Here is a 41,332-nt window from a genome sequence, read left to right as displayed (position 1 = left end):
CCGCCAAAGGAAGAGGCAACATCATCGTCGTCGCAGCCACTCCCGCTAACACAGGTGTTTTGATGCCAGTTCCGGCAATGACCACAGCAGCAGGTACACCGTGACCGAGGCCGTCACGGTGGCCAGGACCGCTTGCGGATTCACCACACCCCGCAGCGCCTCCGCTGTCTCCTCCCACACCGAGTCCATCGCCAACGCCAGGGCCAGCGCATACCGCCCGTCGCTTCCGAGCAGCGGCCCCTCTTCCAGCAACGACAAACAGTCCCGCCCCTGCCGCTTGCGCTCGCACCAGCGTCCATATGCGCGCGTCAACTCCGCCGACGCATCGTCCAGCAGGTGCAGCTCCCGCGCTTCCTCCTCCCCCAGGGGATGGATCCGATGCGTACGCGCTTCGTAGCCGAACACGCCGCTGCGCTCCGGCATGCCGAACAACGTCCGCGCGTCCCGCAGCGGATGCGCGAACGGACGGACCTCCCGCGCGAGCTCCGAAATGGACCGCTTGAACTCGCCCTTCGTCAGCTCCGCGTCCTCCAACGGAGCCTCTTCCTCCACCTGAGGCGTCACGACGACCGGGTCCGCACGCCCCGTGTCCAACCGCACCACCCGGGCAGTCCCACAGCCCGTCAGGAAGACCAGCAACAGCAGGCAATGCCACCCACGACGCATGCCTACGGGCACTTCACCACGCCACCATCCGGCGCCGCCGAGGCCACGCGGGCGCACGCGGCCTGCACGGTGGCCGTGTCCTTCAGGTCACGCGCGAGCCTCGCGGTGGACAACTGCAAGTCCATGTTCTTCGCATGCCCCGGCTCCAAGCCCAGGCTCGTCAGGATGCGCAGGGCGTCCTGCTTGCGCCCCATCGCGGACAGCAGGTCCGCCAGCTCCTGCATCTCTCCCACGTCCGCGCCCGACACCGTGTCCAGGGCCTTCTGAAGCTCCCCTTCCGCCGCCGCCCGGTCGTCCACCGTCAGGTGCGCCTTCGCGAGCGCCACGTGCACGACGGCGCGGTCCTTCACCTTCAGCGACTCGCCGTAGGCCTTCAGCGCTTCCTCGCGCTTGTTCAACTTGAGCTGGATCTCCGCCACGAGTTCCCAGAGCGTCGGATCCTTGGGCGACTTCTTCGCGGCCTCCTCGTACGCCGCCGCCGCTTCCGGCAACCGGCCCGCGCGCACCTCCGCGTCTCCCAGCGCCGTCAGCACCTCCGGCGTGCGCACGCCCTGCCCCGTCACCTTGCGCAACAGCCCGAGCACCTCGTCCTGCCGCCCCTGCTTCGTCAGCACGTCCACCGCCCGCACCAGCAGGTCGGCCTTCGATGCGTCCGGCGCGGCCTCCGCCGCCTGCGTGAAGTCGCGCACCGCCTCGTCGTGGTCGCCGCGCTCCTCGGCCAGCTCGCCCAGTTGCTCCAGCGCGTTGAAGTCCTTCGGATGCAGCGCCAGCGCCTTCTGCAGCGACTGCCGCGCCTCGTCCTTCTTGCCCAACTGCGCCTGGATGAACCCCAGCCGGCTCCAGTTGGTGGAGCGCTTCGCGTCCAGCCGCAGCGCCACCTCGAACTCCTTCGCGGCCTCCTCCAGCCGGCTCATCGACAGGAGCACCTCGCCCCTCGCGGCGGGCAGGCGCGGGTCGGCCGGCGTCAACGTCTTCATCTCGTCGAAGGACTTGAGCGCGGCGTCGAAGTTTCCCTTGAGGTACTCGGAGTTGCCCTGGAGGTAGAGCCCCTCCGCCTGGTCCTTCGGGTCGAGCTTCGGCGTTTCGGTGCAGGCCCCGGAGGCCAGCAGGGCGATGAGCGGCAGGGCACGCAGACGCGAGGTCATGAAAGGCTCCGGAAGACTCAGAAGTGATACGCGATGCCGGCGTTGACGTCGAAGTTGAGGCCGTCGCCCGCGCCGTCGTCCGCGAGCCCCAGCACCGCCTGCGCGATGTTCGTCCCCAGCTCCAACTGGAAGCCCACGTGGCCCACCAGCAGGTACTCCAACCCCACGAACCCCACGACGGACGGCAGCGGCCCCGTGCTCTGGAAGATGCCGTAGTCGCCGAACGACAACTGCACGCCCAGACCGAAGCCCCAGTACGGCCGCAGGTCCTTCTCCAGGCGGTGATAGTGCCGGGCCCCCACGATGCTGGGCAGCACGTTGAGCTCGCCCTCCACGTTGCCGCCGGCATGCACCCAGGTGAAGCCGACCTGGACGAAGCCCTGCCACTCCGGGTGGAACCAGTAGCCCAGCTCCAGGTCCAGGCCCGGGTTCAGGGACGACAGCTTGTCGATGAAGCTGTTGTTGAAGCGCAGCCCCAGCGTGAGCCCGCCCCCCGGCGACGACGCGACCGCGCCGCCCAGGAGCGGCCGGGCCGGAACGACCTCGCCGGGCGACTCCAGCGCGATGCTCAGCTCGTCGGACACGGCGACCACCGTGCGCAACAGCTCGCCGTCCTCCGAGGCCTCCGCGCGCGGCCGGGCGAGGGTGCGGCCATCCTGGGTGTCCACGAGGCTCGCGGCCAGGAGGTACTGCCCACCGAAGCGGTCCAACCGGCCCGTAAGCACGTAGCGCGCCCCCGTCAGCGAGGACAGCGCCTGGACGCACTCGCCCTTCTCGCAAGGGCCGTCACCCACCAGCTCCAACTGGCGCTCGGCGCCGACCCGCTGTTGGAGCTCCCGCTGGGACAGCACACGCAGCCGGGGTGACTCCGCGAGCCGGCCCGAGATGAGCGACGTGATGCCCTGCGCGGCGTCCTTCCCCGCCGCGTTGGCCGCCAGGGGCAGCACCGCCACCGTGAAGGACTCGGCGACGGCCGCCCCTTCCTGGGCGAAGACAGGCGACGCCAGCGACATGAAACAGACCAGGAGAAGCCAGGGGAGGCGGGACACGGCCGACACTCTACCCTCCTCCCGGCCCGCGCCCAGGCCTTCCGTGGCCGCTTCCCTGCCCGCTCACTCCTGCTGGTTGAGCTTCGCCGCGATGGAACGCACCACGACGCGGGGGCTGATCCGCACCGAGAAGGCCGCCAGCCAGTTGAGCACGCCGTGGATGGCGACCACCCGCCCCTTCATCATCGCCGCGTAGGCGTGGCCCGCGACCTCGGGCGCCTCCGCCACGCCCGGCCGCTTGAACAGGCGCGACTCCGCGTTGCCGGCGCGCCCGGCGAACTCCGTCTTCGTCGCGCCCGGGCAGTGGCAGGTCACCGTCACGCCCGTGCCCTCCAGCTCGACCGCGAGCGCCTCCGTGAAGGACAGCACGAAGGCCTTCGTCGCGTAGTACGTGGCCATGTACGGCCCCGGCTGGAAGCCCGCGGTGGACGCGATGTTGAGGATGCGCCCCTGCTTGCGCTCGCGCATGGGCCGCGCGAACAGGTGCGTGAGCTTGAGCAGCGCGGCGCAGTTGACCTCCACCATCTCCGCCTCGCGCCCCAGGTCCTGATCCAGGAACGGCCCGGAGGAACCGAACCCCGCGTTGTTGACGAGGAAGTCCACCGCGAGCCCCAGCTCCCGCACGCGAGCGAAGAGCTGCTCCGGCGCGGAGGGCAGTCCCAGGTCCGCCGGCAGCACGTGCGCCTTCACGCCATGCGCCTGTTCCAACTTCCGGGCCAGCTCCTCCAGCTTCGCCACGCCGCGCGCGACGAGGATGACGTCGTGCCCATCCTTCGCGAACTGCTCCGCGAACCGCTCTCCGAGCCCCGCCGACGCGCCGGTGATGAGCGCCACTTTCCGCGACATGGTGATGCCTCCCGGAGGGCCGATATAGCAGCCCCCCTGGGACTCGCGCACAGGAGGCCCGGCCCCGAGCACAAAGCGGTTGCCCCGGGGGATCCCCGGCCATATTCGGAAGGGAACCCCGAGGACGTGGAGCCCGGCATGGAGCGGATGGACACCCTCGAAGCGCTGCTCGCACACGGACGGACGGAGGACGTGGCGCTCGGTGCGCCCGGCAGGCAGGGCATGACATACGGCGCGCTGCGGGAGCTCATCGCCAGGGTCCGTGAGCAACTGAATGCGTGGGGCCTGGGACAGGGGGACCGCGTCGCGCTCGTGCTCCCCAACGGGCCGGAGATGGCGGCGGCCTTCCTCGCCGTGGCCGGTGCCGCGACGACCGCGCCGCTCAACCCCGCCTACCGCGCGGACGAGCTCACGTTCTACCTGGATGACCTCCAGGCCCGCGCCCTCGTCGTGCTCGAAGGTGCGGAGGGACCGGCCCGCGAGGTCGCGCGCGCACGCGGACTCCCGCTCATCGAGCTGCGTCCGGCGCAGCAGGGGCCCGCGGGGCACTTCACGCTCGTGGCCGGGCAGCCATTCGCGGGCACGGCGCTCCGTCCCGGGCCGGCGAGCGCGGAGGACGTCGCGCTGGTGCTGCACACGTCGGGCACGACCGCTCGGCCCAAGCAGGTGCCGCTGACGCACGCGAACCTGTGCGCCTCCGCGCGGCATATCGGCGCGATGTTGGGCCTGGGCCCCACGGATGCGTGCCTCAACATCATGCCGCTGTTCCACATCCACGGGCTCGTGGCGGCGGTGCTGTCCAGCCTGGGGGCCGGAGGCCGCGTGGTGTGCACTCCCGGCTTCAACGCCCTGCGCTTCTTCTCCTGGTTCGAGGAGGTCCGCCCCACCTGGTACACGGCCGTCCCCACCATGCACCAGGCGCTGCTGGAGCGCGCCCGCCGCAACGCGGACGGCCTCAAGGACCACCGCCTGCGCTTCATCCGGTCCTCCTCCGCGTCGCTGCCGCCGCAGGTGATGGAGGAGCTGGAGCGCGTCTTCGGCGTGCCCGTCATCGAGAGCTACGGCATGACGGAGGCCGCGCACCAGATGGCCTCCAACCCGCTGCCGCCGCGTCCCCGGTACGCGGGCTCGGTGGGGGTCGCCGCCGGGCCGGAGGTCGCCATCATGGACGACGCGGGCACGCTGCTGCCTCCAGGCGCGCCAGGCGAAGTGGTCATCCGCGGCCCCAACGTCATGTCCGGCTACGTGAACAACCCCGAGGCCAACGCGCGCGCCTTCACCCACGGGTGGTTCCGCACGGGCGACCAGGGGACGCTCGACGCGCGGGGCTACCTGCGGCTCACCGGACGGCTGAAGGAGCTGATCAATCGCGGCGGGGAGAAGGTGAGCCCGCTGGAGGTGGACACCGTGCTGTTGGATCACCCCGCCGTGCAGCAGGCCGTGACGTTCGCCCTGCCCCACCCCAAGCTCGGCGAGGACGTGGCCGCCGCCGTCGTCCCTCGCGAGGGCCACACGCCCACCGAGCGCGAGCTGCGCGACTTCGTGGCCTCACGCGTGGCGGACTTCAAGGTGCCCCGCCGCATCGTCTTCCTCACGGAGCTGCCCAAGGGCCCCACCGGCAAGGTGCAGCGCATCGGGCTCGCGGAGCGGCTGGGGCTCACGTCATGAGGATCGCCATCTTCGGCGCGGGCGCCATCGGCGGCTTCCTGGGCGTCAAGCTGCTCCAGGCCGGCGCGGACGTGACCTTCATCGCGCGAGGCGCCCACCTGGACGCGATGCGCGCCCACGGCGTCACGCTCACCAGCGGCGGCGAGACCGTGACGGTGCGCCCGCATTGCACGGACTCGCCCGACGACGCGGGCCCGCAGGACTACGTCTTCCTCACGCTCAAGGCCCACGCCCTGCCCGCCGCCGCGCCCCAAGTCGCCCGGCTGCTGGGCCCGGAGACGGCGCTCGTCACCGGCATCAACGGCGTGCCCTACTGGTACTTCCACGGACTCGAAGGCCCGTACGAGGGCCGCCACGTCGAGAGCGTGGACCCTGGCGGCGTCATCCTGCGCACCCTGCCCCCCGATCGCGTCATCGCCACCGTGGTGTACCCGGCCGCGGAGGTCGTCTCGCCCGGCGTCATCGTGCACACGTCCAACGACCGCGTGACGCTGGGGGAACCCGACGGCAGCAAGAGCCCGCGCGCGCAGGCCCTGTCGCGGCTCATGACGAAGGCCGGGCTCAAGTCGCCCGTGCGCCCCCGCATCCGCGATGAAATCTGGGTGAAGCTCTGGGGCAACCTCGCCTTCAACCCGCTGTCCGCGCTCACCGGCGCGACGCTCGACGTCCTCGCCCGCCAGCCGGACCTGCGCGCCGTGGCCCGCACGATGATGCTGGAGGCCCAGGCGGTGGCGGAGACGCTGGGCACGCGCTTCCTCATCGACGTGGACCAGCGCATCCAGGGCGCGGCCCAGGTCGGCGCGCACAAGACGTCCATGCTCCAGGACCTGGAGCGCGGGCGCCCCATGGAGATCGACGCGCTGCTGGGCGCCGTCGTGGAGCTGGGGCAGCTCACCGGCAAGCCCATGCCCACCTGCGAGAACATCCTCGCCCTGGTGCGCGAGCGTGCGCGTCACGCCGGAGGCTACCCGCCCCGCGCGATGCCTCCTGAGCCCGAAGCGACCTAATCCGACGCGGACGGCATCACGCCCAGGTACTCCAGCGGATCCGCCGGCTTGCCGTCCACGCGCACCTCGAAGTGCACGTGCGGGCCGGACGTGCGGCCGGACTCGCCCACCGTGGCGATGACCTGCCCGCGCCGGACCTTCTGCCCCGTCTTCACGCGCAGGTCGCGGTTGTGCGCGTAGAGGGTAATCAGCGGCGCCGCGTGCTCCACGATGACGATGAGGCCGTAGCCCTTCTGCTCGCCCGCGTAGAGGACCGTGCCCTCCTGCGCCGTCTTGACGGGGGTGCCCGCGGGCGCCGCCAGGTCGATGCCGTCGTGCGGCTCCTTGCCCTTCTTGCCGAAGCGGCCGTACAGCACGCCCCGCAGCGGCCAGTCGAGCATCCCCTGCGTCGCGAGCCTCGGACGCGACGGCGCTCCCGGACGCCCTGACACCACGCGCGCACGCGGCGGGTCCTCGCGGCGCGACACCGCCGGCACCGAGCGGCGCGGCGTGGACACCGGCGCCTGCCCCGGCTTGGAGAGCACCAGCTCCGGCTCCTCGTCGGACAGCGGCCCCGGGTCGCCGTACTTCGGCGGCTCACTGCCCGGGATGAGCAGCTCCCGGCCCACCGCCAGCTCGCGCGGATCCTTGATGCCGTTGGCCTGGGCCAGCTCCTCCACCGTGATGCCGTACGTCTTGGCGATGCGGTACATCGTCTCGCCCGCGGCCACGCGGTGGCGCACCGCCACCAGCTCCGGCTCCTCGTGCGTGGGCCTCAGCGCGAAGGACAGCGGCTTGCCGTTGCTCGTCGACTCGGGCCGCACGCCCGCCGTGTCCAACTGGGAGGAGGAGGCGGCCTGGGTGCCCACGCAGCCGCTCAACAGCGCGGCCGCGAGCAACACCCAGAGCGCCCTGCCCGCTCGGCTGGAGCCGCCCGGCCCCAACCTCAGGCACCGCCGCCCGAACCGTGCCGCTTGAAGCCCTGCAGGTTCCACCCCGAGAGCTCGGGGATGCGACCGTGGTCGGTCATCTCGAAGTGCAGCGGCGTCACCGACACGCGCTTCTCGTCGATGACGGTGTTGCAGTCGCTGCCCGGGATGTCGTCGTGCGCGTACTCCGTGCCGCCAATCCAGTAGTACTTGCGGCCGCGCGGGTCCTCCTTCTCCACGACCTTGTTGCCGTAGGAGTGCCGCCCCTGCCGGGTGATGACGTAGCCGTCCGGCTCCACCCCGCCCGGGATGTTCACGTTGAGGAGCATCCGGGGCGGCAGGGGCCGCGACAGCGCCTCCGTCACCAGCGCCCGCGCGAAGCGGCCCGCCGGCCCGAAGTCGAACGGCCCCCGCGACACCAGGCTGAACGCGATGGCCGGGATGCCCAGGAACGCGGCCTCCATGGCCGCCGCCACCGTCCCGGAGTAGGTGACGTCGTCCGCCAGGTTCGCGCCGTGATTGATGCCGGAGACCATGAGCTGGGGACGATTGTCCTTCAGCAGGTGGTTCACCGCCAGATACGAGCAATCCGTGGGGGTGCCGTCCACGGCGAACCACCGCTCGCGCACCTCCTTGAGGCGCAGCGGCCGGTGCAGGCTGATGGCATGGGAGGCGGCGCTCTGCTCGCGGTCAGGCGCCACCACCCACACCTCGCCCAGGGGGCTCACCGCCTCCACCAACGTCTGCAGCCCTTCGGAGAAGTAGCCGTCGTCGTTGGAGACGAGGATGCGGGGACGAGAGGTGCTCACGGTCACTGCTTCTTCGCGAGCGAGCGGAAGGCGGTGCGGCCCGCGTACCGCGCACCGACGCCCAGCTCCTCTTCGATGCGCAGCAACTGGTTGTACTTGGCCACGCGGTCGGAGCGCGACGCCGAGCCCGTCTTGATCTGCCCGCAGTCCAGCGCCACCGCCAGGTCCGCGATGGTGGTGTCCTCGGACTCGCCGGAGCGGTGGCTCATGATGGACGTCATGCCCGCCTTGTGCGCCATGCGCACCGCGTCGAACGTCTCCGTGAGCGAACCAATCTGGTTCACCTTCACCAGGATGGAGTTCGCCGTGCCCGTCTCGATGCCCTTCGACAGGCGCTCCACGTTGGTGACGAAGAGGTCGTCGCCCACCAACTGGACCTTGTCACCCAGCGCGTCGGTGAGCTTCTTCCAACCCTCCCAGTCATCCTCCGCCATGCCGTCTTCAATGGAGATGATGGGGTACTTCTGGGTGAGGCCCCGGTAGTACTCCAGCAGGCCCTGCGAGTCGTACTCCTTGCCCTCGCCCTTGAGCTTGTACTTCTTGGAGCCCTTGTCGAAGAACTCGCTCGCGGCCACGTCCAGCGCCAGGAACAACTGCTCGCCCGCCTTGAAGCCCGCGGCGTCGATGGCCTCCATGATGAGCTTGAGCGCCTCCTCATTGGCCGGCAGGTCCGGGGCGTAGCCGCCCTCGTCGCCCACGCCCGTGGCCAGCTTGCGGCCCTTCAAAATCTTCTTGAGCGCGTGGAACACCTCCGCGCCCCAGCGGAGCCCTTCCGCGAACGTCTTCGCGCCGGCGGGCACCACCATGAACTCCTGCACGTCCACGCGGGTGTCCGCGTGCGCGCCGCCGTTGAGGATGTTCATCAGCGGCACAGGCAGCGTGCGCGCCTGCAGGCCGCCCACGTAGCGGTACAGCGGCAGGCCGTGCGCGTCCGCGGCGGCGCGCGCGGTGGCCATGGAGACGGCGAGGATGGCGTTGGCGCCCAGCTTGGACTTGGTGGACGTGCCGTCCAGCTCAATCATCCGCTGGTCCACGGCCACCTGCTCCACGGCGTCCATGCCGATGAGCGCGGGCCCGATGGTGTCGCGCACGTGGTCCACGGCCTTCCTCACGCCCTTGCCCAGGTAGCGGCCCTTGTCGCCGTCACGCAGCTCGTGCGCCTCGTGCTCGCCGGTGGAGGCGCCGGAGGGCACCGTCGCGCGGCCACGCGAGCCGCCCACGAGGAGCACCTCGGCCTCCACGGTCGGATTGCCACGGGAATCGAGCACTTCACGCGCCAGGATTTGAGCGATCTCGGTCATAGGGCGCCGGTTGTACGAAGCACGGGCGGAACGGGCAAGCACGCTCGCACCGGCTGCCTGCTACAGTGTCCAGCCGTCGAATGCCTCCTCCTCCCAAGCGCCGCGCCACCGGCCCCGACCCGCTCCCCGGGCAGCGCGCCCGAGGCGCCCTCCTGGGCCTCGCCATCGGCAACGCCCTCGCCGTCCCCACCGCGGGGAGGCCCTTCTACGCGCCGGCCTTCCCCCAGCTCGCCGAGGGGCCCTACCAGGGCATGCACGGAGGCGGCCCGCATGACCTGCGCAAGGGGCAGGTCACGGAGCCCACCCAGCTCGCGGTGGCGCTGGCCCTGAGCCTGCGGGACCTGAAGCGCTACGACGCGGGGGACGCCCTCAAGCGCTACCGGGCCTGGCAGCCGCACGCCATCTCCGTCAGCGAGCCCATGCGGGAGCTGTTCCAGGAGTGCGACGCGAGCCTCCCGCCCGTGGTGAAGGACGCCGGCAAGCGCGTGTGGCAGAGGAACCACCGGCGCCTGGCCCCTGCGGGCGCCCTGCCGCGCGTGGTGCCCCTGGGCGTGCACCTGGCGAAGGACTCCTTCGCCCTGGCGAAGGCGGCGCTGGAGGACACCGCCCTCACCCACTTCGACCCGCGCAGCCAGCTTGCCGGCGCCGGGCTGTGCGCGGCCATCGCCAAGGCGGTGACGGGCGGCCCGAACCTGAAGGCCGCGGACCTGCTGCCCGCCGCGGAGGTGGGCATCTCCCTGGCCGCCGCCGCCCTGGGGAAGCAGGAGAAGGACTACGTCCAGGAGGTGACCTTCGCCGCGAAGCTCCTGCGCGAGGACCTGGCCTTGGCCGCCCAGGACGACCCGCAGCTCTACGGCCCGGAGCTGCACATGCACCGGCCCGGCAATAACGCGGTGCGTGCCGCGTTCCGGCTGGCCTTCTGGGAGCTGCTCCACGTCCCCACCGCGGAAGCGGCGCTCCTGGACGTCGTCCACCGGGGCGGCGACACGGAGGTCCACGGCTCCGTCACCGGGGCGCTGGTGGGCGCCTTCCACGGCGAGGGCGCGCTGCCGGAGGAGTGGCGCGAGAAGGTCCTCCTGGCCCTGCAGCCCTACAACCCCCTCCAGAAGGGGACGGTCCTGTGGGAGGTGTACCACCCCCGGCACCTGCTGCTCCTGGCCCCGGCCTAGAGGAAGCCCGCAAATGCGAAGCCCGCGGGGGTCGTCCGGTGAGGGACGGCCCGACCGCGGGCCTGGCGCTACGCCGTGGCTCCGGGGCCACGGGTGGGATGGGTCATCAGCCGAGCAGGTCGATGACGACGACGCCTCGTGACGGCTTCTCTTCCTCGGTGTCCGTCCTCCGGTGGGGACGGTCATCGGGTGCAGGCAGTGGGAGCTCCACCACCGGCCGCTCGTAATCCTCGCGGCGGAGCCGCTCGCGGCGCTTGATCTCTTCAATGATGAACGCGTCGAGCATGGGTTCGGTTTCTCCCTCAGCCTACGTACCCCAATGTACGCCCGCCGTCCCGCCCCCTTACCACTTCCACATCTCTTTGATGCAAATTAAGAACCCCGGTTTCTTTCTGGCGACGCGACCCTGATTCCGCATGGCTGCTCGTCCAGCTCCCGACATCCGGGACAGGGCAACCGTGCCACGGATGTCAGGGGAGCGTCCGTGGACGTTCAAAATTCGCCTGATCCTAATGCGCCCACCGCGCGCCGCAACACGACTCATTTCAGGTGGCCCCCCGCCCCTCGCGTGGCACGGCTCCAGCCGAAAAGGGCCCGCCCGCCCTCCTGCTCCCTTGCACGGCACGGGCCGTACGGGATGACAGGCAGGCGGGCGGAGAACTGACGCGCGACGTCAGTGGTGACGGAGGGCGGCGACGAAAGCCGTCAGGGGGCTTCCGCGCGGCGCTTGAAGGCCTCCAGCATCTTGGGGAGCTGGGTCTCCGTCAGGGTGTTGATGATGGCCTTGGGGATGAGGGCGCCCAGGGCCATCTCCACGTTGTAGGTCGCGCGCGTCTTGCCCTCGCCCTCGGGCTCCAGCGTCCAACTGCCCTTGTTGTCCTTCATCACCTCGCCCTCGACGAAGGTCCAGGACATGCGCTTGGGGCGCTCCTCGGTGACGCGGATGGTGTAGCGGATGCGCTTCACCACATCGACCTCGTAGTGCACCTGGACGGTGTTCCCCTGGCGCTGGGAGGTGGAGATCTTCTTCACCTCCGGGAGGAACTCGCCGTAGCGGTCGTAGTTGGTGATGACGTCGAAGACCTTCTCGACGGGGGCGTTGATGGTGATGGTGCGCGTGGCGCCGGCCATGGCGGTGTCTCCGGGAGGCGTGGGGAACGGACGAGGCTGACGGACAGCTTACGGCGCGTAGCCCGGCTTCTTGTCGAACTTGTGGACGGACTGGATGAAGCGGACGGTGCCCGTCTTGCTGCGCATGACGACGGAGTGCGTCTCGCAGCCGCCGCCGAAGAAGCGCACGCCCTTGAGGAAGTCGCCGCTCGTCACGCCGGTGGCCGCGAACATCACCTCGCCGCGGGCCAGCTCCTCCGCGGTGTAGATCTTGTGGATGTCGGTGACGCCCATCTTCTTGGCGCGCTCGATTTCGCCCTGGTTGCGAGGCACCAGCCGCCCCTGCAGGTCGCCGCCGGTGGCGCGGATGGCGGCCGCGGCGATGACGCCCTCGGGCGCTCCGCCGATGCCCATGAGCACGTCCACGCCGGAGCCCTCGAAGCAGGTGGCGATGGCGCCCGCCACGTCACCGTCCTCGATGAGGCGCACGCGCGCGCCCGCGGCGCGGACCTCCTTGATGAGGTCGGCGTGGCGCTCGCGGTCGAGGATCATGACCGTGAGGTCCTCCACGTAGAGCTTCATGCGCTCCGCGATGGAGTGCAGGTTCTCCGTGGGGGACTTGCGCAGGTCGATGGCGCCCCTGGCGCGCGGGCCCACGGCCAGCTTCTCCATGTACGTGTCGGGCGCGTTGAGCAGGCCGCCCTGGCTGGACATGGCCACGACGGAGATGGAGCCCGGGCGGCCGTAGGCGCACAGGTTGGTGCCCTCCAGCGGGTCCAGGGCGATGTCCACCGCGGGGGCGCCGTCGTCGCGGCGGCCGACCTTCTCACCGATGTAGAGCATGGGCGCCTCGTCGCGCTCGCCCTCGCCGATGACGACCGTGCCGTCGATGTTCAGCGCGTCGAAGGCGCGGCGCATCGCGTCCACGGCGGCCTGGTCGGACTCGTCCTTGTTGCCGCGGCCCATGAGGCGGGCGGAGGCGATGGCCGCCATCTCGGTGACGCGCACGACCTCCATTGCCAGGTTGCGATCCATTTGTCGGGTGCTCCTCGTTCGGGATTTCGGGAAGGGAAAAAGCGTCAGGTGTCGGAGTCGTCCGCGGCCTTCAGGCGGGCGATGGCTTCGGGCAGCCGCTGGGGTTTGCCGTCGCGCCCCACGCAGGCGTGGAGGGTGCGGCCGGTGCACAGCAGCGTGGGGGAGTCACCGTCGCGCAGCAGCTCGTAGGTGAACACGAGTGACGCGCGGCGCAACCCGCCCAGGGTGGTGCGGATGAGGAGCATGTCGTCGTAGCGCGCGGACGCCTTGTAGTTGGCGCTGGCCTCCACCACGGGCAGCAGGAGCCCGGTGCTCTCCAGTTCGCGGTAGCTGCCTCCGTGGGCACGGAAGAACTCGCTGCGGGCGAACTCGAAGTAGCGGAAGTAGTTCGCGTAGTAGACGACCCCCATCTGATCCGTGTCGCCGTAGATGACGCGCAGCCGTGCCTCGACCATTGAGGCGCCCATATCAGGGCGGGGTGACGTGTCCAAGCGGCGGGCGCGCATGTTGGTTGCTTCTGTGCATCCGGCCGGAGAGGCTGCCGCACCATGTCGCGCCTGATTGCCGCCCTCCTCGTCCTGTTCGCCCTGCCCGCCTCCGCCAAGGCTCCGAAGCTCACGCTGTTCATCAGCGTGGACGCCATGGGCAGCGACGTCCTGCTGCGAAACCGTCCGCGCCTCACGGGGGGGCTGGGCCGGCTGCTCTCCACGGGCGCGTACTACCCCTACGCCCGGTACGCCTACGCGGAGGCCCGGACGGCCCCGGGGCACGCCACGCTGGCCACGGGCGCGAACCCCTGGCGCCACGGCATCGTGGACAACGACATCTACGACCGCGCGGCAGGGCAGGCGGTGCAGGTCTACACGGACCCGACGCATCCGGTGCTCAATGGGGAGACGCCCCCGGGGTCGGACACCAGCCCGGTGAACCTGATGGCGGAGACGCTGGCGGACCGGCTGCGCGTGTCCACGCAGGGCCGGGGCAAGGTGGTGGCGCTGTCCTACAAGTCGCGGGCGGCCATCCCGCTGGCCGGCCGCCAGGGCCAGGCCTGGTGGTTCGACGAGGCGACGGGGCGGATGGTGACAAGCACCTGGTACGCCCAGACGGAGCCCGCGTGGATGCAGGCGTTCAACGCGCGAAAGCTGGCGGACGCGGGGTTCAGCAAGACGTGGGAGCTGCTGCGCCCGCGCTCCGAGTACGTGGGCGAGGACGACCGCCCCATGGAGCCGGAGGCCTACGGCATGGGGCGCGTGTTCCCCCATGCGCTGAAGGGCGGGCAGCCGGCGCCCGGGCCGGCGTCGTACCGGGCGTTCGCGGTGTCGGGGTACTCGCACGACCTGCTGGTGCAGGCGGCGAAGGCGGCGCTGGAGGGCGAGGGGCTGGGCAAGGACGACGTGCCGGACATCCTGGCGGTGAGCTTCAGCGGGACGGACGCGGTGTTCCACGCGTTCGGGCCGTACTCGTGGGAGATGCAGGACACGATGCTGCGGTTGGACCAGGCGATGGGAGAGCTCATCGCCGCCGCCGAGCGCGCGGCCGGGGGCAAGGCGAACCTGGTCATCATGCTGTCGGCGGACCACGGCGGCGCGGAGATCCCGGAGGCGTGGGCGCAGGCGAGCGTGCCGGCGGCGCGGCTCAATCCGGTGGAGGCGGCGAAGGGGCTGGCGCAGGAGCTGAAGGCGAAGTTCAACGTGGACGTGACGGTGAAGCTGCTGGAGCTGGACGTGTACCTGGGCGGCAAGGCGCTGGAGGACGGCAAGGTGGACGCGGTGGCCGTGCGGCGCGCGGCGGCGGCGTGGCTGGCGAAGCAGCCCTATGCCGTCTGGGCGGTGGCCAAGGACGACCTGGACACGGCGCCGGACCCGGGAGGCCTCATGGCTGCGACGCGCCGTGGCTACTACCCGGTGCGCAGCGGTGACGTGCTGTTCATGGCGAAGCCGTTCCAGGTCGTCAGCGACTACCCGCGCGGCACGAACCACGGCACGCCGTACTCGTATGACACGCAGGTGCCGGTGGTGTTCGCGGGCAAGGGCGTGAAGCCGGGGCTGTACCTGGAGGAGATCAACCCCGTGGACGTGGCCCCTACCCTGTCCGCGCTGCTGGAGATGGGGATGCCCGCGTCGGCGGAGGGCAAGCCTCGCGTGGAGGCGCTCACGGGCGCGCGATGAGCGGCCCCCGGGGCTGAAAAGCAGAGGGCAGGCCGAGCCGGCTTTCACCGGCCCGCCTGCCCGTCTTCCGCGCGTTCGCCTCAGCCCTGCGCGGAGCGGGGCTTGCGCGCGGACTTCTTCGTCGTCGCGATCTCCAGCGACAGGTCCATGGCCCGCGCCGAGTGCGTCAGCGCGCCCATCGACACGAAGTCCACGCCCAGCTTCGCCAGCCGCGGCAGCCGGTCCAGCGTGACGCCGCCCGAGACTTCGATGGGCACGCGGTTCGCCGTCAGCTTCACCGCTTCGCGGATCTGCGCGTCGTCCATGTTGTCCAACATGATGACGTCCGCGCCCGCGGCGATGGCCTCCTCCAGTTGCTTGAAGTTGGTGACCTCCACTTCAATCTTCACCAGCCGGGGGCCGTTGAGCTTCGCGCGGCGCACCGCTTCGGTGATGTCTCCGCCCACCGCCGCGATGTGGTTGTCCTTGATGAGGATGCCGTCGAAGAGGCCGAAGCGGTGGTTGGACGCGCCGCCCATGCGCACCGCGTGCTTCGCGAGCCCCCGCATGCCCGGCGGCGTCTTGCGCGTGTCCAGCACCCGCAGCTTCGAGCCTCGCACGGAGGTCATCGCCTGCTGGGCCAGCGTCGCGATGCCGGCGGCGCGCTGCACCAGGTTGAGCGCCGTGCGCTCCGCGGCCAGCAGCGAGCGCAGCTTGCCGTGGACGCGCGCGGCGACCACCTTCGGTTTGATCTCCTCGCCGTCGCGCTTGAGGACCTCCACCTCCACCTCCGCGTCCACCATGTGGAAGACGCGGACGAAGGCGTCCAGGCCGGCGACGATCATCTGCTCCTTCGCGACCAGCTCACCGCTGCCCTCCGCCTCGGCGGGGACCACCGCCAGCGAGGTGACGTCCCCCGCGGCACCCAGGTCCTCGTCGAGGGACAGCGCGATGAGCCGATCGAGATAATCCTGCTGCACTTCCGCCTCCTACCGGCGCGCCTTGCGAGCCGGCTTGCCCCGAGTGGTCTTCTTCGCCGCGGCCTTCTTCGCGGCGGACTTCTTGCCCGCCGCCTTCTTCGCCGAAGCCTTCTTCGCAGGGGCCTTCTTCACCGCCGCCTTCTTCGCGGCCGTCTTCTTGCCCGCCGCCTTCTTCGCCGGAGCCTTCTTCGCCGGAGCCTTCTTCGCGGCGGACTTCTTCCCCGCCGCCTTCTTCGCGGAGGCCTTCTTCGCCGGAGCCTTCTTCGCGGCCGTCTTCCTGCCCGCCGCCTTCTTCGCGGAGGCCTTCTTCGCGGAGGCCTTCTTCGCCGGGGTCTTCTTCACCGCCCTGGCCGCACCCTCCGGCGCCTCGCGGGTGTCGCCGCCCTCCTTGGCCCGGTCGAACTCGCGCATCGCGTCGTCCACGAGGCCCATGCTCATGTACGCGACGCCGAGGTCGTGGTGGTCCGCCGCGGACAGGCCTTCCTTCGTGCCCTCGCGCAGCTTGTTGAGCGCCTCCTCCACCACCGGATCCGCGGCCTGGGGCTCCTGCGCGGCCTCCTCGGCTTCAATCTCGCCCTTCAGCTCCTGGCCCAGGTTCACCGCATCGTCCTTCGGTGCCTGCGGCTCGGCGGCCACCTTCACCTGGGCGGTCTCGGGCGCGACGGACTCGGACGCTTCAGGGGCTTCGGACTCGGTGCTGCCCGGTAACGGTGACGGCGTCTCGGACATGGGGGGCTCCGGGGCGATGCGCTGGAGGTGATCCTGCAGCTTGACCGTGCGCTCCTGGAGCTCCGCCACCCGGGCCTTGTCCTTCTCCACCACGTCCGGCGGAGCACGGGCCACGAAGTTCGGGTTGTCCAGCTTGCGCTGCAAACCGGCGAGTTCCTGCTCGGCGCGGGCGATCTCCTTCTTCAGGCGGTCGCGCTCCGCGTCCAGGTCCACCAGGCCCGCCAGGGGCACGTAGATCTCCAGGTTGCCGCTCACGAACGCCGCCGCCTGCGGAGGCTTGGCGCCCGGGGGGCCCACCACCACCTCGGACAGGCCCGCGAGCGGCAGCAGGTACGCGCGCCAACGCTCCAAGAGCTCGCGCGTCGTCGCGTCCGGGCTCTGCACCACCGCCTTCACCTTGGCGGACGGCGGCAGGTTGCTCTCGCCGCGCAGCGTGCGCACGCCCTCGATGGCCGCGATGACCGGCGCCATCTCGCCTTCCGCGGCCGCGTCCACCCGCGCCGCCTCCGGCTCCGGGTACGCCGCGATGCAGATGCTCTCCGTGGGCCGGGACATCGGCAGCTTCTGCCAGATCTCCTCGGTGATGAACGGCATGAACGGGTGCATCAGCCGCAGGATGCGGTCCAGGCACGTCACCAGCACCGCGCGCGTGGTGTCCTTGGCCTCCGCGTCGTCGCCGTACAGCGAGCCCTTCGCCAGCTCGATGTACCAGTCGCAGAACTCCGCCCACAGGAACTGGTACAGCGTGGACGCGGCCTCCGCGAAGCCGAACGCCTCCAGCGACGCGCGCGTCTCCTCCGTGGCCTTCTGCAGCCGGGAGAGGATCCACCGGTCCGCCAGCGTCAGCTTGCGGCCCTCCAGCGGCGTCTTATCCAGGTTGAAGTCGCCCATGTTCATCAGGGCGAAGCGGCTGGCGTTCCACAGCTTGTTGCAGAACGCCTTGTAGCCACCCAGGCGGTCCATCGACAGCTTGATGTCACGGCCCTGCTGCGTGAGCGACGCCAGCGTGAAGCGCAGCGCGTCCGCGCCGTGCGCGGGCATTCCCTGCGGGAAGCGGTTGCGCAGGGACGGCTGCAGCGACTCCGCCTTCGCGCCGAGGATGACGTCCAGGGGATCGATGACGTTCCCCTTCGTCTTGGACATCTTCTCGCCCTTCTCGTCGCGCACCATCGCGTGCAGGTACACGGTGCGGAAGGGCACGTCGTTCATGAAGTGCAGGCCCATCATCATCATCCGGGCGACCCAGAAGAAGATGATGTCGTGGCCCGTCTCCATCACGGACGTCGGGTAGAAGGTCTGGAGGTCCGCCGTCTGCTTCGGCCAGCCCAGCGTGGAGAACGGCCACAGCGCGGACGAGAACCAGGTGTCCAGCACGTCCGGGTCCTGCGTCAGCTCCTTGCCGCCGCACTTGGGGCAGGACTCCGGCGCCGTGCGCGACACGATGACGTCCGCCGTGTCCTTCGAGCGCTCCTCCGCCGGGGTGCACGCCGCGCAGTACCACGCGGGGATCTGGTGGCCCCACCACAACTGGCGGCTCACGCACCAGTCGTGGATGTTGTTCATCCAGTGGAAGTACGTGTTCGTCCAGGACTCGGGGACGAACTTCGTGCGGCCCTCCTCCACCGCCTGGATGGCCGGCTTGGCCAGCGGTTCGATCTTGATGAACCACTGCGGCGACAGGCGCGGCTCCACCACCGTGGCGCAGCGCTGGCAGGTGCCCACGCTCAGCTTGTGCGGCTCCTCCTTCTCCAGCAGGCCCTGCTCGGTCAGGTCCGCCAGCACCTGCTTGCGCGCCTCCGCGCGATCCAGGCCCGCGTACTTGCCGGTGTCCTTCGTCATCCGCGCCGCTTCGTCCAGGATGGACAGCATCGGCAGCTTGTGGCGCAGGCCCGTCTGGTAGTCGTTGAAGTCGTGCGCGGGCGTGACCTTCACCACGCCGGTGCCGAACTCCATGTTCACCAGCTCGGCGTCCGCGATGACCGGAATCTCGCGGTCGGTGAGCGGCAGCGCCACGCTCTTGCCGATGAGGTCCTGGTAGCGCGGATCCTCCGGGTGCACGGCGACGGCCGTGTCGCCCAGCAGCGTCTCCGGGCGCGTCGTGGCCACGGTGAGGAAGCGCTCCGTGCCCTTCACCGGGTAGCGGATGTGCCAGAGCGAGCCGTTCTTCTCCTCGTGCTCCACTTCCAGGTCGGAGAGGGCCGTGCGGCAGGACGGGCACCAGTTGATGAGCTTCTGGGCCCGGTACATCAGGCCCTCTTCGTACAGCCGGACGAACACCTCGCGCACCGCGGCCGAGGACTGCTCGTCCATGGTGAAGCGCTCGCGGCTCCAGTCCAGCGACGCGCCCAGGTAGCGGTGCTGCTCGCCGATGCGCGCGCCGAACTTGCCCTTCCACGTCCAGACGCGCTCGAGGAACGCCTCGCGGCCCAGGTCGTGGCGGCTCTTGCCCTCCGTCTTCTTGAGCTCCTTCTCCACCACCATCTGCGTGGCGATGCCCGCGTGGTCCGTGCCCGGCAGCCAGAGCGCGTTGAAGCCGCTCATCCGCTTCCAGCGCGTGAGGATGTCCTGGATGGTCGCGGTGAGCGCGTGGCCGATGTGCAGGCTGCCCGTCACGTTGGGCGGCGGCAGCACGATGCTGAACGGCGGCTTGGAGGAAGGGGCTTCGGCGCGGAAGTAGTCACGCTCCAGCCAGTGGTTGTACCACCGCGCCTCCACCTCGGAGGGCTCGTAGGCCTTGGACAGTTCAGTCGTGTCAGTCATTGCAAGCGGCCGGCCCCCGACGGGGCCGGCGGGGAATCAGGGGGGACTGCGAATCAATGCTGGGTCTCGCGGTCCTTGATGAGCCGCTCCAGCTCTTCCCGGATGATGGTCTCCGCCAGTTGCGGAACGACCTCCCAGGCGATCTTCTCGATGACCTCGCGGGACGCCTTCGACAGCGCCTCGCGCAGCAGCGCCTCGCCGCCGTCCGCGGCCGGACGGGCGCGCGCGGGCGGAGTCGCCGGCGAGGGACCGCCGATGTCCAGGGAGATCTCCTCCGCGCCGCTGGGCTCGGGCAGCGAGTCCTCGATGCGGATGCTCTCCGTGCGGGCCTGCGCGGCGGGCGCGGCCGGAGCGCCCAACCCGAACGGATCCCGCGCCCGGGCGGCCGGAGGCACCGCGGCGGGCGGAGGGGCGGACGGCAGCGGCGCGGCGCCCGGAGGACGCGGGAAGCCGCCCGGGATGTTCGGGGCGCCAGGGCCCGGAGGACGCGCGGCCATGCCCGGCGGCGGCGCACCCGGAGGACGCGCGCCCGGAGGCACGGCGCCCGGCGGAGGACGCGCGCCCGGAGGCATGGCGCCCGGCGGCGGCGCACCGGGAGGACGCGCGCCCGGAGGCACGGCGCCCGGCAGGGGACGCGCGGCGCCCGGAGGCGGCGGCACCCCAGCGCCCGGGGGACGCGCGCCCGGAGGCACGGCACCCGGCGGAGGACGCGCGCCCGGAGGCGGCGCACCCGCGGGACGCGCCCCAGGAGGCGCGGCGGCGGCGGGCGGCGGGGCGGCCGGGGCCACCGGAGCGGCGGTCTGGGGCAACACGCGCGTCGCGGCGGACGCGGGCATCGTGTTGGACTTCTGGCCCACCAGGGCCTTCACCTTGTCCAGGAGGATCTGGCTCTCGAAGGGCTTGGTGATGTGATCATCCGCCCGGGCGGCCTTCGCGCGGTTCTCGTCGAACGCCTCGAAGGTGCCGGCCAGCAGCAGCACCGGGATGCCCTGCGTGGCGGGGTCGCTCTTGAGGGCCTCGCAGACCTCGTAGCCGCTCTTGCCCGGCATCATCACGTCGGCGAGCACCACGTCCGGACGCAGCTCGCGCGTGCGGGAGATGGCGTCCAGCCCGTTGTCCACCGCGGTCACCTGGAAGTCTTCCGTCGCGAAGATCATCCCGATCACCTTGCGGATGGTGAGCGAGTCGTCGGCGATCAGTAGATTCTTGGGCATCGGCTCCGGCCTCGGGGGGCGCATACCCCCCTGAATTCGTTTGAGATTTCGGGCGAGCAAGCCTGCCTGCACGCCCTGTGTCAATCGGAGAAGCTTAGGATTCGCGCTTTGGGCCGATCAAGAAAACATGCGCTGCAGGTCCAGTAACATCACCGGATCCGGCAGCCCGGGCGCCCGGAACGTCCCGGGCAGCTCGGCCGGCTTGAACTTCTGCAGCACACCGAGCACCCGGGTGGCCGCCAGCCCCACGTTCCGCCCCGCCAGCTCCGTGAGGACGAACAGCTCCTCCACCCGGGCCGGCGCCCCCAGCAGCGCTGGAATCGAACAGATGGGCCACAGCGCCTGCGCGTGCGGATAGACGCCCGCCACCGGCCCGCTCTGTACCGGGAGCACGCTGAACGCCTCGCCCCGGGGCACCACCTGGGAGACGCACCCCAGCGGGACGCCGAACAGCACCCCCTGGGACTCCAGCACCAGCGCCCGCTCCGGGGGCTCGTCCGCCCAGTGCACGGGCCGGGGCTCCGGAGGGACCGCGCGGGGGCCCGCCCGGTGCGGCAGCGCCTCGACGATCAGCTCCAGGTACAGCCGGTCCTTGTGCAGCACCGCGCCCCGGCTCAACGGCGCCAGCGAGTCCGCCAGGCCCGGAGGCAAGAGGAAGAACGGATCCCTCGCGACATCCGCGACCTCCACCACGGCGCGCACCCGCACCGCGAGCGTGGGGCTGACGTCCAGGACCACGACCATGCCCGGCACGTCCTCCGGCAGGCCGCCGAGCAGCGTGGAGAGGTCCTTCACTTCCAGTACGCCGCGCAGGCTCGCACCGCGCGCGCCCGGCATCGCGACCTCGATGACGGACGTGGCCTCCACCGCGTAGCGCGTCTCACCGGCCTCCACCAGCAGGCAGAGCCGCCGTCCGCTTTCAAAGGGCACGGCCGGGGACCCTAGCAGCCTTCCAGCGTTGGGTGCTAAGCCCTGAACAGTCATGGCGCGACTGCTCCTCGTCGACGACGAAAAGATCGCCCGCAACCTCTACGGCGACTACCTCACGGCCGCGGGACACCTCGTCACGGCGGTCCCCACCGTGGCGGACGCCAAGGCCGCCCTCTCCGCGGAGCGGTTCGACGCGGTGGTGACCGACCTCATCCTCCCCGGCGGCGACGGCATGGAGATCCTCCGCCACGTGCGCGAGCGCTACCCCGGCGTGGAGGTGCTGGTCATCACCGGCCTGGACAAGGTGGCCCCCGCGGTGCGCGCCATCAAGAGCGGCGCGGCGGAGTACCTGGTCAAGCCCGTGGCGCCGGAGGCCCTGGAGCACGCGCTGCGCCGCGCGCTCACCACGCGCGACCTGATGCGCGAGAACGCGTCCCTGCGCCAGCACGTCGCGCTCCTGGAGGCGGGCCAGCGCATCGCCACCACGCTCGATCGCGAGCGGCTGTCCACGGCCGCCGCGGACGCGCTGGAGTCCATGGCCAACGCCTCCGCGGTGATGCTCCTGGAGCGCGACCCCAACGGCACGGGCTTCCGCTCGCACGGCATGCGCGGGCTGCCGGTGGACCTGCACGAGGCCCTGGTGCCGCAGCTCATCGAGCGGCTCTCCGGCACGCGCGCGCCCGTGGCGCTCGACGGACTCCAGGTCCCCTGGCCGCGCACCCTCTCCTTCCCCGCCGTGGACGGCGACCTGGTGCTGGGCCACGCGGTGCTCTTCCACGACAGCGCGCCCGCGGAGCACCACGCGGAGACGGTGGGCTTCCTCGTGCGCAACTGGGCGCTGGCCCTGCGCAACCTGGGCCGCTTCGCCGCCGTGGAGGACCTGGCCTACGTCGACGACCTCACGCGCCTGTTCAACACGCGCTACCTGCACCTGGTGCTGGACCGCGAGGTGAACGAGGCCCTCCAGACGGAGCGCCCCTTCTCCCTGCTGTTCCTGGACCTGGACCGCTTCAAGGCCATCAACGACACGCACGGGCACCTGGTGGGCTCGCGCGTGCTGGTGGAGGCCGCGCGCGTGCTCAAGGGCTGCGTGCGCGACCCGGACGTGGTGGCGCGCTTCGGCGGCGACGAATACGTGGTGCTCCTGCGCGGCACGGACTCCGGCGGGGCCCTGAAGGTCGCCGAGCGCATCCGCCGCACCATGGAGACCCACCAGTTCCTGGGCCGCGAGGGGCTGGCGCTCAAGCTCACCACCTGCATCGGCGTGGCCAGCTTCCCGGAGCACGCCCAGGACAAGGACCACCTGCTGGACCTGTCCGACCGGGCCATGTACCGGGGCAAGCGGGGCACCCGGAACGTCGTCTACATGGCGGCGCAGGACCTGGAAGCCACCCCGGCCGAGCGCCGTCAGAATCCCCCGCCCCCGCAGGGCCAGGGCTGAGGAGCGGGCCGCGCGCTACTTGCGCAGGCTGCCCACGGTGAGGCGCTTGGGCAGCTCCACCTCCGCGGGCGCGCTGCCACCGCCCTCACCCACCGCCTCCACCTCCTCGTGGGACGCGCCGGTGGTGATGAGGCGGTACTTCTGGGACGCCTCGCGGTCGTGCTGGGCCTGCTCCGGATCCAACCGCGCGATGAGCTGCCAGAAGAGGGCCGCGTGCTCGCGCTCCTCGTCCATGACGTGCCGCAGGATGGCCTTCGCCTCCTCGTTGTCCGTCGCGTCCAGGTGCGCGGCGTAGAGGTTGATGGCGTCCAGCTCCGCCTCGATGTTGAGCCGGATGGAGCGGGCCAGTTCGGAGTCCGTCAGCTTCCGGGGCACCAGCGAGTGGAACGGGTTCGTCTGCGGCATGAGGACCTCGGCGACCAGGGCCGGGCTGGAGGGCGTGCGTGAGCATCCGTTCGGCCGCGAGCGCGGTCAACCGAATCCCGCGGGGGGTGCGTTGCGCGTGAACACCCGCCTCCGTCATGCTCCCGCGCATGGAGACCCCCTCGCCGCTCGCGCAACTGCTCCAGGCCCTGGACGCGGGGGACCTGGAGAAGGCACGGCTCGCGGCCGTGGCGCTGCAACGCGCCAACGCCCACACCCACCAGGTCGCCGCGGAGGTCCTCCACGAGCTGCGCCAGCCCCTCCTGGGCGCGAAGGCCTACGCCCAGTTGCTGGCCGAGGAGGGAGGCTCCAGCGGCCCGCTGAAGCTGCTGCTCGCGCAGGTGGAGCGGATGGAGCAGATCGTCTCCGACTTCATCCGCCTGGCCAGCGAGCGGCCGGCCCCGCAGCAGCGGCTGTCCCTGGCCGCGCCCATCTGGGCGGCGGCGAAGGTGTTCAGCGTCAACCCGGACTCGGCGCGCATCTCCCTGGAGGTGGAGGCCCCCGAGGACCTCACCATCCAGGGCAACGCGCGGCTGATTGAGCAGCTCACGCTCAACCTGCTCAACAACGCCCGCGACGCCATGTCCGGCCGGGGCCGCGTGAAGGTGACGCTCGCGCGCGAGGGCGACTCCGCGGCCCTCTACGTGGCCGACTGGGGACCGGGCATCCCGGACGAGCTCAAGACGCGCATCTTCGAGCCCTACGTCTCCGCCAGCAAGCGCGGCACGGGCCTGGGGCTCGCCGTCTGCCGGCGCATCGCGCAGGAGCACCAGGCGCAGATTGCGCTGGTGCCGCCCACGACGCTGCGCGAGGTGCCGCCCCCGGCCACGGTGTTCCGCGTGCTCTTCCCGCCCACGGACGCGCCGCGCCCGCCGCGCAAGCGCCTGCTGGTGGTGGACGACGAGGGCATCATCCGGATGGTCTTCAAGGACCTGATGGTGAAGGAGTGCGAGGTCATCGAAGCGGCCACGGGCGAGGCCGCGCTCGAAATCCTCCGCGCGTCGCGCGTGGACCTCATCGTCACGGACAAGAACCTGCCCGGCATCTCCGGCCTGGAGCTGGCCCAGCACGCGCGCAAGCTGGACCCCGCGTCGCGCGTCATCCTGATGACGGGCTACCCCTCGCTGGTGACGACGCAGCAGGCGCTCCAGTTGGGCGTGGTGGACTACCTGCTCAAGCCCTTCGACGACATCCGCCAGGTGCGCGCGCTGCTGCGGCAGGCGCTGTACACACCGTCCGCGCCGCCTGTCCCCGCCCCCAGCGCTGGCGTGCGCCGGGTGGACGTGCTGGAGGACAACCCGGCCACCGCGCGGCTGATTTCAGAGGCGCTGTCGCTGCTGGGGCTGGAGGCGCGCATCATCGCGGGCGCGGAGGTGGCCACCCTGGAGCCGCCCGTGGGTGTGGTGGTGTCGTGGGACTTCGCGCCGGCCTACGGCAAGAAGGCGCTGGAGCTGGCCCGGGGCCTGAGCCAGGGCGCGCCCTTCGTCGTCCTGGCGGAGCACCTCACCATGGAGACGGCGCTGGCGTCGCTGCGCGCCGGGGCCGCCGCGTGCCTGCCCAAGCTGCTCTCCGACACCCCGGCGCTCAGCCGCGAGCTGGCCCTGGCCTTCAAGAAGACCGCCTCCTGAAAAGACTCCGGCCCCGGGCGCCCCGCTCTCGCGAGGCCCACCGGGGCCGGAAAAACCCTACGGCACTACGGAGCCTGGATGCCGGCTCAGTAGTCCATGTCGTCGCCGCCGTACTCCGGCATGGCGCCGCCGCCCGCGCCGCCCTTGGCCTTCTTCTTGGGGCGCTCGGCGATCATCGCCTCGGTGGTGAGCAGCAGGGACGCCACGGAGGCGGCGTTCTGCAGCGCGGTGCGCTCGACCTTCGTCGGGTCGATGACGCCGGCCTTCTCCAGGTCCTCGTAGACCTCCGTGCGCGCGTTGAAGCCGAACGCGCCCGTGCCTTCCTTCACCTTGTTGATGACGACGGCGCCCTCGATGCCGGCGTTGCTGGAGATCTTGCGCAGCGGCTCCTGCAGCGCCTTGCGGATGATCTCCACGCCGAAGTCCTGCTCGCCGCCCAGCTTCAGGCCGTCCAGCGCCTTGAGGCTGCGGATGTAGGCCACGCCGCCGCCAGGGACGATGCCCTCTTCGACGGCCGCGCGGGTCGCGTGCAGCGCGTCCTCCACGCGGGCCTTCTTCTCCTTCATCTCCACTTCGGTCGCCGCGCCGACGTTGATGACCGCCACGCCGCCCACGAGCTTCGCCATGCGCTCCTGGAGCTTCTCGCGGTCGTAGTCGCTGGTGACCGTCTCAATCTGGGTGCGGATGAGCTTGATGCGGCCCTCGATGTCCGCCTTCTGGCCGGCGCCGTCCACGATGGTGGTGTTGTCCTTGTCCACCGTGATGCGCTTGGCGCGGCCCAGGTCCGTGAGGGTCAGGTTCTCGTACTTGTGACCCAGCTCCTCGCTCACCACCATGCCGCCCGTCAGCGTGGCGATGTCCTTGAGCATCTCCTTGCGGCGGTCGCCGAAGCCCGGCGCCTTCACCGCGGCCACGTTCAGCACGCCGCGGATCTTGTTCACCACCAGGGTGGCCAGGGCCTCGCCCTCGATGTCGTCCGCGATGATGAGCAGCGGCTTGCCCGAGCGCGCCACCTGCTCCAGCACGGGGATCATGTCCTGCATCGACGAGACCTTCTTCTCGCTGATGAGGATGTAGGGGTCGTCCATGACGACCTCCATGCGGTCGCGGTTCGTGACGAAGTACGGCGACACGTAGCCACGATCGAACTGCATGCCCTCCACCACGTCGAGCGTCGTCTCCAGGCCCTTGGCCTCCTCGACGGTGATGACGCCCTCCTTGCCGACCTTCTCCATCGCGTCCGCGATGGTCTGGCCGATGGTCTCGTCTCCGTTGGCGGAGATGGTGCCCACCTGCGCGATGGCCTGCTTGTCCGTGGTCGTCTTGGACATCTTCTTCAGCTCGGCGACCACCACCTCCACGGCCTTGTCGATGCCGCGCTTGAGGTCCATCGGGCTGTGGCCCGCGGCCACCAGCTTCAGGCCCTCCTCATAGATGGCGCGCGCGAGCACGGTCGCCGTCGTGGTGCCGTCGCCGGCCTTGTCGGAGGTCTTGGACGCGACCTCCTTCACCATCTGCGCGCCCATGTTCTCGAAGCGGTTCTCGAGATCGATCTCCTTGGCGACGGTGACGCCGTCCTTGGTGATGGTGGGCGAGCCGAAGCTCTTCTCGATGACGACGTTGCGGCCCTTGGGACCGAGCGTCACCGCGACCGCATCCGCGAGGACCCGGACGCCGCGCAGGATGGAATCGCGCGCCGACTGATGGAAGAAGATTTCCTTCGCTGCCATCGTAACCTCCGATAATACTTGGGGAATTTCTACAAATGGGGATGGCCGTTAGCACTCGGCCATGTCGAGCGCCAACATAAGGGTCGCATCGACGATGTCAACGGAAAGGGGCAGGCGTGTGGGCCTGAGGACGCCTTCCGGCCCGCCCGGGTGGGGGGCCCGGGACGCCCGGGAAGGACCTACTCCGCGAAGCGCACGAGGTTGAGCAGTTGCCCCATGTCCAGGGGCTTCTGCAGGGTGATGGCGACGCCCTTGCGCAGGCCCCGGTCGGAGATGTTGGCGTCCGTGCTGGCGGTCATCATCAGGACGGAGATGTTCTGGAAGCGGGGGTCCGCCTTCAGCATCTCCGTGAAGTGGATGCCGTCCAGGTGGGGCATCAGGTAGTCGGTGATGACCAGCCCCACGGGGTGGCGCTCCATGATGTCCAGGGCCTGGAGCGCGTCCGACGCCGAGAACACGGTGTAGCCATGCATCTCCAGGTAGCGAGAGAGCATGGTGCACAGCTCGTAATCGTCGTCGACGACCAGGATGTTCACGGGGTTTGGGCCGAAACGGGGCGCTGGAAGGTAACAGCGACGCCGGTCGTTGACAACGCGAAGGGCGGCTTCTTAGCTGCCTGCCCGAATGGCGAAGCGCACGGCGAAGCAAGGGGAGGCGCGGGACGTGGACGCGCGGCTGGAGGGGGTGGCGGACGCCTTCGAGGCGAGGGACTTCGAGGCCGCGCTCGCCAGCGCTGACGCCCTGCTCCGGGACGTTCCGGATTCACCAGAAGCCCTGCACTACCGGGCCGCCGCGCTGGTGGAGGTGGGCCGCCTGGAGGACGCCGGCAAGGCCTACGGCGCGGCCCTCAAGGTGGCCCCGGAAGACCTGGAGATCCTCTTTGGCGCGGCGGAGTTCCTCGTGTGCCGCACCGGCGAGGACCGCGAGGCGGTGGAGGAGGGGCTGGAGTGGTGCGGCCGGGGGCGGAAGCTGGCGCAGCGCGCCGACGACGTGGAGCTCGTCTACGAGTTCCTCCTCCTGGAGGGCATGGGCCTCAACCAGTTGGGGGAATGCGAGTCCGCGCTGAAGATATTGGACCAGGCGCTGACGCACATGCCGCGCTCTCCGGACGCGCAGTTGGAGCGGGGCATCGCGCTGTTCGAGTTGTGCCGCTTCCCGCCCGCGCAGGAGGCCTTCGAGCGGGTGCTGAAGGACGCGCCGGACGAGGCCTGGGCGCACCACTACCTGGGGCTCATCGCGGAGCGGCGCGGGGACGCGAAGGAGGCGAAGCGGCGCTTCCTGCGGGCGCAGGCGCTGGCGCCGGAGGAGCTGCCGCCGCCGGTGGCCCTGGAGGAGGCGGCGTTCGACCGCGCGGTGGAGGACGCGATGCGCGCCCTGCCCTCGCAGGTGAAGCAGTACATGGACAATGTGACGCTGGCGGTGGAGGACCTGCCGTCGGATGAGGACCTGCTGGGTCAGCAGCCGCCGCTGTCGCCGTGCATCCTGGGGGTGTTCCGGGGCACGCCGGTGGGCGAGCGCAGCGTGATGGACGCGGCGGATCACTTCCCGCCCTCCATCGTGCTGTACCAGCGGAACCTGGAGCGTTTCGCGCGCACCCGCGAGGAGCTGATCGAACAGATTGGCATCACGGTGATGCACGAGGTCGGGCACCTGATGGGTCTGGATGAAGACGACCTGTGGGAGCGGGGGCTGGACTAGCGCCGTTCTCCCCTGCCCTGATGCGCGCCATGCATGCATGGACGAAGCTGGGGCTGATGGCGGTGCTGGGCCTGACGGGCTGCCTGGGCGGCGGCGACGACGAAGGGCCGCGCACATGTCCGCAGGTGGTGGTGTTCGCGCGCTCGGACACCGAGACGTGCAAGTCCTTCCCCACGCCGTGTGACGTGCCGGAGGGGTACGTGGAGTGCTGCGGCGGGCTCTTCGGGGGCTGCGCGGGGAACGTGTCCGGGAACACCTGCGTGGATGATCCGACCGACACGTGCCAGCCCGGGGGCAGCGCGGACTGCCCGGGCATCTGCCAGTAGGCGTCAGGCGGCGCGCGAGCCCTTGTCCTCGAAGTAGGCGCGGCGCGCTCGGGCGCAGGCGGGGCACTGCCACTGAACCAGGGTGAGGTGGCGGTCGCCCAGGATGATGGCCTCGTGGCGGAGCGAGTCCCGTGGGGCCTCGCGGGTGGCGCCACAGGGGCAGCGCAGCCGGCCCAGCGTGGACAGCAGCTCCTGCGGGCTGGTGATGGGGATGGCGGACCCTGCGCTGTCGCCCCGGTGGTCGGCGTCGAACTTGCGCGCGAAGGCGCGGCGCCGGCCCCAGGCGCGGCCCTTGCGCCAGAGCTCCAGCGGACTGCCCTTCACGACGGCGAACATGAGCAGGACGCAGGTGGCGATGACGCCCAGGAGGATGGCGCCGGAGGCACCGGCCGGATCATGCCGGGCCCGGCGGACGGGACGGCTCCCGAGTTGGACGTAATAGCCGCGATGCTCCTCGGTGGAGCGCACGGCCTTCACGTACTCCGCGATGCGCTCTGGCGGGACGGAGTCCGCGAGGCTGCGGTAGCGGTAGTCGAGCACCACCGTCTTGCCGTTGGCGCCCGTGTCGGACTCGAAGTGGAAGGCCGGATCGTCCACGGTGCTGTGCTCCTTGCCACCGGGAAGGGACCCATCGGCCTTCAGCGTGATGCGGTGACGGGCGAAGACGGGGTGCTGCACCTCCAGCGGAAAGGCGCGGCGGGAGTAGCTCGGCTCCTTGAGGTACTCGCGCAAGCCGTGCGCGGCGAAGTCCCGTTGGCCGTCGGCGGACCAGAAGTCCTCGATGCGGTAGTGCTCGCGCACGACGAGCACGTTCTTCGCGGGGTCGTCATCCACCGTCATGGGCTTCTCGACGGCGATCTTCGCGTCCGTCTTCGCGTAGTAGTTGACGTAGTAGCGGGACAGCTCGGACAGGGACGTGCTCGCGAGCATGCGGCGCATGGCGTTGGCGGACTCGCCCGTGCGGGTGGTGACCACCTCGAGCGTCGCCGGCCTGTCGCGGTTCGTCGCGACGTATGTCTCGTCCACGAAGACGGAGGGCTCCGTCAGCGTGGGCGCGGGGATGACGGAGAGCTCCGTGGTGCCAGGGGCGACGATGAGGGCCCGGCCGTAGGCAGGCGGCTCGTAGCGGTCCAGTCCGCCGCGCGCCAGCGTCGCCGTGGGGTCCACCCACAGCTCACGGCCATCCACGGTGGCGCGGACGATGGCGTGGTCGAACGCGGTGGAGGTGGGACGCAAGCCGTCCAGCAGCCGCGTGAGGTTCGTGTTCACGAGCGCCGGCTGCGCGTCGATGCCCAGCCCCTTGAGCAGCGCCACCAGCAGCAGGGACTTGTCCTTGCAGTCGCCGAAGCGGCGCTGGAGCACCTCGTCGGGCGGATGGGGCTGGTGGGAGTTGGGGCCCATCTCGATGCCCAGGTAGCGGACCTCGTCCTGGACGAAGCGCAGCGCGGCGAGGAAGCGCGCCTCGGGCGTGGGCTCCTTCGCGAGCCGGCGGACCTCCTCCTCCAGCGCCTTCGAGCGCGCGGGCACCTGGAAGAGCGAGGAGGCCCAGCGCGCCACGTCGTTCCAGTCCTTGTATTCGCTCAACTGGACCCACGGGTAGACGGGCTGCCATCCGGGGACCTGGTCCTCGGAGCGGACGGCGGGCACGTCGCGGCGCTCCAGGAGGATCTCCCGTTCGCCGTCCAGCATCGACTCCGAGCGCGTCAACCCCGGCGCGGCGAAGTCCCGGACGAAGAGCGTGCGCCCCCTCCCCTCCGGCCACAGCAGGCGGTAGGAGAAGTGGACCACGGGGAAGGGCTGGCCCGCGACGACCGTGTCGGAGAAGCGGCCCCCGAAGACGGGGTTGGCCCCGTTGATGGAGTACGCCATCTCCACCGTGTCGCCGACGCGCACGTCGCGAAGGAAGGGCACCACGGAGAGGGTGCCGTTGTAGAGCCGGTTCTGGAGCTCGGCCTCCTGCTGGATGACGCGGGCTTCGGAGGCCTGGAAGACGTCCTCGCGGTGGCCCTCGCGGATGCGCCAGATGCCGTGGACGGTGAGCTTCTGGTAGGTCGGATCGAAGCGGAGCTGGATGTCCGTGACGCGGTCGATGCCTCGCGGCGCGAGGACCTTCAAGGCCGCGTGCACGTACTGCTCGCGCGAATGGCCAGACACGCGCACCTGTTTATCTATCAGCAGCGAGGCGACGCTCGTCTCGTCGTCACCCGCGATCTTCGAGCCGGACTCCGGGGGAATGGGAAGCGGCTTCACCCATCTGGCGGGAGGGCCCACCCGGAAGGGCAACGCCGCCGTCGCCGCATGCGCGCTCAAGGACAGACACAACAGCAGGACGGACACGGGGAGAAAGCCCGGTGTCGGGAGGACGGAGCGGAAGATTCGGCGCATGGCGGAAGGGCGCTCATCATGGAGCCCGGGTGACGCGCCGGGCAAGACGCCCCCTGGGCCGCCGGGCGAGCGGCCCTGTTCCTTTCACCAGTGAAAACCGCCATGCACGCCAGGTCTGGAATTGCCGTGACACGGGTTAGGGTCCCGGCCACTGGATGGACGGCCAAGGAGGCTTGGGATGGTCAACGTGAGGCAGGTCGCGACGCGGCTGAAGAGTGCGTTCCTGGCGGACCCGGAGCGCTTCTACACGAACGAGACGGGGGCCTGGGTGGCGGGGCTGCCGGCGCCGCGGGACATCCGGGTGACGACGGGCCGGGAGCCCTTCTGGATCAACCTGGGCTACTGGAAGCACGTGGAGAAGGTGGACGACACCAACGTGGAGCGCGTGGGGGAGCTGTTCCGGTCCGCCCAGGCGGAGATGGCGCGCCTGTTGGCGAGGACGGCGAAGCTGGGGCCCGGGGATGCCGTCTTGGACTGCGGCTTCGGGTACGCGGACCAGGACCTGCTGTGGGCGGAGGAGTTCAAGCCCGCGAGCATCCTCGGGGTGAACATCACGCCGAACCAGGTGAAGGTGGGCCGGGAGCGCGTGAAGCTGACGGGGCTGGAGGGCGTGGTCCGTCTGGAGGTGGGGTCCGCCACGGCGTTGCCGGGGCCCGCGGGCGCGTTCGACGTGGTGTTCGCGCTGGAGTCCGCGATGCACTTCCGGACGCGGCAGGACTTCCTGCGCGAGGCCTTCCGGGTGTTGAAGCCGGGAGGCAGGCTGGTGATGGCGGACATGGCGCAGAAGACGGACCGTGAAGCTGGAGCAGGACTCCGCGCGCGGCTGCGCTACCGCTACTGGCGGGGGCGGATTGCCTTCCCGGAGGAGAACGTCTGGTCGACGGAGCGCTACCTGTCGGAGCTGCGGCGGGTGGGGTTCCAGGACGCGAAGGTGGAGTCCATCGCGGACGACGTGTACCCGGCGGTGAACACGGCGCTGGTGGCGCTGCGGGGCATGACGCAGTTGGAGCAGAAGCCGGGGAGCACCTCCCTGCACCAGGTGCGAGCGGATGTGCACAAGGCGATGCGCATGACGACGGAGCAGCTCCAGTGGCCCGCGCTGTTCAACTGCGATGAATACGCCGTGGTGTTCGCGCGCAAGCCGTGACGGTGGTTGACGGACTGGCACGGAGCGGCGGTAATCGGAAGCGGTAGGGCCTCCGGACCTGGTGGCCGGCCCGGTCTTCAAAACCGGTGAGGGGCTGCGAGAGCAGTCCCTGGCGAGTTCGATTCCCGTGCCCTACCGCCACCGCGCCTCGCGCGTCACGCCACCTTGCTGCGGGGCAGGACGTGGAGCAGCGCTTCGTGCGCGCCGTACAGCATCTTCTCGGTGGTCTTCCAGTCCACGCAGGCATCCGTGACCGAGCAGCCGTAGCGCAACTGCATCAGGTCCGCGGGGATGGGCTGGTTGCCGGCCTGGAGGAAGCTCTCCACCATCAGCCCCACCACCGAACGGTTGCCCTCGCGAATCTGTTGCAGCACGTCCCGCATCACCAGCGGCTGGAGCTCCGGATTCTTCCAGGAGTTCGCGTGGGAGCAGTCCACCACCACGTTGAGCGGCAGCTTCGCCTTGGCGAGCGTCTTCTCCGCGAGCGCCACCGACGCCGCGTCGTAGTTGGGCCGCCCTCCCCCGCCTCGCAGCACCAGGTGGCCGTAGGTGTTGCCCCGCGTGCGGATGATGGCGCACGCACCATTGTCGCTCAGCCCCAGGAAGCTGTGCGGGTGCGATGCGGAGACGATGCCGTTGACCGCTGCGTCCAGGGAGCCATCCGTGCCGTTCTTGAACCCGACGGGCGTGGAGAGGCCGGACGCCATCTCGCGGTGCGTCTGCGATTCGGCGGTGCGCGCGCCAATCGCCGTCCAGGAGATGAGGTCGCCGTAGTACTGCGGCGCGATGGGGTCCAGCGCCTCGGTGGCGGTGGGCAGGCCCAGTTCCGCCACGTCTCGCAGGAAGTGGCGGCCCCGCTCCATGCCCTCCTCGATGTGGAAGGAGTCGTCCAGGCGCGGGTCGTTGATGAAGCCCTTCCAGCCCGTGGTGGTGCGCGGCTTCTCGAAATACACGCGCATCACCACGAACAGGGTCTCCTGAACGTCATCCGCGAGCTTCCGCAGCCGCCTCGCGTAGTCCAGCCCCGCCACCGGGTCGTGCATGGAGCAGGGCCCCACGATGACGAAGAGGCGCGGGTCCTTGCGGTCCAGGATGTCCATCAAGCCTTTGCGTCCGGCGAAGACGACCGCCGCGGCACGCTCCGTCTGCGGAACGCGCCGCTTGATCTCCTCCGGGGAAGGCATCCAGTCGAATCCCAGCACGTTGAGGTTCTCGGTGCGAGTGGACATGGCAGTGGGCTCTACAGGCGTCTTGCCTGACGGGGCTCCGTCAAAGGCTCGCTTGGGAAGTTCTTGCGGAGCGCGGCTCCGGGACGCGTCGCGACGTCACTCACGGCCGGGGCTCCTGGGGGGCGGGCGCCGGAATGAACGCCGCCCCCGGTCCCGCGATCTTCAAGGCCAGCGCGGAGGCGGCCACCACCAGGAACGCGCCGACGAAGAAGAGCGAGGTGTGATTGAACGACCGCCTGAAGGCGTCCTGCACGTGGCTGCCCAGAGACTCCCTCGGCCCGACCTGCGAGAAGAAGATCGCTGACACCAGGGCCACTCCCAGCGCGCCGCCAACCTGCTGGATGACCTGCACCGCGCCGGAGCCGGAGCCGGCGTCCTTCAGCGGCACGGTCCGCATGACCGTCTGGAACAAGGACGCAATGCACATCCCCGCGCCCAGCCCTCCGAGGAACAAGGGCACCGCGAAGCCCTGTGAGCCGACGTGGCCGCCCCCGTTCTCCACGATGAGGGGGAGCGCCCCGAACGCCCCCACCAGCAACAGCGCTCCACCCAGGATCTTCGCCTTGAGGCTCGCGATCCGCCCGGAGACGATCGTCGCGGCGAGCACTCCCACCGGGAACGGCGCCGTCGCCAGGCCCGCCTGCAGCGGCGTGAACTGGAGCCCCACCTGCAAGAAGATGGCGAAGATCACGAAGAAGCCCTGCAGCGCGGCGCAGTAGACCAGGATGGCTCCAGCGCCAATCAGGTAGTCCCGGTTGGACATCAGGTAGACGGGCAACAGCGCCGAGCCGCCGCGCCTCGCCAGGAAGCGCTGCCACGCCACGAAGGCCACCAGCAGCGGAGCGAAGGCCGCCATCGCCAGGAAGCACCAGAGCGGCCACCCGTGGGTCCTGCCTTCCACCAGCGGGAAGATGAGACACAGGATCGCGGCCGCCGCGAGGCCAATCCCCAACCAGTCGTTGCGAAGCCCCTCGTGCTGCGGCGACCGGGGCACGAGCACCAGGGCCGCCGCGATGGTCAGCAGCCCGATGGGCAGGTTCACCAGGAAGATGAGCCGCCAGCCGAGGTCGAAGAAGTTCGCGTGAAGCAGGAGACCGCTCGCGAGCGGCCCGGAGATCGCCGCCAGCCCCGCCGTCAATCCGAACAGGGGGAACGCTCGCGCCCGGTCCTTGGGAGGGAACATCGTCTGCGCGATGGCCATCACCTGCGGCGACATCATGGCCGCCCCCAGCCCTTGCAGGCCGCGCGCGGCGATGAGTGCGTCGGCGCTCGGGGCGGCTCCACAGAGGACCGACGCGGCGGTGAAGACCCCGACGCCCGTGGCGAACATCCCCTTGCGGCCCACGATGTCTCCCAGCCGGCCAAAGGGGAGCAGGCACAGGGCATAGGTCAGGATGTAGATCTCCAGCACCCACTGGATGGCGCTGTCGCTGGCCTGTAGCCCCGCCTGGAGGCTGGGGAGCGCGACGTTCATGATGCTCACGTCCAGCAGGTTCATGAACCACGCCGCCAGGAGCACGAACAGGGCGGGCCAGCGTTTCGCGTAGGGGACCTGGGTGCTGCCCGGGCCCGCTCCGGCTGTTGCGTTGATGGGATTCATAGAGTCTTCCGGGCCCTCAGGTGTTCAGCTTCGCGAGCTCGGACCGCATCAGCTTCCCGCTGGAGGTCCGGGGAAGCGTCTGGAGGGTCGCGAACAGGTGCGGGTAGTGGTCCTTGCCGAGCTTCTCCTTCGACAGGGCGCGCAGCTCGCTCCACAAGCGCTCGAGCTCCGTCCTGGAGAGCTCCTGCTCACCGGTGACGATGAAGGCCTTGGGCCTTGGCAGTCCGAAGTCGTCGCGGACGACGCAGACGGCGCACTCCTTCACCCGGGGATGGGTCTGAAGGACAGACTCCATCATCTCCGGTGAGAACCAGCAGGAGTTGATCTTGATGACCGAACCGGCCCTGCCCACGTTGTAGAGCCGGTACTCGGCGTCCATGAAGAACATGTCCTGGGTGTTGAACCAGCCGTCCACGAACTGGGCCCCGGTCAGGGCGGGGGCGTTCACATAGCCCCGGGTCAGGGCTCCGCCTCGCACCCAGAGGACGCCGACCTCACCCACCCGACAGGGCTCGCCGCGCGGGTTCACCAGCTTGACCTCGAACCCCGGGACCACCACGCCCGTGCACCCGGGCGCGACCTCGCTCTCCCGGTTCGAGATGAACGTCGAGACGGCTTCGGTGCACCCGATCCCGTCCAGCACGTTCACGCCGAAGAAGCTCCGCGCCTCCTGGTACAGCTTCCAGGGCAGCTTCTCTCCAGCGGAGATGCACACCCTCAGCTTCGGAAACCGCGCGCTCCCGTCGCGCTTGGAGAGGAGCAGCTTGTAGATGGCGGGGACCGCGAAGAGCACGGTCACTTCGTGCCGCGCGAGCACCTCCGCGACGCCCACCCCACTGTCACGAGGCGCCGCGATGACATGCGTGGCCCCTGCGTTGAGCGACAACAGCAGGTTGTTCAAGCCATAGGCGAAGAAGGTGGGGGACGGCGTGTAGACGCGGTCGTCCGGCCCGAGATCGACGACGTAGGGCGCGTAGTTACGACTGCAGGTGATGAAGTCGGCGTGGGAGTGCAGCACCGCCTTCGGCACTCCCGTGGACCCCGAGGTGAACAGCATGACGGCGGGGGCCTCCGGCGACACGGGCACCGGCGAGACCGCTCCTTCCCCATCGTCCAGCGCGTCTGGCGGCAGGAAGGACGCGAGATCCTCGCACCGCAGCGTGTGCAAGGTCGGCAGGTGTCGCTCGACGGTCGACGCGACATGGAGCACCAACCGGGGGCTGGCCGCGCTCAACATCGCCTCGAAGTTCGCGGCCGAAGCGGTGTGGTTGAGCGGCGCGAAGATCCACCCTCCCAGGAAGCACCCCAGCATCACCGCGACGGTCGGAATCCCGTCCGGCGCCGCGAGCGCCACGACCTCTCCCTGCCGGAGCCCCAAGGCCTTGAACCGTCGCGCATAGGCCGCCGCCAGTCGCCGCAACCCGGCGTAGGTCACCGACCGACCGCTCCGCGGCTCGATGAGCTGCGAACCGGAGCGAAGGTGTGCGTCCCGGAAGATGAACTCGCAGAGGTTCGTTGCCCTGGCCTCCACGTCGGCGAGCGCCGGGTTGGCGGCGGTCACCTGGTCCGAAGGCTGGAACCGCGCCAGCTCGCCCCGGCGGCGCGCGTGGAAGGCGTCCCACTCCGCACGGCGGAGCTCGCCCCAGAATCCGCGCACCCCCTCGATCTCGATGCGCGGCTCGTGGACGCCCCCCTCTTCCGCTTCGAGTTCACGGAGGAGCGCTTCGAGGAGCGCCGGCTCCATCCGCCCTGGCGCGAAGGAAGGGGTCGAGACGACGGCCGCGCCCCCGAGGCGGACCGAGGCCCCTCGCACGTAGACGATGTTCTTCGCGAGGACCTCGGGGCGCGGTCTCAGGTTCCAGGTGCCAAAGAGATCGATGACGACGCTGTCCGGCCGAAGCTCGAGCGCGCTTGCACGTGCCTGTGGAAACAGGATGACGACGTGGACGGGCGATGCGGCGGGGCCTTCCCCCTGCCACGAAGCCCGGGCCCGGAACGCGGCCTCGGTTCGTGGGTCGGCGCCAACCAGTTCGAGCGTAAGGCGCTGGTCCTTCAGCCCCCCGCTCTCGATGAGCGCGTCCAGCACCCGTTGCACCAGCAGGCTCACCGTCGACGTGCCATCGCAGAGCGGGCCGCTTGAGAGCGATGGCGTGTTCCCCTTCCCCAGGCGGCGGGCGGTGTGCTGGCACAACGCAATGACGTGCCGGCCGGGCTTCTTCGCCAGGTGGACGGCGGCCGCCTCCATGGCGTTGCTGTCGGAGACCCACAAGCCGGGCACGCAGAGGTGGTCGATCCTCACCGCGGTTCGCCCCACGGTCATCCCCGCGGACTCGAGGAGGAACGGCTGGAGGAGCGTCCCCAAGACGTGGCCTACCGCTTCGGCGTCGGCGTCGTCATATGCGAGGAGGCTCGCGTCCAGCCTCGCCAGGCTCGGGAGGTCGGCCGGTTGGAACAGGACGGAGATCACGGTATCGGCCTCGACCTGCGGGGCCTCGCGCTCCTCGCAGTCCTCCACGAAGGGGATCTCGTCAGGCGGCGGCCGGCCCGTGAGGTGCCGCAAGAGGAGGTCGCTGCGCCCGTGGGCCAGGATCTCCAGGACGGCGTCCAGGCCGTTCAGGAACCGGTCGAGCCCGGAGGGTGTTGTCGCGGCAGAGACCACGACCTCCAGCGCCTCCGCGCAGGGCTCTTGAACACTGACTCGAACGTGATGCACGGCCGACAGGTACGAGGCGACCAGGGTGTGGAGCTTTCCCTGGCGGTCCAGCTCCCCGAGCCAGAGGCCGAAGCGCGCCGACCGGGCACCGCGCGGGCACGTCAGCGGGATGGCGAACCGCGAGCCCGTCTGGCGGATCATCCTCACGACATCCGGGTGCTTCTCCGCAGCGAGCCGCAGCCGCCGCGCCAGCGCTTCGACGCTCGGGCTGGGAGGCGCTTCCGGCGCGCCGACGCGGAGGTCGACGTCCGCGTCCGCCGCGTCATCGTGGGTGCCGGAGGATTGCCTGGCGAGCGCGTTCATTGTTCCCCCAGCGTCGCGCACATGAACTCGATGACCTTCTGGTGCCGCTGCATCAGGCGCCGGACGGTCACCTCGGAGAAGAGCTGCGCGGGGAACTCGACGACGGCGTGCAGGTAGGTGTCGTCACCGAAGAACTGGAGGTCCAGCTCATTGGGCGTCGTGCGTTCGTCGCGCTCGATGACCTCCATGTCCACCCCCTCGGCCCACTTGCCTGTCATCGCCGTCGGGAAGTTCTGGTGGCGCAACATGACGGGGACCAGCGGGATGTGGCTGCTGTCGCGCTTCTTGTTGAGGGCGCTGAGCAGGAGTTCGAAGGGCAGTGCCTGGTGCTCGAAGGCGCCCAGGACGCTCTGCTTTGCTCGCAGCATCAGCTCGCCAATGTCTGGGTCACCCGCCAGGTTGATGCGCAAAGGCAGGATGTTGATGAAGAAGCCGACGAGGTTCTCCAGCTCCAGGTGGGTGCGCCCCGCCGTGGTCGTTCCGATGCAGATGTCGTTCCTGCCGGTGTACTGCCGGAGCACGATGGCGAAGCTGGTCATCAACCCCATGAACAGCGTCGACTGATGCGCCTGATTGAACCGGGCGAACGCGCGCGCCAGGGCATCCGGATACCGGAAGGTGAACCGGGTCGCGTGCCACGTCCGGTCAGGCGGCCGCGGATAGTCGTACGGCAGCTCGAGGTCATCCTTGTAGTCATCCAGCGTGGACTTCCAGTAGGCCAGGTGGCGACTGAAGTCCTGCTGCCGCTGCCACACCGCGAAGTCGGCGTACTGGATGGGCAGCGGGGGCAGCCGTGCCTCGGTTCCCGTCACGTGCGCCGCGTAGAGCAGGTTGATGTCGCGGCTCATCACATTGAACTGCGACCAGGCGTCGTAGACGATGTGATGCATGCCCATCAGGAGGACGTGGGAGTCCTCGGCCAGCCGCAGCATGCGGACCTTGAACAGCGGACCGTTCTCCAGGTCGTAGATATGCCCCGCCAGCTCATCCATGCCGGGGATGATGTCGGCCGTGGTCGCGTCACGGACCGGGATGTCCAGCGCCACCGAATCCAGGATCACCTGCACCGGCGTGGTGTGGCCCCTGGGAACCCGGAAGACGGTGCGCAGGCTTTCGTGACGGGCGACCAGATCACGGAAGGCGGCCCTGAGCGCGGGGATTGACAGCGGCCCTTGGAGCCGGAGGCCGATCGTCCCGTTGTAGCTGGTTCGCTGCTCCTTCATGTGCTCGTGCACGAACCACAGCCGCTCCTGCAGGAAGGAGAGCGGAATCGCCTGCGTCCGCTCGACCGGCACGACGTTGGAGAGCTGGACCCGGGATGTGTCCTTGAGCTTCTCCTCGATGTGGCGGGCGAGCGGCTCCACCATGGGAGACTCGAAGACGGCGGCCATCGCTACTTCCACGCGGAATGCCGCCCGGATGCGCGAGATCAGTTGCGACGCCAGCAGGGAGTGCCCGCCGAGGTTGAAGAAGTTGTCGTGGATGCCGACGTGCTCGAGGCCGAGGACATCGCTGAAGAGTGCCGCCAGCTTCTGCTCGAGCGCGCTGCGTGGCGCGACGTGCTCCTCGCGGCTGCTCGTCAGGTCCGGTGCGGGCAGGGACAGCCGGTCCAGCTTCCCGTTGGGCAGCCGTGGCAGCGCCTCCAGCACCGTGTACAGCGTCGGCACCATGTACGTTGGCAGCAGCTCCGTCAGGTACTCGCGCACCTGCTTCGGCTCCACCGCCATGCCCGGCCGCGCCACCAGGTAGGCCGTCAGTTGCGCGTTGCTCGCGCCCAACGGCCACCCCGCCACCACCACCTGCCGAATCGCCGGGTGCGCGCTGGCCGCCTTCTCCACCTGGCGCACGTCCACCCGGTGCCCTCGCACCTTCAACTCGTAGTCGCGCCGCCCCAGGTACTCCAGTGAGCCGTCCGCCAGCACCCGCACCATGTCTCCCGTGCGGTAGAGGCGGCTGCCGGGCTCTCCGAACGCGTTCGGGATGAAGCGCTCCGCCGTCAGCGCTGGCTGGCCCCAGTACCCTCGGGCCAGTCCCACGCTGTCCACGTGCAGCTCGCCCATCACTCCTACGGGGACTTGCCGCAACTGCTCGTCCAGCACGTACACCCGCGTGTTCGCGATGGGACGGCCGATGGGCACGAAGACGCTGTCTCCACCCTCCTGGCTCGCTGGGTGGTACGTCACGTCGTTCAGCTCCGTGCACCCGTAGTTGTTCCAGAGCTGGGCGCCCGGCAGCCTCCGCTTCGCCTCTTCCCGCACGCCTTGAGGCAGGGCCTCGCCCGCGGTGATGACGTGCTTCAGTGTCGTCAGTGCGTTTTCGCCTGCGGCCTCCATCAGCGCGCTCAGGTGTGACGGCACCAGGTGGATTCGCGTCACCCGCCAGCGCTCAATCAGCCCCGCCAGCGCCGCGCTGTCCTTCACCAGCGCCTCGGGCACCATCACCTGCGCCACTCCGGCCAGCAGCCCGCCCAGCAACTCCTTCACCGACACCGCGAACGCGATGGCCGTCTTCTGCAGCACCACTTCGCCCGGCTCGTAGGCGGAGCGCCGCTGGCCCGCCTCCAGCCAGTTGTGCAACTGACTGAACGGCACCATCACTCCCTTCGGCTTGCCCGTGGAGCCCGACGTGTACATCAGGCACGCCAACTGACGGCTCGCGGGCCGCGCGGCCTCCTCCCCGTCGGCCTCCTCCAACGGCTCGTCCAGCCACACGTCCACGCGGGTGCCTTCCGCGTGGCCCCTGCGGCCCAGCACCACCTGCGGCGTCGCATCCGTCAGGATCTGCTCGATGTAGTTGCGGGGGTACGCGGGGTCCACCGGCACGTAGCAGCCGCCTGCCTTGAAGATGGCCAGCATCGCTACCAACAACTCCGGCGAGCGCTCACTCAGGACCGCAACGCGCGTCTCCGCGCCCACTCCCAGCGCTCGCAGCCGCCGGGCCACCTGGTTCGCTCGCGCATTCAGTTGCCGGTACGTCAGTTGCCGGTGCCCGCCACCCGCGTCCACGCCGATGCATGCCACCGCGTCCGGTGTCGCTCGCACCTGGTGCTCGAACGTCTCCACCAAGCTCCACGTCTCCTCCAGCGGCAACGACGTGTCATTGAGCTTCTCGTAGAGCCCCTCCTCCTCCTCCGTCAGCAGCCTCACTTCGGGCTGCCCTTCCACCAGCGCCTCCAGCACCCGCTGGTGGTGCTCCACCATCCTCCGCACTGTCTTCTCGCTGAAGAGGTCCGCCGC

The 41,332-nt window shown here is 70.1% G+C and carries 32 protein-coding genes and 1 tRNA gene; 10 read left to right on the top strand and 23 right to left on the bottom strand.

Translation table 11 applies throughout. The features are described from left to right. Positions 1-45 precede the first annotated feature (45 nt). From K8612_RS39445 to K8612_RS37450, 4 genes are all read right to left on the bottom strand, one after another. Positions 46-666, bottom strand: coding sequence for a hypothetical protein (locus K8612_RS39445; protein ID WP_306799794.1), 621 nt, complete (start codon positions 664-666; stop codon positions 46-48). Between the two features lie 2 nt (positions 667-668). Next, positions 669-1,811 (bottom strand): lipopolysaccharide assembly protein LapB, encoded by a 1,143-nt coding sequence (locus K8612_RS37460; RefSeq protein ID WP_223765742.1) that lies wholly within the window; start codon positions 1,809-1,811, stop codon positions 669-671. A gap of 17 nt (positions 1,812-1,828) precedes the next feature. Next, on the bottom strand, positions 1,829-2,860 hold the full coding sequence (locus K8612_RS37455; protein WP_223765741.1) for a hypothetical protein: 1,032 nt from the start codon (positions 2,858-2,860) through the stop codon (positions 1,829-1,831). A gap of 63 nt (positions 2,861-2,923) precedes the next feature. Then, on the bottom strand, positions 2,924-3,706 hold the full coding sequence (locus tag K8612_RS37450; RefSeq protein ID WP_223765740.1) for an SDR family oxidoreductase: 783 nt from the start codon (positions 3,704-3,706) through the stop codon (positions 2,924-2,926). 147 nt (positions 3,707-3,853) lie between these two features. On the opposite strand from K8612_RS37450, the gene K8612_RS37445 reads away from it, so the two are divergent. Both K8612_RS37445 and K8612_RS37440 read left to right on the top strand, forming a co-directional pair. After that, complete coding sequence (locus tag K8612_RS37445; RefSeq protein ID WP_223765739.1) at positions 3,854-5,374, top strand: acyl--CoA ligase; 1,521 nt, start codon at positions 3,854-3,856, stop codon at positions 5,372-5,374. Then, on the top strand, positions 5,371-6,381 hold the full coding sequence (locus K8612_RS37440) for a 2-dehydropantoate 2-reductase (RefSeq protein WP_223765738.1): 1,011 nt from the start codon (positions 5,371-5,373) through the stop codon (positions 6,379-6,381). Before K8612_RS37445 ends, K8612_RS37440 begins: the two co-directional genes overlap by 4 nt. On the opposite strand, the gene K8612_RS37435 is transcribed toward K8612_RS37440, so the two are convergent. The 3 genes from K8612_RS37435 to eno are packed head-to-tail and all read right to left on the bottom strand — an operon-like array spanning position 6,378 to position 9,399. Further along, positions 6,378-7,262, bottom strand: coding sequence for a M23 family metallopeptidase (locus K8612_RS37435; RefSeq protein ID WP_223765737.1), 885 nt, complete (start codon positions 7,260-7,262; stop codon positions 6,378-6,380). The genes K8612_RS37440 and K8612_RS37435 overlap by 4 nt on opposite strands. 44 nt (positions 7,263-7,306) lie before the next feature. Further along, positions 7,307-8,098 carry a 5'/3'-nucleotidase SurE gene (surE, locus tag K8612_RS37430; protein WP_223741911.1) on the bottom strand — a complete coding sequence of 264 codons (792 nt, stop codon included), beginning with the start codon at positions 8,096-8,098 and terminating at the stop codon, positions 7,307-7,309. Positions 8,099-8,100: 2 nt separating this feature from the next. Then, a complete protein-coding gene (gene eno, locus K8612_RS37425; RefSeq protein WP_223765736.1) occupies positions 8,101-9,399 on the bottom strand; it encodes a phosphopyruvate hydratase in 1,299 nt (432 codons plus the stop codon). Between the two features lie 80 nt (positions 9,400-9,479). Here eno and K8612_RS37420 point away from each other — a divergent pair, with 80 nt between their 5' ends. Further along, entirely contained in the window at positions 9,480-10,568 is a 1,089-nt protein-coding gene (locus tag K8612_RS37420; RefSeq protein ID WP_223741909.1) for an ADP-ribosylglycohydrolase family protein, read from the top strand. A gap of 106 nt (positions 10,569-10,674) precedes the next feature. On the opposite strand, the gene K8612_RS37415 is transcribed toward K8612_RS37420, so the two are convergent. The 4 genes from K8612_RS37415 to K8612_RS37400 form a co-directional block, all read right to left on the bottom strand. Next, complete coding sequence (locus tag K8612_RS37415) at positions 10,675-10,854, bottom strand: hypothetical protein (RefSeq protein WP_043321424.1); 180 nt, start codon at positions 10,852-10,854, stop codon at positions 10,675-10,677. Between the two features lie 419 nt (positions 10,855-11,273). Further along, a complete protein-coding gene (locus K8612_RS37410) occupies positions 11,274-11,699 on the bottom strand; it encodes a type II toxin-antitoxin system RatA family toxin (RefSeq protein WP_223741908.1) in 426 nt (141 codons plus the stop codon). 48 nt (positions 11,700-11,747) lie between these two features. After that, positions 11,748-12,713, bottom strand: a complete 966-nt coding sequence (gene glpX / locus K8612_RS37405) for a class II fructose-bisphosphatase (protein ID WP_223741907.1) — start codon at positions 12,711-12,713, stop codon at positions 11,748-11,750. Between the two features lie 44 nt (positions 12,714-12,757). Beyond that, positions 12,758-13,168 carry a thioesterase family protein gene (locus K8612_RS37400; protein ID WP_223741906.1) on the bottom strand — a complete coding sequence of 137 codons (411 nt, stop codon included), beginning with the start codon at positions 13,166-13,168 and terminating at the stop codon, positions 12,758-12,760. A gap of 93 nt (positions 13,169-13,261) precedes the next feature. Between K8612_RS37400 and K8612_RS37395 the strand changes: the two genes are divergently transcribed. Then, positions 13,262-14,881 carry an alkaline phosphatase family protein gene (locus K8612_RS37395; protein ID WP_223765735.1) on the top strand — a complete coding sequence of 540 codons (1,620 nt, stop codon included), beginning with the start codon at positions 13,262-13,264 and terminating at the stop codon, positions 14,879-14,881. Between the two features lie 80 nt (positions 14,882-14,961). Here K8612_RS37395 and nadC read toward each other — a convergent pair whose 3' ends face one another. The 4 genes from nadC to K8612_RS37375 form a co-directional block, all read right to left on the bottom strand. Further along, positions 14,962-15,840, bottom strand: a complete 879-nt coding sequence (gene nadC, locus K8612_RS37390; protein WP_223741904.1) for a carboxylating nicotinate-nucleotide diphosphorylase — start codon at positions 15,838-15,840, stop codon at positions 14,962-14,964. A 9-nt stretch (positions 15,841-15,849) separates the two neighbouring features. Next, on the bottom strand, positions 15,850-19,329 hold the full coding sequence (locus K8612_RS37385) for a valine--tRNA ligase (protein ID WP_223765734.1): 3,480 nt from the start codon (positions 19,327-19,329) through the stop codon (positions 15,850-15,852). 53 nt (positions 19,330-19,382) lie between these two features. After that, entirely contained in the window at positions 19,383-20,543 is a 1,161-nt protein-coding gene (locus tag K8612_RS37380; RefSeq protein WP_223765733.1) for a PleD family two-component system response regulator, read from the bottom strand. Between the two features lie 117 nt (positions 20,544-20,660). Beyond that, positions 20,661-21,527 (bottom strand): chemotaxis protein CheW, encoded by an 867-nt coding sequence (locus K8612_RS37375; protein ID WP_255672763.1) that lies wholly within the window; start codon positions 21,525-21,527, stop codon positions 20,661-20,663. Here K8612_RS37375 and K8612_RS37370 point away from each other — a divergent pair. Further along, positions 21,526-22,914: a diguanylate cyclase gene (locus tag K8612_RS37370; RefSeq protein WP_223741900.1), complete on the top strand. Its 1,389-nt coding sequence runs from the start codon at positions 21,526-21,528 to the stop codon at positions 22,912-22,914. The two genes, K8612_RS37375 and K8612_RS37370, sit on opposite strands and share 2 nt — an antisense overlap. A gap of 15 nt (positions 22,915-22,929) precedes the next feature. Here the strand turns inward: K8612_RS37370 and K8612_RS37365 are convergent, their stop codons facing one another. Then, positions 22,930-23,319: a demethoxyubiquinone hydroxylase family protein gene (locus K8612_RS37365; protein WP_223741899.1), complete on the bottom strand. Its 390-nt coding sequence runs from the start codon at positions 23,317-23,319 to the stop codon at positions 22,930-22,932. Between the two features lie 128 nt (positions 23,320-23,447). Here K8612_RS37365 and sinK point away from each other — a divergent pair, with 128 nt between their 5' ends. Continuing rightward, positions 23,448-24,965 (top strand): hybrid histidine protein kinase/response regulator SinK, encoded by a 1,518-nt coding sequence (sinK, locus tag K8612_RS37360; protein ID WP_223765731.1) that lies wholly within the window; start codon positions 23,448-23,450, stop codon positions 24,963-24,965. Positions 24,966-25,051: 86 nt separating this feature from the next. Here the strand turns inward: sinK and groL are convergent, their stop codons facing one another. Together groL and K8612_RS37350 are read right to left on the bottom strand one after the other, a co-directional pair. Further along, complete coding sequence (groL, locus tag K8612_RS37355; RefSeq protein ID WP_223741897.1) at positions 25,052-26,695, bottom strand: chaperonin GroEL; 1,644 nt, start codon at positions 26,693-26,695, stop codon at positions 25,052-25,054. Between the two features lie 179 nt (positions 26,696-26,874). Next, the gene (locus K8612_RS37350; RefSeq protein WP_120546639.1) at positions 26,875-27,231 is read right to left on the bottom strand and encodes a response regulator; all 357 of its coding nucleotides are present in this window, start codon (positions 27,229-27,231) and stop codon (positions 26,875-26,877) included. Between the two features lie 88 nt (positions 27,232-27,319). Here K8612_RS37350 and K8612_RS37345 point away from each other — a divergent pair, with 88 nt between their 5' ends. Together K8612_RS37345 and K8612_RS37340 are read left to right on the top strand one after the other, a co-directional pair. Then, complete coding sequence (locus K8612_RS37345) at positions 27,320-28,393, top strand: metallopeptidase family protein (RefSeq protein ID WP_223765730.1); 1,074 nt, start codon at positions 27,320-27,322, stop codon at positions 28,391-28,393. Positions 28,394-28,422: 29 nt separating this feature from the next. After that, the gene (locus K8612_RS37340; protein ID WP_223765729.1) at positions 28,423-28,719 is read left to right on the top strand and encodes a hypothetical protein; all 297 of its coding nucleotides are present in this window, start codon (positions 28,423-28,425) and stop codon (positions 28,717-28,719) included. A 3-nt stretch (positions 28,720-28,722) separates the two neighbouring features. Here the strand turns inward: K8612_RS37340 and K8612_RS37335 are convergent, their stop codons facing one another. After that, positions 28,723-31,104, bottom strand: a complete 2,382-nt coding sequence (locus K8612_RS37335; RefSeq protein ID WP_223765728.1) for a DUF3857 domain-containing protein — start codon at positions 31,102-31,104, stop codon at positions 28,723-28,725. Between the two features lie 178 nt (positions 31,105-31,282). Here K8612_RS37335 and K8612_RS37330 point away from each other — a divergent pair, with 178 nt between their 5' ends. Further along, entirely contained in the window at positions 31,283-32,251 is a 969-nt protein-coding gene (locus K8612_RS37330; RefSeq protein ID WP_223765727.1) for a cyclopropane-fatty-acyl-phospholipid synthase family protein, read from the top strand. Positions 32,252-32,293: 42 nt separating this feature from the next. Beyond that, a tRNA-Sec gene (locus K8612_RS37325) sits at positions 32,294-32,392 on the top strand. 14 nt (positions 32,393-32,406) lie between these two features. Here the strand turns inward: K8612_RS37325 and K8612_RS37320 are convergent. The 4 genes from K8612_RS37320 to K8612_RS39440 form a co-directional block, all read right to left on the bottom strand. Beyond that, positions 32,407-33,480, bottom strand: a complete 1,074-nt coding sequence (locus K8612_RS37320) for a 3-deoxy-7-phosphoheptulonate synthase (protein WP_223765726.1) — start codon at positions 33,478-33,480, stop codon at positions 32,407-32,409. A 100-nt stretch (positions 33,481-33,580) separates the two neighbouring features. Continuing rightward, positions 33,581-35,080 (bottom strand): MFS transporter, encoded by a 1,500-nt coding sequence (locus K8612_RS37315; RefSeq protein ID WP_223765725.1) that lies wholly within the window; start codon positions 35,078-35,080, stop codon positions 33,581-33,583. 16 nt (positions 35,081-35,096) lie between these two features. Then, positions 35,097-38,096 (bottom strand): AMP-binding protein, encoded by a 3,000-nt coding sequence (locus K8612_RS37310; RefSeq protein WP_223765724.1) that lies wholly within the window; start codon positions 38,094-38,096, stop codon positions 35,097-35,099. Beyond that, on the bottom strand, positions 38,093-41,332 hold a 3,240-nt coding region (locus K8612_RS39440; protein ID WP_223765723.1), incomplete at its 5' end, for a non-ribosomal peptide synthetase. The genes K8612_RS39440 and K8612_RS37310, both read right to left, overlap by 4 nt.

This window comes from Corallococcus sp. AS-1-6 (assembly GCF_020037015.1).
Taxonomy (GTDB): Bacteria; Myxococcota; Myxococcia; order Myxococcales; family Myxococcaceae; genus Corallococcus.
The sequence above is the reverse complement of the archived record's forward strand: the minus strand, read 5'-3'. Positions and strand labels throughout refer to the sequence as shown.

Coding starts and splice junctions, on each gene's coding strand:
- K8612_RS39445 (WP_306799794.1), bottom strand. CDS start 666: ATGCGTCGTGGGTGGCATTGCCTGCTGTTGCTGGTCTTCCTGACGGGC.
- K8612_RS37460 (WP_223765742.1), bottom strand. CDS start 1,811: ATGACCTCGCGTCTGCGTGCCCTGCCGCTCATCGCCCTGCTGGCCTCC.
- K8612_RS37450 (WP_223765740.1), bottom strand. CDS start 3,706: ATGTCGCGGAAAGTGGCGCTCATCACCGGCGCGTCGGCGGGGCTCGGA.
- K8612_RS37445 (WP_223765739.1), top strand. CDS start 3,854: ATGGACACCCTCGAAGCGCTGCTCGCACACGGACGGACGGAGGACGTG.
- K8612_RS37440 (WP_223765738.1), top strand. CDS start 5,371: ATGAGGATCGCCATCTTCGGCGCGGGCGCCATCGGCGGCTTCCTGGGC.
- eno (WP_223765736.1), bottom strand. CDS start 9,399: ATGACCGAGATCGCTCAAATCCTGGCGCGTGAAGTGCTCGATTCCCGT.
- K8612_RS37420 (WP_223741909.1), top strand. CDS start 9,480: ATGCCTCCTCCTCCCAAGCGCCGCGCCACCGGCCCCGACCCGCTCCCC.
- K8612_RS37415 (WP_043321424.1), bottom strand. CDS start 10,854: ATGCTCGACGCGTTCATCATTGAAGAGATCAAGCGCCGCGAGCGGCTC.
- K8612_RS37410 (WP_223741908.1), bottom strand. CDS start 11,699: ATGGCCGGCGCCACGCGCACCATCACCATCAACGCCCCCGTCGAGAAG.
- glpX (WP_223741907.1), bottom strand. CDS start 12,713: ATGGATCGCAACCTGGCAATGGAGGTCGTGCGCGTCACCGAGATGGCG.
- K8612_RS37400 (WP_223741906.1), bottom strand. CDS start 13,168: ATGGTCGAGGCACGGCTGCGCGTCATCTACGGCGACACGGATCAGATG.
- K8612_RS37395 (WP_223765735.1), top strand. CDS start 13,262: ATGTCGCGCCTGATTGCCGCCCTCCTCGTCCTGTTCGCCCTGCCCGCC.
- K8612_RS37385 (WP_223765734.1), bottom strand. CDS start 19,329: ATGACTGACACGACTGAACTGTCCAAGGCCTACGAGCCCTCCGAGGTG.
- K8612_RS37380 (WP_223765733.1), bottom strand. CDS start 20,543: ATGCCCAAGAATCTACTGATCGCCGACGACTCGCTCACCATCCGCAAG.
- K8612_RS37370 (WP_223741900.1), top strand. CDS start 21,526: ATGGCGCGACTGCTCCTCGTCGACGACGAAAAGATCGCCCGCAACCTC.
- K8612_RS37375 (WP_255672763.1), bottom strand. CDS start 21,527: ATGACTGTTCAGGGCTTAGCACCCAACGCTGGAAGGCTGCTAGGGTCC.
- K8612_RS37365 (WP_223741899.1), bottom strand. CDS start 23,319: ATGCCGCAGACGAACCCGTTCCACTCGCTGGTGCCCCGGAAGCTGACG.
- sinK (WP_223765731.1), top strand. CDS start 23,448: ATGGAGACCCCCTCGCCGCTCGCGCAACTGCTCCAGGCCCTGGACGCG.
- groL (WP_223741897.1), bottom strand. CDS start 26,695: ATGGCAGCGAAGGAAATCTTCTTCCATCAGTCGGCGCGCGATTCCATC.
- K8612_RS37345 (WP_223765730.1), top strand. CDS start 27,320: ATGGCGAAGCGCACGGCGAAGCAAGGGGAGGCGCGGGACGTGGACGCG.
- K8612_RS37340 (WP_223765729.1), top strand. CDS start 28,423: ATGCATGCATGGACGAAGCTGGGGCTGATGGCGGTGCTGGGCCTGACG.
- K8612_RS37335 (WP_223765728.1), bottom strand. CDS start 31,104: ATGCGCCGAATCTTCCGCTCCGTCCTCCCGACACCGGGCTTTCTCCCC.
- K8612_RS37330 (WP_223765727.1), top strand. CDS start 31,283: ATGGTCAACGTGAGGCAGGTCGCGACGCGGCTGAAGAGTGCGTTCCTG.
- K8612_RS37320 (WP_223765726.1), bottom strand. CDS start 33,480: ATGTCCACTCGCACCGAGAACCTCAACGTGCTGGGATTCGACTGGATG.
- K8612_RS37315 (WP_223765725.1), bottom strand. CDS start 35,080: ATGAATCCCATCAACGCAACAGCCGGAGCGGGCCCGGGCAGCACCCAG.
- K8612_RS37310 (WP_223765724.1), bottom strand. CDS start 38,096: ATGAACGCGCTCGCCAGGCAATCCTCCGGCACCCACGATGACGCGGCG.